General features: G+C 39.7%; 49 protein-coding genes (2 of these 49 cut by a window edge). 31 read left to right on the forward strand and 18 right to left on the reverse strand.

Translation table 11 applies throughout. The features are described 5' to 3' along the window. The 5 genes from ACLCEG_RS05080 to ACLCEG_RS05100 form a co-directional block, all read right to left on the reverse strand. Positions 1 to 1,271: the 5' portion of an NCS2 family permease gene (locus ACLCEG_RS05080; RefSeq protein WP_004702799.1), read on the reverse strand. Its footprint begins 49 nt before the window's first position; only the first 1,271 of its 1,320 coding nucleotides appear in the window; the start codon lies at positions 1,269 to 1,271; its stop codon lies beyond the left edge, outside the window. 323 nt (positions 1,272 to 1,594) lie between these two features. Next, on the reverse strand, positions 1,595 to 1,822 hold the full coding sequence (locus tag ACLCEG_RS05085) for a hypothetical protein (RefSeq protein WP_004702801.1): 228 nt from the start codon (positions 1,820 to 1,822) through the stop codon (positions 1,595 to 1,597). Between the two features lie 368 nt (positions 1,823 to 2,190). Further along, positions 2,191 to 3,741 (reverse strand): NAD(P)/FAD-dependent oxidoreductase, encoded by a 1,551-nt coding sequence (locus tag ACLCEG_RS05090; protein ID WP_343570138.1) that lies wholly within the window; start codon positions 3,739 to 3,741, stop codon positions 2,191 to 2,193. A gap of 23 nt (positions 3,742 to 3,764) precedes the next feature. Then, complete coding sequence (locus ACLCEG_RS05095) at positions 3,765 to 4,595, reverse strand: SDR family NAD(P)-dependent oxidoreductase (RefSeq protein WP_004702805.1); 831 nt, start codon at positions 4,593 to 4,595, stop codon at positions 3,765 to 3,767. A gap of 65 nt (positions 4,596 to 4,660) precedes the next feature. After that, entirely contained in the window at positions 4,661 to 5,578 is a 918-nt protein-coding gene (locus ACLCEG_RS05100; RefSeq protein WP_228156349.1) for a metal-dependent hydrolase, read from the reverse strand. Positions 5,579 to 6,135: 557 nt separating this feature from the next. Between ACLCEG_RS05100 and ACLCEG_RS05105 the strand changes: the two genes are divergently transcribed. Continuing rightward, positions 6,136 to 6,858, forward strand: coding sequence for a pirin family protein (locus ACLCEG_RS05105; protein ID WP_410566336.1), 723 nt, complete (start codon positions 6,136 to 6,138; stop codon positions 6,856 to 6,858). A gap of 59 nt (positions 6,859 to 6,917) precedes the next feature. Here the strand turns inward: ACLCEG_RS05105 and ACLCEG_RS05110 are convergent, their stop codons facing one another. After that, on the reverse strand, positions 6,918 to 7,541 hold the full coding sequence (locus tag ACLCEG_RS05110; RefSeq protein ID WP_002156858.1) for a TetR/AcrR family transcriptional regulator: 624 nt from the start codon (positions 7,539 to 7,541) through the stop codon (positions 6,918 to 6,920). Positions 7,542 to 8,067: 526 nt separating this feature from the next. Between ACLCEG_RS05110 and ACLCEG_RS05115 the strand changes: the two genes are divergently transcribed. From ACLCEG_RS05115 to ACLCEG_RS05130, 4 genes are all read left to right on the forward strand, one after another. After that, on the forward strand, positions 8,068 to 9,027 hold the full coding sequence (locus ACLCEG_RS05115) for a metal-dependent hydrolase (RefSeq protein WP_004702813.1): 960 nt from the start codon (positions 8,068 to 8,070) through the stop codon (positions 9,025 to 9,027). A gap of 62 nt (positions 9,028 to 9,089) precedes the next feature. Further along, positions 9,090 to 9,923 carry an SDR family NAD(P)-dependent oxidoreductase gene (locus ACLCEG_RS05120; protein ID WP_004702815.1) on the forward strand — a complete coding sequence of 278 codons (834 nt, stop codon included), beginning with the start codon at positions 9,090 to 9,092 and terminating at the stop codon, positions 9,921 to 9,923. Positions 9,924 to 9,945: 22 nt separating this feature from the next. Further along, complete coding sequence (locus tag ACLCEG_RS05125; RefSeq protein WP_410566339.1) at positions 9,946 to 11,469, forward strand: flavin-containing monooxygenase; 1,524 nt, start codon at positions 9,946 to 9,948, stop codon at positions 11,467 to 11,469. 111 nt (positions 11,470 to 11,580) lie between these two features. Beyond that, positions 11,581 to 12,456, forward strand: a complete 876-nt coding sequence (locus ACLCEG_RS05130) for a class I SAM-dependent methyltransferase (protein ID WP_410566342.1) — start codon at positions 11,581 to 11,583, stop codon at positions 12,454 to 12,456. An 8-nt stretch (positions 12,457 to 12,464) separates the two neighbouring features. Here the strand turns inward: ACLCEG_RS05130 and ACLCEG_RS05135 are convergent, their stop codons facing one another. Continuing rightward, entirely contained in the window at positions 12,465 to 13,478 is a 1,014-nt protein-coding gene (locus ACLCEG_RS05135) for an AraC family transcriptional regulator (protein WP_410566345.1), read from the reverse strand. 133 nt (positions 13,479 to 13,611) lie between these two features. Here ACLCEG_RS05135 and ACLCEG_RS05140 point away from each other — a divergent pair, with 133 nt between their 5' ends. From ACLCEG_RS05140 to ACLCEG_RS05155, 4 genes are all read left to right on the forward strand, one after another. Further along, positions 13,612 to 15,099 carry a flavin-containing monooxygenase gene (locus ACLCEG_RS05140; RefSeq protein ID WP_410566348.1) on the forward strand — a complete coding sequence of 496 codons (1,488 nt, stop codon included), beginning with the start codon at positions 13,612 to 13,614 and terminating at the stop codon, positions 15,097 to 15,099. 44 nt (positions 15,100 to 15,143) lie between these two features. Continuing rightward, complete coding sequence (locus tag ACLCEG_RS05145; protein ID WP_410566351.1) at positions 15,144 to 15,998, forward strand: SDR family NAD(P)-dependent oxidoreductase; 855 nt, start codon at positions 15,144 to 15,146, stop codon at positions 15,996 to 15,998. A gap of 70 nt (positions 15,999 to 16,068) precedes the next feature. After that, positions 16,069 to 16,962 carry an alpha/beta hydrolase gene (locus tag ACLCEG_RS05150; RefSeq protein WP_410566354.1) on the forward strand — a complete coding sequence of 298 codons (894 nt, stop codon included), beginning with the start codon at positions 16,069 to 16,071 and terminating at the stop codon, positions 16,960 to 16,962. Positions 16,963 to 16,989: 27 nt separating this feature from the next. After that, positions 16,990 to 18,660 carry a GMC family oxidoreductase gene (locus ACLCEG_RS05155; protein ID WP_410566357.1) on the forward strand — a complete coding sequence of 557 codons (1,671 nt, stop codon included), beginning with the start codon at positions 16,990 to 16,992 and terminating at the stop codon, positions 18,658 to 18,660. A gap of 65 nt (positions 18,661 to 18,725) precedes the next feature. On the opposite strand, the gene ACLCEG_RS05160 is transcribed toward ACLCEG_RS05155, so the two are convergent. The 3 genes from ACLCEG_RS05160 to ACLCEG_RS05170 form a co-directional block, all read right to left on the reverse strand. Beyond that, positions 18,726 to 20,924, reverse strand: coding sequence for an OsmC domain/YcaO domain-containing protein (locus ACLCEG_RS05160; protein ID WP_348884850.1), 2,199 nt, complete (start codon positions 20,922 to 20,924; stop codon positions 18,726 to 18,728). Between the two features lie 252 nt (positions 20,925 to 21,176). Next, positions 21,177 to 22,457 carry an OprD family outer membrane porin gene (locus tag ACLCEG_RS05165; RefSeq protein WP_410566361.1) on the reverse strand — a complete coding sequence of 427 codons (1,281 nt, stop codon included), beginning with the start codon at positions 22,455 to 22,457 and terminating at the stop codon, positions 21,177 to 21,179. Between the two features lie 31 nt (positions 22,458 to 22,488). Next, complete coding sequence (locus ACLCEG_RS05170) at positions 22,489 to 23,835, reverse strand: MFS transporter (protein ID WP_410566364.1); 1,347 nt, start codon at positions 23,833 to 23,835, stop codon at positions 22,489 to 22,491. A gap of 372 nt (positions 23,836 to 24,207) precedes the next feature. Between ACLCEG_RS05170 and ACLCEG_RS05175 the strand changes: the two genes are divergently transcribed. From ACLCEG_RS05175 to ACLCEG_RS05195, 5 genes are all read left to right on the forward strand, one after another. Then, positions 24,208 to 25,893, forward strand: coding sequence for an arylsulfatase (locus ACLCEG_RS05175; protein ID WP_410566367.1), 1,686 nt, complete (start codon positions 24,208 to 24,210; stop codon positions 25,891 to 25,893). 25 nt (positions 25,894 to 25,918) lie between these two features. Further along, entirely contained in the window at positions 25,919 to 26,872 is a 954-nt protein-coding gene (locus tag ACLCEG_RS05180) for a formylglycine-generating enzyme family protein (protein WP_410566562.1), read from the forward strand. Between the two features lie 12 nt (positions 26,873 to 26,884). Beyond that, a complete protein-coding gene (locus tag ACLCEG_RS05185; RefSeq protein WP_410566370.1) occupies positions 26,885 to 28,072 on the forward strand; it encodes an OprD family outer membrane porin in 1,188 nt (395 codons plus the stop codon). Between the two features lie 234 nt (positions 28,073 to 28,306). Continuing rightward, entirely contained in the window at positions 28,307 to 29,383 is a 1,077-nt protein-coding gene (locus ACLCEG_RS05190) for a Rieske 2Fe-2S domain-containing protein (protein WP_410566373.1), read from the forward strand. A 12-nt stretch (positions 29,384 to 29,395) separates the two neighbouring features. Next, complete coding sequence (locus ACLCEG_RS05195) at positions 29,396 to 30,340, forward strand: PDR/VanB family oxidoreductase (RefSeq protein WP_410566376.1); 945 nt, start codon at positions 29,396 to 29,398, stop codon at positions 30,338 to 30,340. A gap of 41 nt (positions 30,341 to 30,381) precedes the next feature. Here the strand turns inward: ACLCEG_RS05195 and ACLCEG_RS05200 are convergent, their stop codons facing one another. The 3 genes from ACLCEG_RS05200 to mhpT form a co-directional block, all read right to left on the reverse strand. Beyond that, positions 30,382 to 31,074 carry a GntR family transcriptional regulator gene (locus ACLCEG_RS05200; RefSeq protein ID WP_410566379.1) on the reverse strand — a complete coding sequence of 231 codons (693 nt, stop codon included), beginning with the start codon at positions 31,072 to 31,074 and terminating at the stop codon, positions 30,382 to 30,384. A gap of 123 nt (positions 31,075 to 31,197) precedes the next feature. Continuing rightward, complete coding sequence (locus ACLCEG_RS05205; RefSeq protein ID WP_107973148.1) at positions 31,198 to 31,653, reverse strand: MarR family winged helix-turn-helix transcriptional regulator; 456 nt, start codon at positions 31,651 to 31,653, stop codon at positions 31,198 to 31,200. 71 nt (positions 31,654 to 31,724) lie between these two features. Continuing rightward, the gene (gene mhpT, locus ACLCEG_RS05210) at positions 31,725 to 32,957 is read right to left on the reverse strand and encodes a 3-(3-hydroxy-phenyl)propionate transporter MhpT (RefSeq protein WP_049065835.1); all 1,233 of its coding nucleotides are present in this window, start codon (positions 32,955 to 32,957) and stop codon (positions 31,725 to 31,727) included. A 247-nt stretch (positions 32,958 to 33,204) separates the two neighbouring features. On the opposite strand from mhpT, the gene ACLCEG_RS05215 reads away from it, so the two are divergent. The 9 genes from ACLCEG_RS05215 (at position 33,205) to ACLCEG_RS05255 (ending at position 43,908) form a co-directional block, all read left to right on the forward strand. Continuing rightward, positions 33,205 to 34,044, forward strand: a complete 840-nt coding sequence (locus ACLCEG_RS05215) for a p-hydroxycinnamoyl CoA hydratase/lyase (protein WP_240060746.1) — start codon at positions 33,205 to 33,207, stop codon at positions 34,042 to 34,044. Between the two features lie 37 nt (positions 34,045 to 34,081). Continuing rightward, positions 34,082 to 35,533 carry an aldehyde dehydrogenase gene (locus ACLCEG_RS05220; protein ID WP_410566384.1) on the forward strand — a complete coding sequence of 484 codons (1,452 nt, stop codon included), beginning with the start codon at positions 34,082 to 34,084 and terminating at the stop codon, positions 35,531 to 35,533. 81 nt (positions 35,534 to 35,614) lie between these two features. Further along, the gene (locus ACLCEG_RS05225) at positions 35,615 to 37,501 is read left to right on the forward strand and encodes a feruloyl-CoA synthase (protein WP_410566387.1); all 1,887 of its coding nucleotides are present in this window, start codon (positions 35,615 to 35,617) and stop codon (positions 37,499 to 37,501) included. A 75-nt stretch (positions 37,502 to 37,576) separates the two neighbouring features. Next, positions 37,577 to 38,716, forward strand: coding sequence for an acyl-CoA dehydrogenase family protein (locus ACLCEG_RS05230; RefSeq protein ID WP_410566390.1), 1,140 nt, complete (start codon positions 37,577 to 37,579; stop codon positions 38,714 to 38,716). Between the two features lie 82 nt (positions 38,717 to 38,798). Continuing rightward, a complete protein-coding gene (locus tag ACLCEG_RS05235) occupies positions 38,799 to 40,049 on the forward strand; it encodes an OprD family porin (RefSeq protein ID WP_410566393.1) in 1,251 nt (416 codons plus the stop codon). 58 nt (positions 40,050 to 40,107) lie between these two features. Further along, positions 40,108 to 40,644, forward strand: coding sequence for a DUF3237 domain-containing protein (locus tag ACLCEG_RS05240; protein ID WP_004702853.1), 537 nt, complete (start codon positions 40,108 to 40,110; stop codon positions 40,642 to 40,644). 39 nt (positions 40,645 to 40,683) lie between these two features. Next, on the forward strand, positions 40,684 to 41,073 hold the full coding sequence (locus ACLCEG_RS05245; protein WP_100191913.1) for a PaaI family thioesterase: 390 nt from the start codon (positions 40,684 to 40,686) through the stop codon (positions 41,071 to 41,073). Positions 41,074 to 41,106: 33 nt separating this feature from the next. Further along, positions 41,107 to 42,858, forward strand: coding sequence for a tannase/feruloyl esterase family alpha/beta hydrolase (locus ACLCEG_RS05250; protein ID WP_410566398.1), 1,752 nt, complete (start codon positions 41,107 to 41,109; stop codon positions 42,856 to 42,858). Positions 42,859 to 43,002: 144 nt separating this feature from the next. Then, positions 43,003 to 43,908 (forward strand): DMT family transporter, encoded by a 906-nt coding sequence (locus ACLCEG_RS05255; RefSeq protein ID WP_410566401.1) that lies wholly within the window; start codon positions 43,003 to 43,005, stop codon positions 43,906 to 43,908. A gap of 35 nt (positions 43,909 to 43,943) precedes the next feature. Here ACLCEG_RS05255 and ACLCEG_RS05260 read toward each other — a convergent pair whose 3' ends face one another. Further along, positions 43,944 to 44,384, reverse strand: a complete 441-nt coding sequence (locus ACLCEG_RS05260; protein WP_410566404.1) for a hypothetical protein — start codon at positions 44,382 to 44,384, stop codon at positions 43,944 to 43,946. 20 nt (positions 44,385 to 44,404) lie between these two features. Next, on the reverse strand, positions 44,405 to 45,475 hold the full coding sequence (locus ACLCEG_RS05265) for an AraC family transcriptional regulator (RefSeq protein ID WP_410566407.1): 1,071 nt from the start codon (positions 45,473 to 45,475) through the stop codon (positions 44,405 to 44,407). A 129-nt stretch (positions 45,476 to 45,604) separates the two neighbouring features. Between ACLCEG_RS05265 and ACLCEG_RS05270 the strand changes: the two genes are divergently transcribed. Continuing rightward, the gene (locus tag ACLCEG_RS05270; RefSeq protein ID WP_410566410.1) at positions 45,605 to 47,065 is read left to right on the forward strand and encodes a coniferyl aldehyde dehydrogenase; all 1,461 of its coding nucleotides are present in this window, start codon (positions 45,605 to 45,607) and stop codon (positions 47,063 to 47,065) included. 81 nt (positions 47,066 to 47,146) lie between these two features. On the opposite strand, the gene ACLCEG_RS05275 is transcribed toward ACLCEG_RS05270, so the two are convergent. The 3 genes from ACLCEG_RS05275 to ACLCEG_RS05285 form a co-directional block, all read right to left on the reverse strand. Further along, positions 47,147 to 48,610, reverse strand: coding sequence for an amino acid permease (locus ACLCEG_RS05275; RefSeq protein WP_410566413.1), 1,464 nt, complete (start codon positions 48,608 to 48,610; stop codon positions 47,147 to 47,149). Positions 48,611 to 48,942: 332 nt separating this feature from the next. Further along, positions 48,943 to 50,037: an arginine N-succinyltransferase gene (astA, locus tag ACLCEG_RS05280; protein WP_410566416.1), complete on the reverse strand. Its 1,095-nt coding sequence runs from the start codon at positions 50,035 to 50,037 to the stop codon at positions 48,943 to 48,945. After that, complete coding sequence (locus ACLCEG_RS05285; protein ID WP_410566419.1) at positions 50,034 to 51,269, reverse strand: aspartate aminotransferase family protein; 1,236 nt, start codon at positions 51,267 to 51,269, stop codon at positions 50,034 to 50,036. Before ACLCEG_RS05285 ends, astA begins: the two co-directional genes overlap by 4 nt. Before the next feature lie 135 nt (positions 51,270 to 51,404). On the opposite strand from ACLCEG_RS05285, the gene ACLCEG_RS05290 reads away from it, so the two are divergent. From ACLCEG_RS05290 to ACLCEG_RS05320, 7 genes are all read left to right on the forward strand, one after another. After that, positions 51,405 to 51,827 (forward strand): Lrp/AsnC family transcriptional regulator, encoded by a 423-nt coding sequence (locus ACLCEG_RS05290; RefSeq protein ID WP_002001056.1) that lies wholly within the window; start codon positions 51,405 to 51,407, stop codon positions 51,825 to 51,827. 319 nt (positions 51,828 to 52,146) lie between these two features. Beyond that, entirely contained in the window at positions 52,147 to 53,577 is a 1,431-nt protein-coding gene (locus ACLCEG_RS05295) for a gamma-aminobutyraldehyde dehydrogenase (protein ID WP_410566422.1), read from the forward strand. A gap of 28 nt (positions 53,578 to 53,605) precedes the next feature. After that, complete coding sequence (locus ACLCEG_RS05300; protein ID WP_151685984.1) at positions 53,606 to 54,376, forward strand: nuclear transport factor 2 family protein; 771 nt, start codon at positions 53,606 to 53,608, stop codon at positions 54,374 to 54,376. A gap of 59 nt (positions 54,377 to 54,435) precedes the next feature. Next, positions 54,436 to 55,155 carry a FadR/GntR family transcriptional regulator gene (locus ACLCEG_RS05305; RefSeq protein WP_240060731.1) on the forward strand — a complete coding sequence of 240 codons (720 nt, stop codon included), beginning with the start codon at positions 54,436 to 54,438 and terminating at the stop codon, positions 55,153 to 55,155. A gap of 65 nt (positions 55,156 to 55,220) precedes the next feature. Then, on the forward strand, positions 55,221 to 55,934 hold the full coding sequence (locus ACLCEG_RS05310) for a cache domain-containing protein (RefSeq protein ID WP_410566425.1): 714 nt from the start codon (positions 55,221 to 55,223) through the stop codon (positions 55,932 to 55,934). A gap of 195 nt (positions 55,935 to 56,129) precedes the next feature. After that, the gene (locus ACLCEG_RS05315) at positions 56,130 to 57,461 is read left to right on the forward strand and encodes an APC family permease (protein ID WP_410566428.1); all 1,332 of its coding nucleotides are present in this window, start codon (positions 56,130 to 56,132) and stop codon (positions 57,459 to 57,461) included. A gap of 19 nt (positions 57,462 to 57,480) precedes the next feature. After that, a protein-coding gene (locus ACLCEG_RS05320) for an NAD(P)/FAD-dependent oxidoreductase (protein WP_410566431.1) crosses the window boundary here: on the forward strand, positions 57,481 to 57,671 show its start. Its footprint extends 1,255 nt past the window's final position; the window shows 191 of its 1,446 coding nt (coding positions 1-191); its start codon is at positions 57,481 to 57,483; the stop codon falls past the right edge of the window.

The raw sequence follows: 57,671 nt of genomic DNA on the forward strand, positions 1-57,671 counted from the left end.
CACACCATGTATGGAACAGTTTTTGCCTTACCTGTGAATAATTTAACTAATGCATAGCTAATAAAGCCCATTGCAATACCATCTGCAATTGAGTACGCGAATGGCATAAATACAATCGTTAAAAAGGCTGGAACAGCTTCTGTAATATCATCCCAATCAATGTGCGTGATCCCTTGGATCATAAGTACACCGATAAATAATAAAGCTGGGGCTGTTGCAAAACCTGGCACAGATTGAGCAAGAGGAGCTAAAAATAAACAGCAGATAAATAAAACAGCGACAACGACTGCAGTTAAACCAGTACGTCCACCTGCTGCTACACCTGAAGCTGATTCGATATATGGCGTAGTTGATGAAGTACCCAATGCAGCACCAGCAACAATAGCCGTAGAGTCAGCAAATAATGCTTTTTTCAAACGTGGTAATTTACCATCTTTTAAAAGCCCTGCGCGGTGTGAAACACCAACCAAAGTACCCGTACTGTCAAACAAGTCAACAATGAAGAATACGAAGATGACACCGACCATACTTGCAGTAAACAGGCCTTTAAAGTCCATTTGCATGAATGTTGGTGCAATTGAAGGGATTTGACCTACTACACCTTTAAATTGATTCAAGCCTAAAGCGGTCGCAATTGCTGTAACGACTAAAATACTAATAATGATGGCACCGCGAACTTTAAGCTGATGTAAAACTACAATCAGTAAAAATCCAAATAAAGCCAACAACACTGTAGGTTGTTTAATATCACCCAAACCTACCAATGTCGCTTGATTGGCAACAATAATGCCGGCATTTTTTAGCGCAATAAGTGCAAGGAATAAACCAATACCCCCGCCTATCGCAAATTTAAGCGACATTGGAATTGCATTGACAATCGCTTCACGAACTTTAAAAAAGCTAATAGCAAGAAAGACAATTCCTGAAACAAAAACAGCTGCTAAAGCCGTCTGCCATGGCACTCCCATGCCCATACATACCGAATAGGTAAAATAAGCGTTAAGCCCCATGCCCGGTGCCAATGCAATTGGATAATTGGCAATAATACCCATCACTAAACAACCGATTGCTGCCGCCAAACAGGTTGCAACGAATACGGCGCCATGATCCATGCCGGTTTCAGATAAAATGAGTGGATTGACAATGATGATGTAACACATCGTTAAAAACGTAGTTACACCAGCAAGAACTTCTGTTCGAAACGTGGTTTTATTGTCGCTTAACTTAAATAAACGCTCTAACCAGCCTGCCGAAGAATTGGGCGCCGCCATAAGTAGCCTCTATGCAAAATCTGAGCTGTGGAATATGTACTTCTATGTAGGTATCTGAGCAATCTTGTTTTTCTGATCAGATCTCTAAACAAAAACCTCAAATAGATGAAGCAACAAATATGCCACTCATTTGAATTTTGATTTCATACATAGAAAATAGACACAGCCCCTCTTGAAACACAAAAAAGCTGCATAACCCCTATGCAGCTTTTTTACTATACGTTAAATAAGTTTAACAGATTCAATCGCAACATGATCAAAATTTATGAAAAGATATGACCAATGACAGTCTTTTTTAAAGCAAGTTACAACAACAGTTTTGACTAGAAAAAAACTTTTTTATCACTGAGATAGTTTTGCAAAGTATAAGAAGCTAAATTGCTATGACTAACACGGTTAGGATTTCGCTCAATCGTTTGCAAGTTTTTTTCTGCTTCTTGAATAATTCGCATAAGTTCTTGGTGTTTTTTATTTTGGCTATCTAAATACGCCCAATACCCTAATACAAACACGATACTCACACACAACACTATTAATACTTTATTGATCATTATTATTATCTCTATGTTTTTAATGTTAATGATCTTAACAAAAAATAACCAGTTTGTGAATACTTTCACATTTATTTACAATAATTACCAATCACTCAAGCTATTGATATAAAAAATGTTTTCTAATTTACAATTTTAAAAAATCTTAAAAAAGAAACTTTTCACTTAAAAATTCATTTTTAAAAATCACTATATTTTTTTATTAAAAACTTATATACACTGCTTTCCCTCTTTTATTTTTAAGTATATTTAAATTTATTTTTCAATTTAACTTCACTATATTATTGATTGAATTTTAATTTATTTATTCAATTCCCAAATAATAAAAAGCCCATTTCAATCAATCAAAATGGGCTTTTATAAATTAATTAACCGACAATTTCTTCAACTTTAGGTTTTGCCTTTATCAAATCAGCCTCATACACCACTTCATATTCTTCTAACTTTAAATGTTTTAAACGTTGTCTAAGTTTTTTCAAAGACCATGGCCATGCGGCAAAATTACGGCCATTAGCATCGAGATAGTAACTTTTACATCCGCCACTATTAAATACAGTGGTTTGCAGATGTTTTTGTACAAGCTCATTATGCTTTTTAATCACTTCTGACTTAACGGAAAGTTTAGCAATCCCCTTTGCCTTCATTTGTAGCAAACCATCAACAATATATTGCAGTTGTGCTTCAGCAAGACCAATAAAGGAGTCGTAAACCAACACATTAGGTCCTAGCATAAGAAATGCATTCGGCACATTTTCAATATTGGTACCTAAGTAAGCTTCTGGTGAAGAGTCTTTCCAAAGATCAGCCAAACATTGTCCTTGCTCATTGTGTACACGTTTACCAATTGGTGGATGAGACACTTCAAAACCCGTGCCCCAAATAATCACATCAACTTCGTGACGTTCACCATTGGCAGCAATAACAGTATTGCCTTCAACTTTAACCAGACCATGTGGAATAAGTGTAGTGTTAGATGCCTGTAACGCTGGATAGTAGTTATTGGCAAATAAAATACGTTTACAGCCAATATCAAAATTAGGTGTTACGTTTTGACGTAGAACCGGATCTTTAATTTGCAACTTTAATAGTTGTTTCGCAGCAAAATTGACAGGCTTTAAAGCTTTTGGATTGCGTAAGCCAAAATTAATGACATTTAAAGTACCCGCCACAGTCTGTCGCCAAGTGGCTTGAATTTTTGGATATTTCGCAATAATTGATTTACTCAACTCACCCAAGTCGGTATCTGGTTTTGGCAGTACCCAAGGTGCTGTACGTTGGAACACAAATAGCTCTTTTGCTTTAGGTTGAATCTGTGGCACAAACTGGATGGCAGATGCACCAGTACCAATCACGGCAATGCGTTTACCAGTTAAGTCATAATCATGGTTCCATTTCGCTGAATGGAACATTTCACCAGTAAAAGTATCTAAACCCTCAAGGCGTGGTATCTGAGCCTCAGTAATTGGACCAGTAGCAAATAGGACTGTTTTAGCGATATATAAACCAGAGCTTGTCTCGAGTTTCCAGACATTTTCTAGGCTATCCCATTCTGCTTTTAATAGTTCAGTATTAAATTCAATTAAGGATTCAATATCAAACTCACGGCTTACATCTTCTAAGTAACTTAAGATTTCCGGTTGGCGTGCAAATAAGTGACTCCATTTTGCACTTGGCGCAAAGGAGTAAGAATAAAGCGATGATGGAACATCACAACCACAACCCGGATACGTGTTTTCACGCCAAGTACCACCGACGCGGCCCGCTTTCTCAATAATTTTAAAATTGGTTAAGCCTGCTTCGTTTAGCTTAATTGCTGCAGCTAAACCAGAAATACCTGCACCGACAATAAAAGTGTCATAAACATGTGCAACTTCTTGGGTTTTACGTGTGCGTGTATTTGTTCTAGGTTTAGTGACCATAATTTTTCTGCCTATACAAAATTTTATTTAAATAACTGATACGAAAGCCCAAGGAACTTTGCATATAGCGTTGGAGACGTTCTTTTCATAAGCCAGAATAATTTGGCGTCGATCTGTGGCGTGGTATAGAGCTGCCCTCGATCTAATCGGTTCAATGTTAACGTTGCAACTGCATCACTGGTGGTCATGGCATAATTCATGAGTGCATGATCAGCTAGTTTTGAATAGCGCCCTGGAATACGACCATTTTTAATGATATTGGTCGGAACCAAAGTCGGGCACAGCACATTCACTTTAATATTGAATTTGCGAAGCTCAGCTGAAAGGGTTTCTGATAATGCCAATACACCCGCTTTCGTTACGTTATAGACACTCATTTCTGGTGCTGCAGTATAAGACGCGGCAGAAGCGACATTAATAATTGCGCCATAACCTAATTTTTTGAGCTTTGGCACAAATGCATGACAACCATGAATAACACCCCATAGGTTTACGTGCATACACCACTTCCAGTCTTCCAAACTCATTTCATCAAATTTGCCGCCTAGACCTACGCCAGCATTATTAATAATCAGTGTTACCGGATGCTCTAATAATTGCTCTGCTTGATCAGCCAAAACCTGTACTTGTTCTGCTTGTCCAACATCGCACTTGACTGCAAAAGCTTTTTGTCCAAGCTGTTCAACTAACTTTACGGTTTCTTCTGCAGCTTCTAAATTAATATCTGCACATACCACGTTGCCACCGCGTTTTGCCAATTCAAGTGCAAAGCTACGGCCAATTCCACTACCTGCCCCTGTCACAACAGCATATGCGTTTCTGCTAGGCTGGTCTTTCTTACCAAATAGAATCATAGTAAATCCTAAAAAATTTTAGGGAGACGACAGTAATTTGGGTATTACTGCCGTGACCAACAGCCTTATGAAACTGCACGAACTGGTGGAGTAAATTCCTTCACAAAGTAAGGTGCAATTGCACCGCCCTCGTTAAGTAATTTCTTTTTGTAGTACTCAAGGTATTGAGTTGTGTCATGATCATTTGGATGAAAGCTTGGACGTAAATAATCCAGAATCTGGCCAACGGTGCTACCGAATACGCCATCTTTTGGACTAAAAATTAAGTTGACGCCACGACGTGCATCTTTCCAGAATTTTCTGGTCAGCATTTCTTGTGGCTTACGCAGTACAGGCACAAATAATGTTGCCGTTGGAATAAGCCCTAAAATGGTAATGAAAGCCATTAGAAAACCGGTTGCACGCAATGGATAGTTACCGTTTAAAACCTGATAGACATCATAAGCAATATCTTTGTGCTCAGACTCTTCAAGCATATGCCACATCCATAATGCTCGGCTTTTCGCATCGTCGGTATAATAAAAGTTCTTTTCATGCTTCATCATGTATTCAGCGAGAACTGCCGTAAAGTGCTCAATGCCTGCCATAAGTGAAAGCTTTAATGGCTGTGGGAATTTTAAAAACACATATTTAAAGAAGTTTTCACCTAAGAAACGATATAAATCGACCGGATATTCCAGCTCTTTGATTGCATCATTGAATTCATTATGCAATTTTGAATGGATGGCCTCTTGACCAATAAGTGAAGTAACACGCTGTTTTAAAACTGGGTCTTGAATAAATTCACGGTGGTGGCGAGCAGTTTCGATGACAAGATCTTCACCATAAGTCAAAAAAACCGAAAGCGTTGCAAAGAACAAAGTTGCAAACTGATTGTTGACGTAAAACTCGATATCAATTTCTTTGCCATCAAATCCGATATTTAGATGGCGGATTGGGATAGATCCTTTATTTGAAAAATCTATCTTTTGATACTGAGCCATAACTGATTTAGGAGAAATAATATTTCGGATAGCTTGAGCGACCATTTTTTGACACCCTATAAAATTTGTTAAATACAAGGCAGCGTCGAATCAAACAGGTAAAGTTGTCTTTAAATTATTTCTTGCAATCTTTAACTGCTCTAGAACAAAAATTTGCTCGAAAACATCTGCCTTGCCATGTTTTATGAACTTAAGCGAGGTTAAATTCACCAAATCAGGTTAAATAGTGCGCTTGATGCATTACTCGAACAAGGACAAAAAAAGCCAACCAACATTGAAACTTTTTGCCAATTTAAATATTTTTTGATTATTTTAAACGACTTATATAAGCTAATATTATTCATAAAGATTTAAATAAAGGACACTTGTCCTAAAATGATAAAAAGATGGCTTAAAAAGATAATAAATGAAACATTATGCCTATTTTTTATAGTATATCATTTTAATACTTCAGCGTTCCAAAAATCACACCAAGCTTTCTGTTTTTAGAGCTTCATTGCATAAATAAAAACGATAAACTGCATTCAGAGAAAAAAATTGAATGAGGATAATAAATCATGTTTGATATGCGTTTATCTCATGAGCGTGGTGCAGCACATCATGGCTGGTTACGGTCAAAACACACGTTTTCATTTGCAAATTATTGGGACCCGAAACAAGTAGGCTTTTCAGATTTGCTTGTGATTAATGATGATACTGTTGCTCCATCGAAAGGTTTTGGTACTCACCCTCACCGCAATATGGAAATTATTTCTTATGTGCTTGAAGGTGCGTTAGAACATAAAGATTCAATGGGTACAGGTTCGGTGATTGTGCCTGGTGATATTCAATTAATGAGCGCAGGTCGTGGTGTTGCTCATAGTGAATTTAACCACTCTGCACAAGAAAACGTGCACTTCTTGCAAATTTGGGTTGTTCCAAACGAAGTGAACACCACACCGGGCTATCAACAATTGCATATTTCCGAGGAAGACAAACGCGGTAAATTGCATTTGATGATTTCACCAACAGGTGGCGAAAAAACTTTGTCGATCAAACAAGACATTAATATTTATTCAGGTCTTTTTGACGGCGAAGAAACAGCAGAATTTGCAATTCCAGAAGGACGCTATGTTTACCTACATGTGGCAAAAGGCCGTATTGATGTAAACGGTCAAACCTTTACCACAGGTGATGCTGCGCGAATTCGTGATGGAGGCAAGTTATCATTTACTAATGGTGATAATGCTGAAATTCTGATTTTTGATATGCGTCCGGAAGAAGTTCCAACCATGCCATAATCAACAAAACACCTGCATAGATATATGCAGGTGTTTTTTTATATATTAAAAATTAAAAACTATGAATGGTCTTCCGAGCGTGCCATTTCTGTATTGATATAGCTCATAATCATAGTTGTTAACCCTTGCACCATTTCATCAAAACTAATAAATGGGTTAGGTAAAATAAGATGCCTTGCTACGTTAAAAATACCACTATTTATACAAATGTAAGTAATGACAGGTAAGTTATTAATTTTTAAATATTTAGGATTATGCATCATATATTTCATGATGACTTCCATTAAAGCCTGTTCAATTTTTGGAATATATTTGTCGTATTGCAACTCACCTGCATAACGTAAAACGGTTAAGTAACGGTCATTATTTTTCTTTAATAAATCACTAAATGTATAAAAGATCATTTCGATAACAGGCTCTAACTCCAACTCTAGAATTGTAGGAGTTAACTCTTTAATCATGTCGAGAATTTCACTCACAAAGTAATGATTCATCGCATCATAGATTTCTTCTTTATTTTTAAAATACTCATAAAGTGACCCAACACTCACCCCTGCAATTTCTGCAATATGACGTGTAGTGGTACCACTTGGTCCATGCAATGCTACGGCAATAAAACCTGCTTCAATAATAGTATCAACAGTGACTTTGGCTCGTGCCTGACGGGGTTTTCGCGTAGACATATTTTCTTATAAATAATCCGAACATAAGCTCAGGTTAGCATGTAATTTAGCCCTACCCTAATAAAAAAACAAAATCCGAATACTTGTCAAACTTCATGACACAATTTCTTTAGAGGTATGGCAAAACATAGTTATGAGTTCTTTTATTATTAGGAAATCACTTTTAAAGGAAAATAAAATATTAAAATAAAAATCAATGTATTAATAAAATTGTAAACTAATTTTTTATTTTATTTATACATTAGATTTGAGCTTAAATAAATTGAAAAGTTACCCGAATTGAATCCGAACATAAACTCAGATTAACATGAAAAAATCTAAAAAGAGGTTGATTCATTTTATCAAATTCGCCTCTTTTTCCGTTATTCAGTCAAATAATCAAACAAATAACGGAGCAACATCACCGTACTCAGTAAGCAGAGAAAACTGCTTTTTGAAAATGGAATTTACAGTGCCCTGTTGGAAATCAAAGCTTTTTGGTTTTCAGCAATATCGCACTATCACTGATTGATCTGAAGGTGTCGCCATGATCTCGACCACAGTTAAAAAATCACTAAACAAAATTAAATTTTACCGTGAAATCGAGTTACCAGATTTTGCCAGTAAAAAATCTATCCCAATCCGTCATTTAAATATTGGTTTTGATGGAAAGGAAATTGATGTCAGATTCTATATGGACAATCAATTTGCGACGATTTTTTTTGCTACGCTTTCAGTATTTCTAACCTATGGTGAAGATTTGGTGATTGAAACTGCTCGTCACCACCGCGAATTTATTCAAGACCCCGTGTTAAAGCAACGCGTTACCTCCCTCATTGGTCAAGAAGCCATCCATTCAAAATTGCACAATGAATATAACGATGCGCTTAAAGATGTTGAGTACCCTGTCGATTTATATCGTTTCTTGGGCGAGAACTTCTTCAAATATGTGTTTTTAAAATTCCCGCAACCACTGAAATTATCGATGATGGCTGGTATTGAGCATTTTACGGCTGTACTTGCTGAATACATGATGAAGCACGAGAAGAACTTTTACTATTCGGACGATGCGAAAAGCCGTGCGTTATGGATGTGGCATATGCTTGAAGAATCCGAGCATAAAGATATTGCCTACGATGTTTATCAATTACTCAATGGTAGCTACCCACTACGAGCTTCTGGTTTCTTCTTAGCTTTGTTCACTATTTTAGGTCTAATTCCTGCTACTACCTTGTTTATTCCTGTTTTAAGAAAGCCACAGGAAATGTTAACTAGAAAGTTCTGGAAAGACGCGCGCCGAGGTGTAGGGCTTATTTTTGGTCCAAAAGATGGCGTATTTGGTAGCACCATTGGTCAAATTCTTGACTACTTACGCCCAGACTTTCATCCAAATGATCATGATACGACTGAATATCTAGAATATTACAAAAACAAATTACTAAGCGAAGGCGGTGCAATTGCACCTTACTTTGTGAAGGAATTTACCCCTCCTGTACGCATGTCTTAATTGGCTTGTAACCAGTCACTACTCAATGGCTGGTTTTCCTTAAATCTATTTCGGGATGAATCATGATTTTATTTGGCAAAAAGAGAGTTAAACCAAGCCAAAAAGCTTATGCCGTCGTGACGGGTGCAGGTAGCGGAATTGGTCGGAGTTTTGCAATTGAACTGGCAAAACGTGGTGGTAGCGTAGTGTGTGCAGATATTAATTTAGAAGCCGCAGAAGAAACCGTAAAGCTTCTTGAACAAGAAGGCGCAAAAGCTTTTGCTATGCGTTGTGATGTGGGTAATGCAGAACAAGTAAATCATTTAGCTGAAACTGCTGAAATTTTACTTGGGCACCCTGTAACTCTTGTCATTAATAATGCAGGAGTGGGTTTGGGTGGCAAGTTTGACGAACTCAGTCTAGAAGACTGGAACTGGGTCATGAATATTAACCTTTGGGGTGTTATTCATGGTTGTCATGCTTTTGTACCAAAGTTCAAAAAGTTAGGTTACGGCGCGATTATTAATGTGGCTTCGGCGGCTTCTTACACTGCTGCTCCAGAAATGACCGCGTATAACGTAACTAAAGCGGGTGTACGTGCGCTATCTGAAACACTTTCGGCCGAACTGCGTAAGTTTAATATTAAAGTCAATGTACTCTGCCCGACTTTGGTTCCTACCAATATCATTAAAAATGGTCGTATTCCGGGTCGTTATTCGAAGCTTGCAGACCATGCACTTATGAACTATGCACTCACTACAAGTGATGACGTCGCCAAACTCACTCTTAACCGTCTTGATCAGGATGAGTTGTATACCATTCCTCAAATTGACGCGAAGTTATTCTGGCTCATGAAACGTGCATCTCCAAGCTTGTATACCAAGTTCCTTGGTACGTCTTACAAATTATTTAAATAAGAAATTTATAGGTAGTACACATATGACTGCTCAAATGAAAACAAATGCATCAGCAAAAAAAGCTGTCAATTCACCTCAGCATATTTTCGATACTTTTATTGTGGGCGCTGGCATTTCAGGTATTGCAACAGCGATTCGTCTCGACCAAGTTGGCTATACCAACTACAAAATTATTGAAAAAGCAGGACGTGTAGGTGGTACTTGGCGTGAAAATACCTACCCAGGTTGTGGCTGTGATGTACCTTCAGCTCTGTATTCTTACTCGTTTGCCCCAAGTGCAAAATGGAGCCATTTATTTGCACGCCAACCAGAAATCTTAAGTTACTTGGAAGACGTAAGTAACGAATTTAATGTTACATCTAAAATCGAGTTTAACAACGAGTTGCTTAACGCAGCGTGGGATGACTCACGTCATGTATGGGTACTTGATACCACTACTGGCCAATATTTATCTAAAACCGTTATTTTTGCCACAGGTCCAATTACCGAAGCTCAAATTCCACGTCTTGAAGGCTTAGAAACATTTACAGGTGAAATGTTCCATTCAGCGAAATGGAATCATGATTATGACTTAACTGGTAAACGTATTGCCGTGATTGGTACGGGTGCATCTGCCATCCAATTTGTGCCACAAATTCAACCCAAAGCAAAAGAGCTATTTGTGTTCCAACGTACAGCTCCTTGGGTGCTGCCAAAACCAGATACTGACTTGGGCGAGTTGAGTAAATCCGTCATTGCAAAATATCCATCTATTCAAGCGAGCTGGCGTAAAAGTGTAGCGCTAACGCTAAATGCAATTAACTTTGGTTTACGTAACCCACTTGCTCTAAAACCAGTCAATGTACTCGGCAAGCAATTACTTAAACTTCAAATTACAGACCCTGAATTACGCAAAAACGTAACGCCTAATTTTGATATTGGCTGTAAACGTATTTTATTTGCCAATAACTACTACCCTGCACTACAAGCACCAAACACGACTCTAATTCCTCATGGTTTAGTAAAAGTTGAAGGCAATACTGTTATTGCTGCAAATGGTGAACGCCACGAAGTTGATGTGATTATTTGGGGTACAGGCTTTGAAGTATCTCACCCACCAATCGGTAAACGTGTGTTTAATGAAAAAGGACAACGTTTAAATGATTTATGGAAAAACACTTCACCAGAAGCTTACTTAGGAACCAACATTGAAAATGTACCAAATGCATTTTTAATTTTAGGGCCTAACGTACTGGTTTATGACTCTTTTATTGGTTTGGCAGAATCACAACTCGACTATATCGTAGATGGCTTATTGAAAATTAAAAATAAAGGAATTAGCAAGTTAAACGTTAAGTCAGATGTAATTAAAAAGCACAACGACTTGGTGCAAAAGCACTTACAAACAACGGTATTTAATAGCGGCGGATGTAAGAGTTATTACCTTGATGCCAACGGTCGCAACTTTGCTGCATGGCCATGGTCATTGAAAAAGCTAAAACAACGTTTGAAAAATCTAGATTTAAAAGATTATGAAGTCACATATCAAACGTCAAAAACACATTAACTTGTAATTTTGACCAAATCCGTTGTTAGGAATGAGCAGTGTATTTTTGTTTTTTATAAAATACACTGCTTTCTTCATTGAATCTTCAAGAAATAAAAGAACAGGTTAAAGATGAAAGAAGGTCAATCAAGCCGTACTGCCGAAGCTGCTGCAGCCTTACGCGCAAATCACTTTAAAAATACGACGAACCCTGTATTTTCAGATCCTTATGCTTTTGAACTAACCAGTAAAGGCTGGAAAAAACTGCTCTCTAACCCGCTGATTGTTAAAGTGATGAATTCTTCGGTTTTAAATCGTACTTTAGGTTTACTTACTGGGCAAGTGGTCGGACGTTCCCGTTATGCCGAAGATTTACTGCATCAGGCAGTTCAACACAATATTGAGCAATATGTTTTGGTTGGGGCGGGTCTAGACTCTTTTATACTACGTGAGTCACAGCATTATCCAACGTTAAAAATTTTTGAAGTCGATCATCCAGATACTCAAGCGACTAAACAAGCCAAGCTCAAAAAGCTAGGCAAACTCCCCTCCACGATTGAATTTGTTGCCATTAACTTTGAAAAAGAATCTATTTCAGAAGCTCTGACTAGAAGTGTCTATAATTCATGTGCTCCTGCATTTTTTTCATGGTTAGGCACAACTCATTATTTAAACCCGCAAACAACCCTGCAAACTTTAAAAAGTATTGCCGAATTTGCTACAAACGGTAGTGAACTAGTACTCGATTATTCAACTGATTTTCAGGAATTAAAGGGTATTGAGCGACTTGGAAGTATGGGCGTTGCACAGTTTACCCATTTACTGAAAGAACCTTTATTAGGCCAATTTAAACCCTCAGATTTGCATCAGGCCGTTGAAAAAATGGGTTTTGAAGTCGTAGAAGACCTATCTGGTGAAGCTATTACTGAACGTTATTTTTATAATCGTGTAGACAATATACGCCATACATCTGCAACACGCTTACTGCATCTACGTTTGAAGAAATAAAGATATTTTTATTGGTTGTTTAACCGCATGGCATGAGGTGTTTTCCCATGCCATCTTTTATAAGCATGAATAAAACTGGCAGGTTCTGCATAGCCTAGCCACTCAGCAATCTGTTCAACCGAAGTTTTCGGTAATGCCAAATACTGCTCTGCTAGAACTTGCCTTACTTCTTCACGTATCTGAATAAAAGTCATTTCCTCTAATGCCAAATGACGGCGTAAAGTACGAACATTTAAATGCAATCGGTCAGCGACTATTTCCATAGAAGGCATTTCCCCTCTCACATTCATAAGTTGCTGTTGCACCAAAGTTGTAAATTTATTTTGTGATTGGCGTTTCTCCAATATTTGACGGCACTGTTCTTCGGCTGTATGTAGCACCAAATCATTTGCCATAAGTAGCTTTTGATCGACTTTTTGTGGATCAAGAATTACAAAACTTTTAGCTGAGCCAAATGCTGGTATTACGCCAAATAAGTCTTGATAAGGCTGAACATCACCTTTGAGTTGGAAAGAAAAAGCCAAATACTGGCAAAAGTTATCCTGCACCAAATCTCGCTGTACCGTAATGAGCGCAGCGGCATCTCGTTCAATAATGAATTGACGTACTGAAGATGGAATATCTTGCTCATCAATTTCGATACGGATTCCTTGCGGTGTATCCAACACATCAAAGCGGGTAAAAGCAAAAGTTAAAGTAAAATAGGTTAAAGCCAAATCTAGTGCTTCACGAATGCTAGCACTACTCATCAGAGCCATACCTAATGGCCCAAATGTGGTGAAATGATAGCGTGTGCCTACTTCTAAGCCTAGTGTCGGTCTGTCTCCTAGTTGCTCAACCAAGTTTTGAATGAGCTGTAATTCCTGATGGCCTGTCACCACCATATTTGGGTCGAGTAATTGTTGTTGGCTAAGCCCAGTGCCTTTTAAAATCGTCTGATAAGAAATGCCTGATTCCACCGCAAAATCAGCCATTAACCGAACACTATGTACACTGCGTTCAAAAGCCCATGTATACTTCACTGTATTGCTCAGAATGTCCTCGAATCACAATATTTTGTCCTCATCCATCCTCTAAATCAAGTTAATAAACGTCTATTCTGCATACAGGAAATTGCGATTTTTCGCTCACTGTTTTTAAGGATTTAGAGCAGCCATGTTTAATTCGTCTACTAATTCAAATAAAAATGTACGCATCGCCATTATTGGCACTGGCTTTGGTGGCCTAGGACTTGCCATTCGTCTCAAACAAGCAGGTTTTGAACAATTTACTCTCTTTGAAAAAGCTGCCGATGTCGGCGGTGTCTGGCGTGACAATACGTATCCGGGCGCTGCATGTGATGTGCCTTCTCATCTGTATTCTTTTTCTTTTGAGCAAGAACTTGGCTGGAAAAATCGCTACGGAACCTCTCAAGAGATTTATCAATATTTACGCCATTGTGCGGAAAAATATGACATTCGTCCACATGTTCAATTTAATACTGAAATAGCCAGTGCCGAATTTGATGCCCTACAAGGTGTATGGCACATTCAAAGCATGACTGGCGAACAGTTTGAAGCTGAATTCTTAGTGGGCGCGGTAGGGCAACTCAACCGCCCTGCTTATCCAAAACTTAAAGGGATTGAAAACTTTAAAGGTAAGGCATTTCACTCAGCGCGTTGGGATCATGAGTATGACTTAACTGGCAAACGTGTTGCAGTGATTGGTACAGGTGCAAGCGCAATTCAGTTCGTACCTGAAATTGCCAAACAGGTAGCACATCTAGACATTTATCAACGCTCGGCACCGTATGTTATTCCTAAACCAGATCGGGTTTACCAACCTTTAGAGAAAAAAGCTTTCCGTAAACTGCCGATTTTGCAAAGTCTAGACCGTGCTTTGCAATATGGTCATCATGAAATTCGCCTACTTGCTTTTACAACTTCACTCAATGAAATGCCTTTGGTGGAATATTTATTCCAGCGCCACATTCGTAAAGTCGTTAAAGATGGAAAGTTGCGCCATCGCTTAATGCCGGATTACCCAATTGGCTGTAAACGTATTTTAATTTCTAACCATTGGTATGAAACGCTGACTCAGCCTCATGTCGATGTGATTAATAATGGCATTCAAGAAATTACCGAAAACGGCATTTTAGATACGGAAGGAAATCTGCGTGAAGTAGACACCATTATTTATGGTACGGGCTTTGCCGCAACAGAATTTATGGCACCCATGCAGATCAAAGGTCTTAATGGTCGCACCTTAAAAGATACTTGGAAAGATGGTGCAGAAGCTTATCTCGGTTTAACTGTAAGCGGCTTTCCAAACTTCTTTATGCTCTATGGTCCAAATACCAATCTTGGGCACAACTCAATTGTGTATATGATTGAAAGCCAAGTAAATTATATTTTAGATGCCATTCAAACAAACCTACAAAACAAACTTCTGTTCACCAATGTTCGTGCAGAGGTTCAACATGAGTTTAATCAAAGCATTCAAGAAAAAATGAAAAAAACGGTCTGGGCACAAGGTTGTACCAGTTGGTATCAAACTGCTGATGGCAAAAATACCAATAACTGGCCAGGTTTTACTCTTGAATATCGACAGCGGACTCGTCGCTTCGATGTTGAAAACTATACTCAGGTGTCGGCTATTTCTTAAACAAGCTTCACCATAGGAAATGAGAAAAATAAACGGAGAATTTTATGAAGTCTTTTAAAAATAAAGTCGCAGCTGTGACAGGTGCTGGCTCTGGTATTGGACAAGCACTTGCTATAGCACTCGCAAAACAAGGTTGCCATCTGGCACTTTCTGATATTAGTGAAGCCGGGTTAGCCAAAACAGTCGAGCTATTAGCACCCTATTCTGTCAACGTCACCACTCAAAAAGTTGATGTGGCTAAACGTGATGAGGTTGCAACTTGGACAAAGGCAGTGGTAGATGAGCATGGCCAAGTTAACCTGATTTTTAATAATGCTGGTGTCGCAATAGGGAGTACGGCTGAAGGTGTGAGCTATGAAGATCTTGAATGGCTGATTGGTATTAATTTTTGGGGCGTGATTTATGGCACCAAAGAGTTTTTGCCTTACTTAAAGCAAAGTGGTGATGGGCATATTATTAATATTTCTAGTATGTTTGGCTTAACAGCTCAACCAACACAAAGTGCTTATAACGCCAGTAAATTTGCCGTACGTGGCTTTACAGAGTCTCTACGTCAAGAACTTGATATGCAAAATGCTGGTGTGAGCGCGACTTGTGTGCATCCGGGTGGAATTCGTACCAATATTGCCAAAGCTGCCCGCATGAATAATAGTGTCCAGTCTTTAGGAATGGACCCTCTAAAAAGTCAGGATGCTTTCGATAAATTACTTCGCACCCCTGCTGACGATGCCGCTCAACAAATTTTAGAAGCTGTTCGTAAAGACCGTCGCCGCTTACTGATCGGAGCCGATGCGAAAGCGGTTGATGTGATTCAACGTATTCTTCCGCAGGGTTACCAAAAGATTTTTGCAACTGCGACTGCCTTGCAAACTCGCCTACTCAACAAATCAGCAAAATAAAAATAGTGGTCAGCATACTCTTCATTTTAAGAGATGCTGACTGACATTAGGCTTAGTATGAGTCCTTATTATGAAGCAGCTTCTTGCATGGACTATTCGTACCACGCTACGTCCAGCTTTATCCCCTAAAATCCCACTAAAGCTACAACGTTTTTGTAGCGATGCAGCCAGTGCAATTGTGCTTGGGCCACGTGGCTATCAAACAAAAAAGCAAACAATTGCTCAAGTACCGACAGTCCATATTCAGCCCAAAACGACTCAATCAGGACTCGGCATCTTGTATTTACATGGCGGAGGCTATGTGGTGGGTAGCTCAAAAAGTCACACTAAGCTTGCTGCTCAAATTGGACATGCAGCTCAAGCACAAGTCTGGTTACCTGAATATCGCCTAGCCCCAGAGCACCCAAGCCCTGCGGCTATTGAAGATGTCGTTGCTGTCTATAAAGCTCTACTTGCCCAAGGAAAAGACCCGGAAAAACTCGTAATTGCGGGTGATTCTGCTGGCGGCGGACTGAGTTTAAGTACTGCAATTGCGATACGGGACGCAGGGTTACCATTACCAGCAGCATTAGTTTTACTTTCACCTTGGGTTGACTTAAGCCTCTCTGGAAGCACGATGAAAACTCATGCTGCTCAAGATGCGATGTTGTCAGAAGATTGGTTAACTTGGTGTGCAAAAAACTATTGCGGACAAAAATCGGTAACTGATCCAACCTGTTCCCCACTCTATGCTGACTTAACTGGATTACCGCCTATTTTGATTCATGTCGGTACCGAAGAAGTCTTATTAGACGATGCAAAACGGCTCGCTAAACAAACCGAAAAGTATGGTATTCCGACGAATTTGAAGGTTTATGACCGAGTCGGACATGTTTTTCAATTCCACGCGGGTATACTAAATGAATCTAATGACTCGATTGAGCGCATTGGGCAATTCATTGATAAACATACACAGTCAATATAAAAATATCGCCAGAGAGGAGTCCTCGGCATGACAACAAACAATTATGACTATGATTACCTCATTATTGGTTCAGGCTTTGGTGGTAGTGTTTCCGCTTGCCGTCTAACCGAAAAGGGCTACTCTGTTGCTGTAATGGAAATGGGGCGACGCTGGGAAGCTAAAGATTTTGCTAAAAATAACTGGAATACCCGCCGCTGGATTTGGCGCCCGGGCATGAAACTTTTCGGTTATTTCAACATGCGTTTTTTTCGCCATGTCACCATTATTTGCGGGAACGCCGTAGGTGGTGGCTCAATTACCTATGCCAATACCCTACTGGTTCCACCTGAACATATTTGGGATGAAGGCACATGGGCGGATGCTGCGGACTGGAAAAATGAAATGCCACAGCACTATGCTGAAGCGGAACGTATGCTTGGGGTGACTGATAATAAAATTTTCGGTCCTGCAGACCACATGCTTAAAAAAATGGGCGATGCAGTTGGTGTTGGGCATACGTTTAAGCCGACGCGCGTTGCAACTTTCTTTCCACCCGAAGGTGAACAAGGTGGTAAAACCTACCCTGACCCGTACTTTAACGGCGAAGGTCCAGACCGCGGAACCTGTACCGCATGTGGCGGCTGTATGACAGGCTGCAAACACAACGCAAAAAATACCTTAGATAAAAACTATTTGTACTTTGCCGAAAAAAATGGTGCCAAGGTTTACGAAGAAACCAAAGTCATTGATGTGAAACCACTCAATGGTAAAGCCGATGGCAGCGATGGCTATGAAGTTACGACTGAATGTTCAAGCTCATGGTTTAACAAACAGCGTCGTACATGGCGAGTTCGTAATGTGATTTTCTCGGCATCTTCTTTAGGTACGCAAGAGATGTTGTTCCGTTTAAAACAGTCTGGTTCTCTGCCAAATATTTCTGATGATTTAGGCAACCGAGTACGTACCAATGCCGAGTCGATTTTAGGGGTTCGATTTTTTGGTAAAGATGTCGACATGAGTAAAGGTGTTGCCATTGGTTCAAGTATTTACATTGACCATGACACCCACATTGAAGCGACTCGTTATCAAACTGGCTCAGATGCCATGGGCCTTATGTGTACTTACATGGCTAAAGGCAAACCGGGTTGGACGCGTATTTTCTTTTGGTTATGGGCACTTATTTGCCATCCATTTATTTTCCTTCGCATGAGTAATCCTGTCAGTTTTGCACGTCAGACTTTAATTTTCTTGGTGATGCAAACAGCAGATGCCTCCATCAACATGCGCTTGAAACGTAATTGGTTCTGGCCTTTTGGTAAGGTGTTATCGAGCGAAGGTAAAAAGCTACCCGTGTATATTCCGCAGGCCAATGCATTTACCGAAAAAGTCGCAAAAATGTTTAACGGTCACCCAATGACGACCATTACCGAAATTTTGTTTAACGTACCTTTTACAGCCCACTGTATGGGTGGTTGCGCAATTGCTTCAAGTCCAGAGCGTGGCGTGGTAGATGGACAAAACCGTGTCTTTAACTATAAAAACTTATACGTTGTAGATGGTTCAATGTTAGGTGCCAATTTAGGCGTTAACCCAAGTCTCACCATTACAGCTCTTGCAGAACGCGCAATGTCTTATATTCCGGCTAAACATACTTTGGGTGAGCAGCAAGATGATCAAACAGTGACAGAATCTTTAGAGATCACTAAAGCTTCTGCCTAAAATAGAAATTTGTTTTATAAAAAAAGCCTATTTAAAAATAGGCTTTTTTCTTTCATTTTTTTAAATTACATCGCTACGGCTTTAGCACGAGCTGCATGCAATTTTTTATAGCTCTCGATCAGACGTAAATGGCGATCAAGTCCTTCTAGTTTCATGCTTGTTGGTGTTAAACCATAGAAACGAACACTACCATCGACAGAACCTAATACCGCGTCCATTCGTGTGTCACCAAACATACGACGGAAGTTAGTCAGGTAGTCTTCAAGCTCTAGTTCTTCATCTAACATTACTTCCAGCACCACGTTCATGCACTGATAGAACAAGCCACGCTCAACGGTGTTGGTGTTGTATTGCAAGTAAGTTTCTACAAGCTCTTTTGCTTCGTCAAACTGTTGTAAAGCAACATAAATCAGCAATTTCAGCTCTAAAATTGTGAGCTGGCCCCAAACTGTATTGTCATCAAACTCAATACCAATAAGTGTGGTAATTTCAGTATAATCGTCTAGCTCACATTCTTCTAAGCGCTCAACCAATGCCTCAAGCTGCTCATCATCCAAACGATGCAGATTTAAAATATCTTCACGGAATGAAAGTGCCTTATTGGTATTGTCCCAAATCAAATCTTCAACGAGATAAATTTCTGAGTAATCCGGTACTAAAATACGGCAAGCAGTCGCACCTAAGTGCTCGTACACTGCCATATATACTTCTTTGCCCATCTCTTCGAGAATACCGAACAATGTTGCAGCTTCTTCTGCATTCGACTCTTCGCCTTCGCCAGAAAAATCCCATTCAACAAAGTCATAGTCAGATTTAGAGCTAAAGAAGCGCCAAGAAACCAAACCGCTCGAGTCAATAAAGTGCTCAACAAAGTTGTTTGGTTCAGTGACCGCATTACTTTGGAAAGTCGGTTGTGGTAAATCATTTAAGCCTTCAAAACTACGACCTTGAAGTAATTCGGTCAGACTACGTTCCAACGCAACTTCAAAACTTGGGTGTGCACCGAAAGATGCAAACACCCCACCTGTACGCGGGTTCATTAAAGTTACACACATTACAGGGAACTGACCGCCTAGTGATGCATCTTTAACTAATACAGGGAAACCTTGCTCTTCTAAGCCTTTAATACCAGCAACAATACTTGGGTATTTTGCTAATACGTCTTCAGGAACATCCGGAAGTGCAATTTCACCTTCTAAAATTTCACGTTTAACAGCACGTTCAAAAATTTCTGACAAGCATTGAACTTGGGCTTCTTCTAAAGTGTTGCCTGCACTCATACCATTACTTAAGTACAAGTTTTCAATTAAATTTGATGGGAAATAGACAACTTCACCGTCAGACTGGCGTACAAAAGGTAACGAGCAAATGCCGCGCTCTACGTTACCTGAGTTGGTGTCATATAAATGTGTGCCAAGTAACTCATCATCTGGGTTGTAAATCTCAAGACAGTATTCATCTAGGATTTCTTTAGGTAATTCACCATTTGGGCCTGGTTTAAACCATTTTTCATCTGGATAATGCACAAATTCAGCATTGGCAATTTCTTCACCCCAGAACTGGTCGTTATAGAAGAAGTTACAGTTTAAACGCTCAATGAACTCGCCTAATGCAGACGCTAAAGCACTTTCTTTAGTTGCACCTTTACCATTGGTAAAACACATCGGAGACTGTGCATCACGAATGTGTAACGACCATACATTCGGGACAATATTACGCCAAGATGCGATTTCAATCTTCATGCCCAAATTTGCCAAAATAGCAGACATATTGGCAATAGTTTCTTCTAATGGCAGGTCTTTACCTTGAATAAAAGTATGGCTTTCTGAAGTTAGGCTTGGCAATAACAATGCTTGTGCATCTGCATCGATGCTTTCAACTTCTTCAATAATAAATTCAGGACCCGTTTGAATCACTTTTTTTACAGTACAACGGTCAATCGAACGTAAAATCCCTTGGCGATCTTTCTCTGAAATATCGGCTGGTAATTCAATTTGAATTTTAAAGGTTTGCTTATAGCGGTTTTCAGGATCAACAATATTATTTTGCGATAAACGAATATTATCGGTTGGGATATCTCGAGCGGCACAATACACTTTTACAAAGTACGCTGCACACAATGCTGACGATGCTAAAAAATAGTCAAATGGGCCCGGTGCCGAACCGTCACCCTTATAGCGAATTGGTTGATCGGCAATTACCGTAAAGTCATCGAACTTAGCTTCCTGTCGAAGATTGTCGAGATAATTAACCTTGATTTCCATGCTGGCACCTAAATATTTTTATGTGTCAGCACAGACACATAAAATTCTAAATATTGAAAAATAAGCCGAATCACAGCGAAGAAATTGACTTAAAAAAATGAGAGATTAAAGCCATGTGTTTAATGAACGACTCAATTGGCTTTAATAAGATTGGCGGTATTATAGAGGGATTTTGTGCAGTTGATAACTAAAGTTAAAACATTGCTGCTCACAATGTTTTAACTCGTCTTTAATTTAGTTAAATATTGAACATTAAAATTTAAAGGTGTAATCGACATTTAAACGTGTTTCATTTGTCGAATGAAAGGTCATATTGGTAGGCATATCGTTGCGATAGTGAGAAAAACGGGCTCGCATTCCCAAACCTTTTAACTTACCTTCAGGAATTTTATAGCCCAAATCAAGTTCCATCGACTCCTCTTTAAAACGCTGATCGCCATATTGCAATAAATCAATGTCTTCACCTTTTGCGTAGCGAGTCATAAAACGCAGTCCGTTTAATGAAACATCACCTACCCGCGCATTTTTAAAGTCATATTCGTAACGAATCGAATAGACTTTTTCGTCTTTATTTGAATAGTCCGAACTCATAAAATCAAGCACGACTGGACTTTCAGTTCCCGACAAAAATGGCAAACCAGTCGAGCCAAACGACTGCATGTAGCCCAAAGAAACTGTATGGTTTTGATAGTTCAAACCAAATAAGCCACTAATATGGCGGTTATCGACCTCTCCTATTTTTTTACTTCCCGTTTCTTCACTATTAAAAAAACGCACGTCACTTAAAAAGTTAAGCTGGTCATTTAAAGGCTGTTTGCCGTTAAAACCTAAAAACTGTTGCTGGTAAATGTCTTTCAGTTCAGCATGATAAGCACGTAAACGGTAATCCTTTAACTGATAGCTTCCACCTAATGTATAAAAAGAATCGGTAGTTGCCGCTTTGTCAAAACGATGGTTGATATTGTCTGTTCCAACATCGGTATAACGGATTGAGTCACGTTGACGCACTTCGTCGACATAAAACCCTTCGAGTTGAAGGTTTGGAATTTCATTTGAAACAAAGCGAATACCGCGATAAGTCTGAGGGAACAAACGCGCTGGCGATGAAAATATGGTTGGTAATTGCGGAACTAAATCCCCTACAAAAAGCTCATTTTTTCTAAATTCAGCCTTCCCTGTAATGCCTATTTTTCCATAATAATCGTCACGTGAGTTATCAGTATTCACTGGAAGTAAGCCACTACGCGCATAGTCATCAGCCCGATTTCCCATCAGGTTAAAACCTGCCATTGCCAGTACATCTACACCAAACCCAACCGTACCTTCAGTATAACCAGACTGTCCTTTAAAAATTAGACCCTGCGCCCAATCTCTAGCTGCTGTATAGGGATATGGGTCTTTTTTATAGTCTCGGTCAAAGTAAAAATTACGTAGTGTCAGCTCAGCTTTACTGTCTGAAATAAACTCGGCATGCACGACTTGACTAAATAATGGGCACAAGCATACCCCCACCCATAATGGTGTCTTTTTCATTTTTTATCTCAACTATTTAATTTTTAATGGATTAAGGTGCTGTTTTAAGAGAGTGGTTTTGCTCTTTTTGACTGCGGTAAAAAGCACTGCCCAAACTTAAAATCAGGAAAATAGCCAAAATAAAGACCACACCGTAATAGGCATACAGTGTTGCGGGTGCTATACCTTTATCCAGAAAAATGCCTGCAACCGTTGGCGATAAAATTGCCCCAATTCGTCCAAAACCAATTGCATAGCCCACGCCACGACTACGAATTTCAGCATCGTAAATTGTTGGTGAAATAGAATATAAACCTGCTACACAGCCATTAATAAGTGTGCCAAGTAATAACCCAACCATGAGTGCAATACTGACTTGAGATGAGACTGCGACAAATAGGAAAACACATGCCGAGGTTAGACCTAAAAATAGACTTAAGGCATAGAAAATTTTCATACGTGATGCTAATAAACCAATAATGGCTGCCCCGAAAATCCCGCCAATACTAATTAAAATGCCAGTACTTACACCTTGGTGTGGCGACATCCCCATTGAAATAAGAATTTTTGGTGTCCAGCTCATCACAAAGTAAAAGCCAAACATCACCAAAAAGAATGCAAACCATAAACAAAGTGTTTGAAATCCAAGTTGTCCAGCAAACAACTTGCCCAGTTCACTACCATTTTGCGTGCTGATTTTTTCATAATACGGCATAACTGGTAATTCGTTTAGCCCCATACGATTTACAGTTGCATTAATTCGTTCTAGTGCCTGTTTTGGTCGTTTCGCGAGTAAGTAATCTAAAGATTCAGGTAATAACCATGCGCTGATCAGCAGCATTGCAATGGTAGTAATGCCACCTGCTAAAAAGATTGAACGCCAACCCAAATGCTCAATCAATGCCAGTGATAGTACTCCGCCAAGTGTCGCACCAATTCCATAACCAGTAGACATTAAGCTCACAGCAAGACTGCGCCAACGAGCGTTGGCATACTCACTTGCCAGTACATTACTACTCGCAAGAATGCCTCCCACCCCAATTCCGGTAATAAATCGAAGTGCTGCCAACATGCCGTGGCTTTGTACAAAAGCACAGCCCAACATACTCAGACCTGCAATAACAAGACAAACTAAGATGAGTAAACGGCGACCGATTTTATCGGCTAAAGGTGCAAGAAAAATGGAACCGGCAGCCATCCCAAAAAGACCTGAACTAAGCAATAAGCCAATTTGCGCCCCTGAAAGTGACCATTCTGCTGACACGGATGGAGCGGTAAATGCCATTACCATCACGTCAAAGCCATCAATAATATTGAGACAAATACAGATCAAAATGACGAACCATTGATAGCGGCTCATATTGTTTTGATTGATCTCACTTAGAACGTCTCTTTCCATTTGTGTATCTCCCTTGGATAAGACATACACACGACATTGCTGATATAAGCGATTGGGTGGTTATGCACATCCGTATCCATAATGACCTAGAGGAATATTTATTTTTTGAGCATCCTGCTCTTTTTCTATACTGAATATTTGGATCCAAAAAATCAACTAAAATTATAAATGGATTATTAGAAAGTATATAAACACATAAATTATATAAGTATAAAATTATTAAAAACATAAAATTAGAATGCTTTAATATTTTTATGGATCCATATTAAAAAATCTATTATGATCGATTCCAGAGCATTTTTTAGTCAAAAAAAGCTCCGTTTATTTCTAGGAAATGCAAGATGCATTTAGAAACTTCAAAGGATTGTTGTTATGAAACTCAAAAGAGTAAGCCAGCTTACATTGGGACTTTTTTTTGCCAGCCAATTGTTTTACACAACGCAAGCAGCACCTCCAAAAAATCAACAACCACCCAATATCATGATTATTTTGGCCGATGATCTTGGCTTTTCAGATATTGGCGCTTATGGCGGCGAAATTAAAACCCCTCATATTGATAGCCTATTAAAGCAAGGAAAAATGCTTTTTAATTTTCATGCTTCATCAATGTGCTCACCTACCCGCGCACAGCTTATGACAGGTGCAGATAACCACTTGGTAGGTTTAGGTGCGATGTATGAAACGTCAAAACGACAAGAAAAATTGGTTGGAGCCGATAGCCCGCGTGCACTCCTCAAAATTGATGGCTATTCAGGGCACTTAACGCAAAATGCTTACACACTCGCAGAGATTTTAAAGACAAAAGATTATTACACCTTCATGGTCGGTAAATGGCACTTAGGCTATGCTCCCGACCAAAACCCTAAAGCCCGTGGTTTTGATCAATCTTTTGCTCTACTCGATGGCTTCGATTTACACTTCAAAGACCAGCCTAAAAACTATCCGCGTAATACCCAATACACAGAAAATGGTCAAAAAGTCACACTGCCTGATAACTACTATTCGACCGACTTTTTTACACAAAAAGCGTTTGAGTATTTAGACAAAAATAAAGCGCAAAAACCATTTTTTGCTTACTTAGCCTATACCGCTCCACACTGGCCAATACAGGCACCTGCTCATTACAGAGACTTATATAAAGGTAAATACGATCAAGGCTACGATGCAATTCGAAAACAACGCTTTGAGAGACAAAAGCAACTAGGATTAATTCCTGCAAATGCAGAATACCCAGTCGAACGTGGCAATCAAGCTTTAGGCACTAAAAGCTGGAATGAACTGACATCACAAGAGCGCAAATACGAAGCGCGTAAAATGGAAGTTTATGCGGGCATGGTTACCCAGTTAGACGACCGTGTGGGTGATGTCATTCAATATCTTAAAAAGCATCATTTATATGACAACACTTTGATTGTGTTTATGTCAGATAACGGCGCTGAAGGTGGTGACCATAATTTCCCAATGGGTGATGCCGACAATCGCTATGAAAATATAGGTAACGCTAGCTCATATCTATACATGGGACCACGTTGGGCCGAAGTCAGCAGTACACCATTTACTTACTGGAAATCAGCCGCTTCAGAAGGCGGAGTACGAGTTCCATTTATTGTTAAATCGCCTGTACAAATTTCTAAACAACGTGGAATTAACAATAACTTTGCGACAGTCAGAGATATATTCCCAACCGTTATGGAACTAGCGGGTATTCAAAATAATCAAATCTATCCAGCTTCAAGCACTAAAATTAAACCCTCTGGTTTTAGCCTAATTCCTGCTTTTAAAGACAATACAGCCCGTATTCGCCCTGTTAATTATTATGACTTCAAAGAATTACATGGCAGCCGCTACGCCAAAACTGATGAATGGAAACTTGTTGAAAACTCGCCTTCTAAATTTAAGAGTCATGGCTGGGAACTCTACAATTTAAAAACAGATTTTAATGAGCAACATAATGTTTATGCAGCCCATCCTGAGATCGTCAAAGTCTTAAATGACAAATATTTAAGATATGCCAATGAAAACGGCGTTGTGGATTTTGAGCAATACAACAAAAAGTAGAGAAAACCAGATGAAACAAATCATAATGCTTTCATCTTTCCTCTTACTTTGTGCATGCCAAAAAACTACACCTCGACTAGAACAAAATCCTTTGCCCGACCTAGGCACTAAAGCTAAATGTCCTTCCTATTCAGGCCTTCCTTCGGGATGGCCTAACAATAAAGAAGCAGGCATGGTTAAACTTCCGCAAGGAAAAATTGTTTTAGGCACCACACAAGGTTATGAAGATGAACGCCCATTAAACTTACAGGCAACTTCAGTTCCCGCTTTTTTAATTGATGCAACTGAAGTCACCAACGCTCAATTTCAAGAGTTTGTTAAACAAACGGGTTATGTCACCGATGCAGAGAAGCAAGGCGGCGCAGCTATGTTTGTACAGCCAGATCATCCAGTTGAAGAACTACAATGGTGGCGATTTGAAAAAGGTGCCAATTGGAAACATCCATGGGGCCTAAACAACCCTAAAAACCCTGCGCCTCATGAACCTGTTCGCATGGTGACATGGAATGATGCCTACGCTTATGCAAACTGGCTGGGTCATGACTTACCGACTGAGCTTGAGTGGGAATATGCAGCCAAAGGTTTTCAGCAAAATTCCGATATTGGCCCTACCCACGAAGGCCATATTGTAGCCAATTTCTGGCAAGGCGAATTTCCTTATAAAAACATTCAGGAAGATGGTTTTAAGGATGTTGCCCCTGTCGGTTGTTTTAGTAAAAACCCCTTTGGTTTGTATGACTTGATTGGCAATGTATGGGAATGGACGCAAACACCCTATACAGGACCACGAGATCACCATATGGGAGATCCATCGAAATATCGGCAAAGTCACGAACAGATTTTGCAATACACGATTAAAGGTGGGTCTTATTTATGCGCAACCAACTATTGCGCGCGTTATCGTGCTGCCGCGAGGCATCCACAGGAACTCGACCTTGCCACCAGCCATGTCGGATTTAGAACAGTAAAACGCTTTTAAACGGATTTAAAAATGAAGCATATTTTTATTTATGGGATTTTATTCTCAGGGACAACCCTTGCCTGCTGTTTAGCTCATAGTGAAGCAGATGTTAACTTTCAAAATATACTCACACTCAAAACATTTAACTTCGACAGACAATATAAAAATAGCACTAGCCCCGATACTCATAGCTTGAGCCAAGGCTTGATTTATCGTGGCGACTGGTCAACCAAACTGAATGAGGTTCAACTACACCTCAATCCTAGCATCCAATATGCTTATCGCCTAAGTAACGACCAACACACCAATGACATGGTCATACCCTTTGACCCTAACACCAAGAAACAAGCACAAGACCAAGTTAAATATGGCTTAGGTGCTGGAGTTGAATATCAAAACTTTCGCATGAATGTAGGTGAAATCACTCCTGATTCACCACTTACTCCACAAGTGGATACACATCAATTACAAGTGAACTATAAAGGCTTGGAATTAAAATATAAGACACCGCAACAAAATTTCGAGCTGGGTTTGATTAACCGTTATTCACCAAAAAATGAGGAGGACTACCACAAACTTGCCATTTCAAAATATGAATCTGACGGACTCTATTTCTTTCAATGGGATGGCAAAACACCTCAATATAATTGGAAATTTTATAATGGTTACTTAACAGATCTCATCAATCAAAGTTACTTTGCCTTTGATTACCAATGGTCAAAGCAGCACACTACAAAATTACGTGTGTTTCGCCACGATGATGTCGGCAAATCAAAACTTGGAGAATATGACAATACATCTGTAGGGGCTATGCATTTCATTAAACATGGCAACTTTACAACTGGAATTGGCTACCAAGAAAACTTTGGCAAAGATGGTATTCCAAAACTCGACAATATGCCCATCCCCCATATGGTGAACTGGACCTTAGGTGCGTTTACCAAAGCAGATGAAAAGTCGTATCATTTCGTTGCCTCGTATGACTTTAAAGACTATATCAAGGGTCTAAAAGTGACCTATAAATATATTTATGGCGATTCATTTCAAACCATGAATCAAAATGATTTTGAGCAAGAAAGTGATGTGTTGATTCAATACGACCTAAATGCTTGGATTAAAAATCTTAAGTTTCTGTTCTTAAATATTAATTACGATACCAAACATGGCAAAAGTCTAGATGAACAGCGCATGATGCTTCACTACACTGTTAATTTCTAAATTTTCACTCTCCATAATGGCTTAACCACAGTCATTATGGATCCAAATTAAGATAAATAAAAATTTCAGCCATAAAATTTAAAAGAAACACAAAAAGCCTTCATCAACATTAAAACACATGCACAATGACCACACATAAAGATCAATATTTTTTAAAAAATATACTGCTTATCAATTGACCAATATTTTTATTTATTATAAATTGGATCCAATAAGTGATAAGGAGTCGTCACAATGTTTATTAAAAATGCTTGGTATGTAGCCTGCCGCCCAGAAGAAATCCAAGACAAACCGCTAGGTCGCACCATCTGTGGTGAAAAAATCGTTTTTTACCGTGGTAAAGAAAATCAAGTTGCAGCCGTTGAAGATTTTTGTCCGCATCGTGGTGCCCCACTTTCACTGGGTTATGTCGAAGATGGAAACCTCGTATGTGGTTATCATGGACTAGTGATGGACTGTGATGGAAAGACCGTCTCAATGCCAGCTCAACGTGTAAATGGTTTCCCTTGCAACAAAGCATATGCAGTTATTGAAAAGTTCGGCTTTATTTGGATATGGCCAGGCGAAAAAGCTTTAGCAGATGAAGCAAAACTGCCAACTTTAGAATGGGCAGATCACCCTGAATGGAGCTATGGCGGAGGTCTGTTTCACATTCAATGTGACTATCGCTTGATGGTCGATAACCTGATGGATTTAACCCACGAGACTTATGTTCACTCAAGCAGCATCGGACAAAAAGAAATTGATGAATCATTACCAGTCACTAAAGTTGATGGTGATCATGTCATTACCGAACGCTACATGGAAAATGTGATCGCACCCCCATTTTGGCAAATGGCCCTTCGCGGTAATCACTTGGCGGATAATGTACCAGTTGACCGTTGGCAACGTTGTCACTTCTTTGCACCAAGCAATGTGCATATTGAAGTAGGTGTCGCGCATGCTGGCCATGGTGGTTATCACGCACCAAAAGACAAAAAAGTTTCCTCAATTGTGGTCGATTTTATTACGCCAGAAACCGAAACCTCACACTGGTATTTCTGGGGAATGGCACGTAACTTCCAGCCAGATAATGCTGAACTCACCGATCAAATTCGTGAAGGCCAAGGCAAAATCTTTACTGAAGATTTAGAAATGCTTGAGCAACAACAACAAAATATTTTAAACAACCCACATCGCAAGTTACTCATGCTCAACATCGACGCAGGCGGTGTACAGTCTCGTAAGGTGATTGAGCGGCTGCTTGCCGAAGAAAATAAAACACCTCCTGAAACGTCCACACAGAAGTTTCCAAACATTCGGATTATTTAAAGGAGCATGAACATGGACGTTATTATTCAAAAAATTCATCAGCTCACCCCGACTATTCGTGCATTTGAATTGGTTGCAGCAAATGGTACAGCGCTGCCGAATTTTGAGGCAGGTGCACATATTGATGTGCATCTTAAAAACGGTCTCACCCGCCAATATTCACTTTCAAATTGTTGCAGTGAAAAGCATCGTTATGTCATTGGTGTTTTACATGATGCCAATTCACGCGGTGGTTCACGTTGCATCCACACTGAATATCGTGAAGGTGACCATTTAAAGATTGGTAAACCACGTAATTTATTTGAGATTCACCCTCAGACAAAACAGGCAGTTTTATTTGCAGGTGGTATTGGTATTACCCCTATTTTATCGATGGCGTATCGACTTAAGTCGGCCAATATACCTTTCGAATTGCACTACTTTGTTCGTAGTCATGAAATGATTGCCTTCTATGGCAACTTGACCGAGCACTTTGGTGACCAAGTTCATTTTCATATTCAAGATCAACCGGACACTGAATGTAATATGGCAGAGGTTTTGGGCCAAGCTTCACCAAATAGACACTTATATGTATGTGGGCCTACAGGGTTTATGCAGTTTGTCATGAGCTCAGCCGAACAAGCTGACTGGCACAGCGAACAGTTACATCAAGAGCATTTTGTCGCTCAAAAAGTAGATACATCTAACGATGAAGCTTTTACCATTGAAGTTAAAGGTACGGGCCGTCGAATTGAAGTATTACCAGAGCAAACTGCTACTGAGGCATTAATTGCAAATGGTTTTGATATCCCAGTTTCATGTGAACAAGGTATTTGCGGGACCTGTATTACCCGCGTAGTAGAAGGCACTCCTGATCATCGAGATATGTTTATGACCGATGAGGAACATGCTTTGAACGACCAATTTACGCCCTGCTGTTCTCGTGCAAAAACTAAAAATCTTGTGATTGAGCTTTAATTCTTGAGTTCCTTTATTCAGAAATAAAGGAACATTTCACCTTAAGCGCTGAGAACATTTCTTAGCGTTTCACCCAAAATCACCACGCTACTGTGCTCACGCATTAAAGTCTCAGCACGCCCTGCCTGACGATGTACCAACGCATCGAAAATCGAACAATGCTGCAAATGTGCATAGTGCAAACGGCGATATTCTGACAAAGCTTGGTTCTGGTCATAGGTAATGGCTTGGGCAGAAGCCATTGGTAATTGATTGTTTTTCGCTAAGGCTTGTATGAGGGCAACGTTTTGTGCGCCCTCAATAATGGTGTCATGAAAGATGACGTTAAAATGGTGATAACGTTCTAGTTCAGCATCGCCAAACTCGTCTTTATCATTAAATAGTTTTTCAGTTTCTTGAATGCAATGTTGCAGCGTCTTTTTCTGCTCTTCGCTTAAGCCTTGTTCTGCCAAAGTTTTCGCAGCCAACCCTTCGAGCACACCACGCACTTCAAGCGCATCATGAACAAGTTGTTCTGAAATTTCACGAACAGTATAACCACGAGTTGGGTTTTTAATGAGGAGACCTTCTTGTTCGAGCAACCGAAAGGCAATACGAACAGGCTGCCTTGAAACACCAAGTAACTCGGCAGTAGGAATCTCGGCAATTCTGACACCGCCTTCAAGTTCCCCTGAAATAATCATTTTTCTTAGTTTTAGTAAAACTTGTTGTCCTGAAGACATTCGCTGCCACACATCACCAAAAACGTCACTTCGATGCTAGCAAGTTCATTTGTAAAATGAAATAAATTTTCTGTGTGAATCAGTGCTTAAGCATGTTTACTGCGTTTAATAAATTAAATTGCAAACTACCTTTTATCAAAGGTTTTTAAGATTATTCACCATAATATCGAGGTTATTACGAATTAAATAAGCCAAGTTAATATCAATGCCTTCAAGCATTTTTTCTTCGACTTTTAAAACCACTTCATTACATTTATTTAGCTTTTCAATACCACTTTCAGTCAGCGTAATTAAAATACGGCGACCATGTGTTGGGTCTGGTTTTTTCTCAATCCAACCATTGACTAATAAATCTTGCAAGATTTTGTTGGCAGATTGCGGCTTTATAAAAGAACGCTCAGCGAGCTTAGCATTGGATACATTACTTTTTGAAGCTAAAACAGAAAGTGCAGTAAATTGCGGTAAGGTTATTTCAAGCTCTTTTAAATGTTCTGTTAAATGTTTACTAATAATTCGGTCAACACGAGCAATCATGTAACTTAACTTAGGCTCATCTTCTACTTTTTTTGGAACTAAATTCGAACGTACCATAACCTTTCAATCATCATAAGAAAATCTGTAGTGAAAGTATGAGGCTCTACCCCCCATACTTTCGTTAAAACTTAGCGAGCACCTGAGCTTTGTACTAAATGTACAGGCTGTTTAGGTTTTTTGACAAGAAGTAATGCAGAGATCGCTGCAATTAAAATCACTGGAATGCTTGAACCAATTACAATGGTCGAGCTTTGTCCAAGCGAGAGTAAAAATCCTGCCATTAAAGGCCCTGCAAAAGAACCAATACGGCCAATTGCAACTGCTGAACCTACACCAGTTCCACGCATTTCGGTTGGATAATACATGGCCGCCAGACCGTACAATGCCGATTGTCCGCCCACAATAAATAAACCACAACCCACTGCCGAAAGTGCAAGTAAAGCCACGGTCGGAGAAATTGCTAAACAACAAAGCGAAAATAAAATACCTAGATAAATTAGTTTAATTACAAAGCTCATACGTAATTTATCAAGCAATACGCCCATCAGAACCGAGCCTAAAATTCCGCCAACGTTGTAACCCATCTGCACATAGTTTGCCTGAAGTTTTGATAGACCTTGGGCACCCATCAGCAATGGCAACCAGTTCAACAAGAAGTACAGCACCACCAGCGTACAGAAAAAACTTATCCAAAGCTGAATCGTCGACATACGACGTTCTTTCGCAAATAAAACTTCCAAAAATGGTGTCGTTTTTTGCGCTTGAACTTTACGTTGTAAATAGTCATTTGACTCAGGTAAAAAGCGCATAATCAGTGGAATGAGTAAAATAGGCGCAATCCCACCAATATAGAAAATATGACGCCACTCTGCATCGCCTGCCAACGACATAGCAACCACAGAAGTGAGTAATCCGCCAAAAGGAATGCCGCTATACATAATACTCACTGCGGTGCCTTTGTGCTGGTCAGGTACAGCTTCAGAGGCAAGTGTAATCATCATCGGGAGTGCTCCACCCATTCCTAAACCTGTACAAAAACGAATGAGTAACAGCAAACTGAAGTTAGCAGCATAAGCCGTTAGCAAAGACATAATTCCAAAAAGTAAAATACTAAAAATCAGAATTTTCTTACGCCCAACAATATCGGCAAATCTGCCGCCTAATATGGCACCTGGTAGTGTTCCTAAAATTGCAGCACTAAATGCCCATGCCATCTGGGCATTGTCTAACATAAACTCAGCCCGCATTCGTGGAGCGGCTACCCCCATTGATTGAAGATCAAAACCTTCAAAAATTGCTATGGCAAAGCACAGTAGCAACGTGATTTTTGCCCTTGAAGGCTGTCCTAATATTTTTTCCATTGTGTTGTCCTTTATTGACTAGTCGTTCCATTTAGCCTTTTGTGTATTATTGTTTAACACACCAAAAATATCAGTTAAACTTACTAAAAAATCAACATATTTTTATGTTAAATTAATTTAAATAATAATTAATATTTAAAATACAATGAATTAAAAAATATTTATGAAATTTTATAAAAAAGACTTGAATGTAAGTTTAACTGATATTAGATTAAATCCCATAACAGCTAAAAATCATTCAAGGAGTATGAAGATGAGTTATGAAAACCGCTGGGAAACAGTAGATGTTAAAGTTGAAGATGGAATTGCATGGGTCACCCTAAACCGTCCGGAAAAGAAAAATGCCATGAGTCCAACACTCAATCGCGAAATGATTGATGTGCTCGAAACGCTTGAGCTTGATCAAGATGCGCGTGTTTTAGTTTTGACGGGTGCTGGTGACTCTTGGACAGCGGGTATGGATTTGAAAGAATATTTCCGTGAAGTCGACACTCAGCCTGAAATTTTCCAAGAACGTATTCGCCGTGACTCATGTCGCTGGCAGTGGCAACTTCTTCGTATGTATTCAAAACCAACCATTGCTATGGTCAACGGCTGGTGCTTTGGAGGCGGTTTCTCACCTTTAGTAGCTTGTGATCTCGCAATTGCAGCAGATGAAGCAACTTTCGGTTTATCTGAAATTAACTGGGGTATCCCACCGGGCAACCTTGTAAGCAAAGCAATGGCTGATACCGTAGGTCATCGAGCATCTTTGTATTACATCATGACGGGTAAAACCTTTAGTGGTAAAGAAGCTGAAACGATGGGCCTTGTAAATAAAAGTGTACCGCTTGAACAATTAAAAGCAGAAGTGACTGAGCTTGCAAACTGTCTACTTGAGAAAAACCCTGTGGTTCTTCGTACAGCTAAAAATGGATTTAAGCGTTGTCGTGAACTCACCTGGGATCAAAACGAAGACTACTTATATGCCAAACTCGATCAATGTATCCACCGCGATAAGGAAAATGGTCGCCAAGAAGGTTTGAAACAATTTTTAGATGAAAAATCAATTAAACCGGGTTTACAGAGCTATAAACGTACTGGTTAACTTTTGATTCTCTAATGGCAAAGTAAGGACACAACCCATGCAAAATGTACAGTTACTTATTCACGGTCAATCTGTTGATGCATCAAATCAGGCAACTTTTGAGCGTATCAGTCCTATTGATGGATCGGTGGCAAGTAAAGCTGCTGCAGCAACGTTGGAAGATGTTGATCGTGCAATCGATTCGGCACAGCAAGCTTTTAAATTATGGTCGAAGCTCTCGCCTACCGAACGTCGTTTACGCTTATTAAAAGCAGCCGATTTAATGGACCAAAAGACCGAGCAATTCATTCAAACTGGAATGCAAGAAACAGGTTCAACTGCAACATGGTATGGGTTTAACGTTCACCTTGCTGCAAACATGTTACGTGAAGCCGCAGCCATGACTACACAAATTGACGGAAACTTAATTCCGTCAGATGTACCGGGCAATCTTGCAATGGGTGTGCGAGTTCCTTGTGGTGTGATTGTTGGCATTGCACCTTGGAACGCCCCTGTCATTTTGGCAACACGTGCGCTTGCTATGCCTTTGGCTTGTGGTAACACAGTGGTGTTAAAAGCCTCTGAAGCTTGTCCAGCAACACATCGTTTAATTGGTGAAGTGTTACATGAAGCAGGTTTAGGTGAAGGTGTGGTAAATGTGATTACACATGCCGCCGAAGATGCACCACAAATCGTGGAACGTTTAGTGTCTCATCCAGCTGTGAAGCGTATTAATTTTACGGGTTCAACCAAAGTCGGAAAAATTATTGCCGAGACTGCTGCTAAGTATTTAAAACCTGTTTTACTTGAATTGGGTGGTAAAGCCCCTGTCGTAGTTTTAAATGAAGCTGACATTAATGAAGCCGTAAATGCAGTTGCTTTTGGAGCATTCTTTAATCAGGGGCAAATTTGTATGTCGACCGAACGTGTTTTGGTTCAAGACAAAATTGCCGACCAGTTTATTGAAAAGCTGATTGAGAAAACCCGCTCTATTCAGGCAGGTAATCCAACTTCAAAAGACAATGTACTGGGTGTTTTGGAAAGTCGCCGTGCTGCAAACCGTATTCAGCATTTGCTGGAAGATGCTCAAAACAAAGGTGCCGATTTACCTTTAGGTATTCATATTGAAGATACCACCATGCAACCAACACTCGTGCTCAATATTAAACCTGACATGCTGCTTTACCGCGAAGAATCATTTGGACCAGTATGCACAGTTCAACGTTTTTCAAGCATTGAAGAAGGCGTAGCACTGGCAAATGACAGCGAGTTTGGTCTGTCTTCGGCAGTGTTTAGCCAAAATATTTCACAGGCATTAGAAGTGGCTAAACAGATTGATTCGGGTATTTGTCATATTAACGGCGCAACCGTACATGATGAAGCTCAAATGCCATTTGGCGGAACAAAATCGAGTGGTTACGGACGATTTGGTAGTAAAGTCTCTGTTGCTGAATTTACCGAACTACGCTGGATTACCATTCAAACCCAATCACGTCATTACCCGATTTAGTCAGGGTAATGCGGAAAACAACATATTAAATAAAAATTGCATGATGCAAAAAATAAAGCGCAGTGATGCGCTTCCCATGGAGTGAAAGAAATGCAAATGAATGCCACTCAATCACAAGACCGCGAACGGTTCGTAAAATTAGGGCAACATGATATTCATTATCACCATAAAGATGACACGCTCTATATCAGCCCAAAAGAGCAATTAAAACCGTATCCACAAAAACTGACAGATCGGTTAATTCATTTTGCACAAACCAAACCCGACCATATTTTTGCAGCAAAACGCAATGCTCAAGGCGAATGGGTCAAACTGAGTTATGCAGAAGTTTTACAACGTGCATGGCACATTGCTCAGGCATTACATGACCGTAATTTAAGCCAAGAACGACCACTCGTTATTTTAAGTGGTAATGATCTCGAACATTTAACGCTGTCTATGGGTGCCATGTTGGCAGGTGTACCTTTCTCTGCTATTTCACCCGCCTACTCTCTGATTTCCCAAGACTTTGGCAAACTCAAACATGTGTTTGAAGTGCTCACTCCTGGTATGGTCTATGCCAGTGATGGACAAGCTTTTGCCAAAGCGATTCAGGCATGTATTACGCCTGATATTGAAGTAGTGACCAATAAAGGAATTGTAGGCGATCAGATCTGCACATCTTTTCAGTCGCTATTAGATACGCCAGTTTCAAATGTACAAGAGTTTTATCAAACCCTTGATGAAAACCAGATTGCCAAATTTCTGTTTACATCAGGTTCAACCAAATTGCCTAAAGCTGTACCGACCACGCATTTAATGTTGTGTGTTAATCAGCAAATGTTATTACAAACTTTCCCTGAGTTTGAAGAAACGCCGCCTGTCCTACTCGACTGGCTGTCTTGGCACCACACATTTGGCGGCAGTCACAATGTCGGCATTGCGCTCTATAACGGAGGCACCATTTACATTGATGATGGCAAACCCGTTGCAGGAAAATTTGACGAAACCATTCGTAATCTCAAAGAAATTTCTCCAACCGTTTATTTAAATGTGCCAAAAGGCTGGGAAGAACTCACCGAAGCGTTAGAAAAAGATGAAGAATTAAGAGATCGCTTTTTTGCCAAAGTTAAAATTTTATTCTTTGCAGGTGCAGCGCTTTCAGAAGCGGGCTGGAACAGACTCGATAAAATTGCTCAGAAACATTGCAGAGAAAAAATCCGCATCATGAGCGGATTGGGCATGACAGAAACAGCACCCTCTTGTGCATTTACCACTGGTCCGCGCGTGATGGCTGGCTTTATTGGCTACCCTGCTCCGGGATGCGAAATCAAGCTAGTGCCATGTGGTGACAAACTTGAGTTTTGCGTTCGTGGCAAACATGTTATGAAAGGCTATTGGCGCTTAAAGGCAGACCAGCAAAGCATTATTTTTGACGACGAAGGGTTTTTCCATACAGGCGATGCTGTTCGTTTAGTCGACATCAATGATCCAACCAAAGGACTGATGTACGACGGACGAATTGCTGAAGACTTTAAACTCAATACGGGTACTTTTGTGAATGTGGGCACACTACGCAATAAAGTACTCATTCAAGGTAACTTACTGATTCAAGATGTCTGCATTACTGGTTCAAACCTGAATGCGGTTGGTTTTTTGATTTTTCCAAAATTAGAAGCGTGTGCTCAATATGCAGGCCTTAAGCTTAGTGAACATTCTGCAATAGAGATATTGCAACACCCTAAAGTCCAGCAATGGTTCCGCCAATTTTTAACCACCTTTAATAAAGATGCTACTGGAAGTTCAAATACAGTCTCTATGCTTTATTTAATGACTGAGCCACCTCAACTCGATGCAGGCGAAGTGACGGATAAAGGCAATCTCAATCAAAGCAGTATTACTAAACGTCGTGCCGCTTTCATTGATGAGCTTTATCAAAAGCAGACTGATAACCCGCTGATTATTCGCGTACCCACCTTAAAGCAATAAGCGATTGAAATAAAAAAGGAAGCTCAAACTTCGGTTTGAGCCTTAGTCCCACTTTTGCCTAAAAAAAGGTTCAACATGCCGCACGATATAGAATTTGAGCTATTTCGGGATAGCTACCGTAGGTTCTTAAAAGAACAGGTTGCTCCGTATTACGAACAGTGGGAACACGATGGCCTTATCCCACGTGAACTATGGCTTCGTCTTGGGGAAAATGGCTTTTTGTGCGTCGATGTGCCCGAAGAATATGGCGGCTATGGCGCTCCTGTGTACTACTCACTCATGCTGGTTCAAGAAACGGCTCAAGCTGGCTTTGCATCTTTGGCAGTTGCCATTGGCGGGCAAAATGAGCTGGTCTCTCCTTACCTACAAAATATTGGAACTGAAGAGCAAAAACGTTATTGGTTACCAAAAATGGTGACAGGCGAAGTCGTCACTGCAATTGCCATGACCGAAGCGAATGCTGGTTCAGACCTACAAGCCATACGCACTCAAGCGATTTTAGAAAATGACCATTACCGTATTAATGGTTCAAAAACGTTTATTTCAAATGGTTTGCATGCCGATCTGATCGTTCTAGTTGCAAAAACCGATCCACAAGCCAAAGCAAAAGGCATATCAATTTTATTAGTCGATGCTGCGTTAGATGGCGTTAAAAAAGGCCGCTCTTTACAAAAAATCGGACTACATGCCCAAGATACAGCCGAACTTTTTTTTGATGATGTGTATGTTCCTGCAACCCAGCGTTTAGGTGAAGAAGGACAAGGCTTTGCCTATTTAATGCAAGAGTTACCACGTGAACGCTTGAGCATTTCTATGATGGCTTTGGGGTCAATTTTAGGCGCCATCGAACTGACCAAAGACTATGTATTAGAGCGTAAAGCTTTCGGACAACCTTTAAGTCAAATGCAAAACACACGCTTTGTACTCGCAAACGCGCAAATTAAAGCAAAAGCCGCTCAAGCTTTTGTAGACCAATGTGCAGCGCTGTATCAACAACACCAGTTAAGCGTCACTCAAGTTGCTGCATTGAAGTGCTTTATTACCGATGTCCAATGTGAAGTGATTGACCAATTACTCCAGCTTTTTGGTGGCTACGGTTACATGCAGGAATACCCGATTTCACGCTTTTTTGTGGATGCACGGGTACAAAAAATTTATGGGGGAACCAATGAAATTATGAAAGAAATCGTGGCCCGAGAACTGCTCGGAAAATAATTCGATTTAAAAACCAAATAAGGCAGACACAACAACTATGCCTTATTTGAAAACAAAAAATGTTATTTCAGGAAGAAATGCGATGTCGAAATTATGGATGTACTCTACCCTTATGCTCTCAAGTTCAGTGTGGGCTGGCAATTTTATTGATAACAGTTCAGTAGAACTCACCACACGAAATTTCTACTTTGACCGAGACTATCAAGTCCCATCAACTTATCCAGCAGCGAGGGACTGGACACAAGGGTTTATTCTCAAAGCAAATTCAGGCTATACCGAAGGAACCGTTGGTTTTGGGCTAGATGTACTGGCAACAGCAGGTTTTAAACTAGATGCAAGCGCCAAATACGCAGGTACAGGCAATTTACCTAGAGACGCGCGTACCAATGAACCGGCAGACTCTTATGGAGAAATTGGCGTCACAGCAAAAGCTAAAATGAGTCAAACTGAACTACGCATTGGTACCCTAATGCCAATGAACCCTGTTTTAGTGGCTTCACCTGCTCGATTGCTTCCTCAAACCTATCGAGGAATTTCACTCACCAGTAAAGATATTAAAGATTTCGATTTACAAGCCGCCTATATCGATAAGGTAAATCAAAGAGATTCAACCAACTATGAAAAAATTAAAATTTCTGGGGTAAATGGTCGTTTTAAAAGTGCTGAAACGGATGGACTCTATTATTTAGGTGGAAACTATCAGTTTAACCCTTCACTCAAACTCACCGCTTTTTATATGGATGTTGATGATCTTTATAACCAAACCATGGTGGGTGCATTACACCAATACAAAATTAATGACACCACCAACCTGAGTTCACAATTACGTTACTACCGTAGCCGAGACGACGGACAAGCAAAAGCTGGCTTAGTCGATAATGACCTTTATCATGCACATTTCGAACTCAAACATCAAAACCATAAATTTATTTTTGGAACCTTCCAACATTACGGCGATACGGCTTTTCCATATTTGACTGGAGGTGAAACTGGGCTCCTTATTGATACATGGCCGGGTGAGTTTTTAAACGCAAAAGAAAAAGCCTATAGTTTCCGCTATGAACATGACTTTAAAGATTATGTACCGGGTTTACGTTTTATGACCCGTTACACCACAGGTCACAATATTTATGCACCTAACTTAGGTGGAACCAATCTAAAAGAGCGAGAAACAGACTTCGATTTAGGCTACACCGTTCAAAGTGGCTGGTTAAAAAATCTAGGGTTACGTGCACGATATGCCATTTATGACAATAACATGCTCTCTACAGCAAATATCAAACCTGTAAACGAAACCCGTATCAACATCGACTACACATGGAAATTTAAATAATTCAAAACAAGAGGTTCTGTCACATATAGAACCTCTTTTTAATTTCGAGAAATTCATCATGAAGAAAGTTGTAACGCTACTCTGCACAATGAGTCTGATTGCCCTGACTCACGCTGAAACTCAATATAGCCCTCCACCTATTCAGCTTGAGCCTTTAGCAAAATTTAGTGTTGATTTAAATGCGCCTGTTTGGGAGTTAGGCACAACCAGTGATGCTGGTAAACGCCGAATTATTCCTATTACAGGTGGGACATTCGAAGGCAAAACACTTAAAGGCCGTATTTTAAATAATGGTGCAGATTGGCAAATTGTCGACAGTAAAGGACTAGCCATTATTGATACGCGATATTTATTAGAAACCGATGACGGTGCACTTATTTATCTTCAAACCAAAGGTTACCGACATGGCTCAGCCGAAACGCTAAAACAGCTTGCCCAAGGCAAAGATGTTGACCCGAAAAATTACTATTTCAAAATTACCATGCAGTTTGAAACCAGCTCACCTAAATACTCATGGCTGAACCAGACCGTTGCGGTAGGTAGTGCAATGCGCTTGGGCAAAGCGGTTATTTATGATGCCTACACGGTGAAATAATAATTTTTATAACACTTACAAAAGGATGGACACTTCATTATGGATCAAAAAACTTTAGAACACTTACCGCCCATCCATCACCATTTGGGTGGACACAATATCCATTGGAATGACAAAAACACTGAACTCACCATCCACTACACAGCACTAGAAAGCTTTACCAATCCACGCGGCACCGTTGAAGGTGGCATGATCTGCGCCATGCTTGACGACGTAATGGGGCTTTTTGCATTTCTCGCTAATGACCATAAACCCGCCACCACCATCAACTTAACCATGGATTTTTTAAGGCCCTGTGCTGTAGGCGAAGTCATTACAAAATGCCGATTCATCAAACAAGGCAAAACTGTACTGAATCTCGAAAGTGAAGCTTGGCAAAACAACAAAATGATCGCACGAAGCACAGCTAATTTTTTGGTTTTAGATTAATTACAAACATTCATTCAATAAGGATATGAATAAATGAATTACACCAACAATAAACGAATTTTGACCCGCTCCGCTTTAGTGCTTGCCATGCTTGGTGCTTTGGCAGGCTGTGGAAGTGATAATGATGACACAACGGTTCCCTCAACAACCAAACCACCGCAGTTATCTCCTGCTGTTGGCGTAAAAATGACAGGAAGCTGTACGGACTTACTCGGATTTCAATACAACAATACGGTCATTAGCTCCTCCACTCTTCAAGAGGCAGGCACATTGACTGTCGCCAACAAACCGATTGGCGCTCATTGTTTGGTTAAAGGTTATATGGATCAACGTATAAGCCCTGTTGATGGACAAACCTATCAAATTGGTTTTGAAATGCGCCTACCTGTTGACTGGAATGGTCGTTTTCTCTATCAAGGTAATGGCGGAACCGATGGTAATTTAGTCCCTGCAACAGGTCAGGTTGGTAGCGGTGGACCACTCACCAATGCTCTACATGATGGTTTTGCTGTTATTTCCTCCGATGCTGGACATAACGCTTCACAAAATCCAATGTTTGGTTTAGACCCTCAAGCCAGAATTAACTACGGCTACGGTGCGATTACCAAGCTCACGCCTATGGCAAAAAACCTAATTAAGGCCGCATATGGTAAATTGCCAGACCGCTCATATGCAGGTGGTACATCGAACGGCGGACGTCATGCCATGATTGCTGCAACCCGTTTGGGCGACCAATATGATGGAATTTTAGCAAGTACACCGGGCTTTCATTTACCTCGTGCGGCCGCAGCTCAACTCTACACAGCACAGCAGCTTCGTCGTGTCGCAACAGATGAAAATGACCTAAGTACGGCTCTTACCCTTTCAGAGCGCAAAGTATTAGCAAAAGCAATTTTAGATCGATGCGATGCTTTAGACGGTGTTGCAGATGGCTTGGTGCAAGATGTCGAGGCTTGCCGTACGGCTTTTGATATTCATAAGCATGTACCCGTTTGCTCAAGCACACGAGATGGTACTTGTTTAAGCACCGAACAAATTGATGTTTTAGCCAACATTTACCGCGGCCCTGTAAACTCTGCTGGACAAGCGCTCTATGCAACCCAGCCTTTCGACCCCGGTTTAGTCGGCATTAACTGGGCAAGCTGGAAATTTGAATCTTCGGTGGGAACAGCGCGTGACCCCGTTGCAGTCGGCATTCTTTTTCAAGTTCCACCAGACCCAACCGTGACTCAAAACTCTAGACAATTTGCCTTTAATTTTAACTTCGATACCGACTATCCAAAACTATCGGCAACTAATGATATATACACCGAAAGTTCGATGTCATTCATGATGCCGCCCGATGAGCTTAATCTAGATAAACTCCGTAATCACGGTGGAAAAATGATTGTGGTACAAGGCACAGCAGACGGCGTTTTCTCTGTAGATGACACCCAAAATTGGTACGATCAACTGCTACAACACTATAAAAATGATGCGAAAGGTACAGCACCTGAATTTGCGCGTTTCTTTAGAGTTCCGGGTATGAACCATACCCGTGATGGCATTGCGACCGACCAATTTGACGCATTGACTGCTTTAGTTAATTGGGTGGAATATGGGCAAGCACCTGACAAAATCATTGCAACTGCACGCGGCGCAGGTAACCCGAGTGGACAAGTGAATACTGAGCTTCCACAAGACTGGGCGCCAGACCGCACCCGTCCACTTTGTCCTTACCCACTCATTGCCCGTTACAATGGTCAAGGTGATAGCGAAAAAGCTGAAAACTTTAGCTGTAAATAACATCCAATAAGATAAAAAGAGAGCTGACCTAGGCTCTCTTTTTTATTCTAATAAGTATCACTATTGAATCATTATTAAATGATATTTCATCCAATGCCTACATCGCTGCTAAGATAACACCGAAAACCAAAAACTTATTTCGATATGCAAAATCAGACTGCTCTAAATCTCCCCTCTACACAACTTGGAAAAGCACTGCTTTGTCTTATGACATCGGCATTATTATTTTCCATTATGGGTGTGTGCATTCGTTTTGCTTCACAAACGGTAGACAACGCGACCGTCGTATTTTTTAGAAATGCTGTAGGTTTATTTATTTTTATTCCGATGCTGTTTAAACAGGGCTTAGACTTCGTTAAAACCGATAAACTCTGGATGCACACGTGGCGAAGTCTAGTCGGTCTTGCTGCAATGTATGGCTTTTTCTATGCGATTGCTAACTTAAAACTCTCAAATGCCATGGTTTTTAGTTATTCATCCCCTATCTTTATTCCACTGATTGCATGGCTTTTCTTAAAAGAAAAAATTACCAAATCGATGATTTTTGCCGCTGTGATTGGCCTCGTTGGGGTTTTATTTGTTGCTAAACCCGACCAAGGTTTATTTAACGCACTATCTTTTATTGGCTTGGGTGCATGCTTTTTATCAGCAATGGCTTTTGTCACCGTAAGAGCTTTAACCAGTACAGAGCCGCCTGAACGTATCGTTTTTTACTTCTGTGTTTTTGGTAGTTTAATTTCCTCTATTCCAATGTTTTGGCATTGGCGTATTTTCACTTGGCACGAATTAAGCCTACTGATTGCAGCAGGACTTTTAGCAAACATTAGCCAACTATTTATGTCTTATGCTTATAGCCTAGCGCCAGCAGGCCAAATTGGCCCAATGAACTATATTGCTATTATTTTTGCAGGAGTTTGGGGATTTGTTTTTTGGCATGAATTACCGGATCTATTCAGCATTATCGGTATATTTATTATTTTATTTGCGATTTTGCTCTGTAATCCATTTTTGCAGAAAAAGTTACTTTCTCGATTTAAGATACAGATATAACTCATTCTAATATTAGTTTTTATAACAATTGAAAGCTAATCAATTGTTATAAAAATCTCACCATATTCAATTTCTTCAAAAACTCTAGCTCTGCCATGTGCATTTAACCCCTCATATTTAATTTTTGCATTCCAAGAAGCAACGATTTTTTGCGCGATTAATAAAGCCTGCTCCGCTGTCATCTCGTCATGTAGGCTCGTCAATTCTATGAGATTCATCCAAAACTGAGCTTTGTTTATCTCTTCTACCTTTTGCAAATTATCAAATTTGTCTTGATCAAACTCACTCGCTAAAAAAATATGATTTTCATTTATAAGGAAATCAGGAAAAACCAAATTTAGAATCTTAAAAAGTAAATCTATGGGTAGTTCTTTAATTTTAAAAATTGAGTAAATATACTCAATATTACCAAAGAAATTTGGTTTATTTGTATTTTTAAAACTTTCAAAACTTAAATCGCCATCCTTTTCATCCATACAATTCAACTCATCACTATTTATAAAACTAATTTCTCACGATACTCATTTGGTGAAATACCTGTCCAATGACGATAGGCTTTTCTAAAATTAGAGGTATCTGAAAAGCCAATTCTTTCGGCAATTTCATCTACGGTTAAAGTTGTTTCTCGCAAATATTCATCCGCAAGACGGCGCCGAGTCTCATCTAATAACTCTTGATAAGTTAAATCAAAACCTGCCAAGCGCCGATGTAAGGTTCGCTTTGACATATGTAACCGTTCAGCCATTTCTTGAGCCGACGGAAAAAGCCCCGTTCCATCCAATAATATTAAACGGATTGTTTTCACCAACTCAGGCTCTTCGGCTACTGCTGCACCTAACATCCGCTCACCAAAGGACTTACACATGTCCGCAGTAATCGGGTTGGCATTTGGGCAAGGTACATCGAGCCACTTTAAATCAAAGTGCCATTGCATTACCCCAGCATTAAACTGAACGGGACAATGAAAAACTTTTTCATATTCTTCTGCATAGTCAGGTGCTGGATAAGGTAATAAAAGCTTCTTCGCTTGAAATGGTCTTTCAAGCACCCGTTCAATTAAGGTTTGCATGGAGCTAAACCAAAACTCGCACACCAAAGGCAGAAGCTTACCCAGTGCAATAATGTCCTGCCCTTCAAAAATGGCAACGTCATCTCGAATATAAAAAGACTTCTTTAAAATAGGCCCTGCAAGTTTAATATGCCGAATACCAAGCTCTACCGCTTGTCTAAAATTGCGCGAAGAATATAGTGCGTAGCCATACACCCCAAAATCTGATAACCGCTGCTTTTGTCCCGCACGTAGTCCAATTAAAGGATCATGAGATAGTTTTTGAATATTTTGAAATAACTGAATTTTTTGGACTTGAGAAATATATAAAGAGGATTGATTCATCGTATCAGGTGAAATATCTGTACCAGATAGGACATCTAATATTGAATGGTCCTGCGAACCCATTTCATCAAATAAACTGGTTAAACCTAGCAAATATGTATTGGCACCTAAGGATGTATTATCATAATTTCCTTCAATAACACTATTTGCATTTTTATAAATATTTTTAGGCATTTAACTCACACCATCCCTAGAGTGACGTGCATAATGGCACTAAACTACCTCTTGTTGTCTCAATTTAACATCGACCATACCGTGCTTCAAGCATAAAGTATGATAAGCAAAAGTATGGAAGGAACAATAATGGAAAGCTCCACTTTAAAAGAATATAGCGGCTCTGCCACTGAACATATGGAACTTATTTTTTCCAAACAACGTGCCAATTTTGAGGCAGATCCCTACCCAAGTCTTGAAGCACGCCGCACAAAACTGCATCAACTCAAAAAACAAATTATTCGCTATCAAGATGTTTTAGCTACCGCGATTAATGCTGACTTTAGTTCAAGATCACTCGATGAATCCAAATTACTCGATTTGCTTGGCTCTGTGTTGGAAGCTGATCATGCCATTCATCATTTACGTCGCTGGATGCGTCCAAGTAAACGCCGTACCGAACTTTTATTTTTATCAAACCGTTTAAGTGTGCAATACCAACCTAAAGGTGTGGTGGGTGTGATTGTTCCTTGGAACTTCCCTGTTTATTTAGCACTTGGTCCACTCATTGCCGCATTAGCTGCAGGCAACCGAGTTATGATTAAACTGCCTGAAATTACCCCAAATACCAACGCAATGCTACGACGCATGCTTGCCGAAGTCTTTAACGAAGATGAAGTGGCAGTTTTTGGTGAAGAAATTACAGATCCTGCTAGATTTACCACTTTGCCATTTAACCATATTGTCTTTACTGGCTCTCCTGCCATTGGCAAAGTCGTCATGCGAGCAGCTGCTGAAAATTTGACTCCAGTTACTCTCGAATTAGGCGGAAAATCACCAGCCATTGTAAGCCGCAATTACCCGATTGCCGATGCTGCAAAACGTATTACACATGGTAAAGCAACAAATAGTGGTCAAATCTGTGTAGCGCCTGACTATGCATTGGTTCCAAAAGAAAGTATTGATGAATTTGTGGATGCTGCAAAATCAAGCTTTATAAAAATGTTTGGTCAAAACATCACAAATAATGAAAATTACACATCAATTGTAAATGACCGCCATTTAAAACGTATTCAAGATATTTTGACCGATGCACAAGCAAAAGGTGCACGTGTTATTCCTTGTGATACTTACAGCTTTGACCAACAAGGTCGCAGAATGCCTGTACAGATTGTGCTGAATTGCACGCCAGACATGCGCATTATGAAAGAAGAACTCTTTGGCCCTATTTTACCTGTGGTGGCTTATGATTCTTTAGATGACGCTATTACCTATGTAAAATCGGATGAACGACCTTTAGCGCTTTATTGCTTTACACATAGCTCAGTAGAACGTGACCGAATTTTACGTGAAACTCATTCGGGTGGTGTGACCATTAATGATTGGGGTTGGCATGTAGTTAACCATGATGCTCCTTTTGGCGGTATCGGAAACTCAGGCATGGGGTCATATCATGGTGAAGAAGGTTTCCGTGAACTTTCACATGCCAAAACTGTTTTTATTCGTCATCGATTTTTCCCGACTCAGCTTTTCCACCCTCCTTATGGAACATTCCTACAAAAATTAGCGATTCGCTTTTTCTTGAAAAAAGGTGATCCAAATATTAAATAAAGTGTATAAAAAAGCCTCGTAATGAGGCTTTTTTATGGGGTTTAAAATAATAAGATTTCTAATAAAATTATTAAAATTTATTTAAATATAATCAACCTTTTGTGCTTTTAAAATATCAAGCTGCAACATCTTTTTCTTTTTATATTTATAGGCAATAAATAATCCAACAAACCATACTGGTGAAAACTCTAAAGCAATCAGTGTGTCATGATCTAAAGCTAAAATGACGATCGTAAAAACTAAAAATAGCATCGTCAGCCATGCCATAAATAAACCACCCGGCATTTTATATTTTGACTGAATATGTAATTCAGGGCTTTTCTTACGATAATAAATATATGACATCACAATCAACATAAATGTAAAAATACATAAAATTGAAGTGAGTGCTGAGATAATCGTAAATGCAGTCATAACATTTGGAACAATAAATAAAATAGAAGTTCCAAGCGTTACGCAAGCCATTGAAAAGACGAGCCCTCGAATTGGAACTTTTCTTTTAGATAACTTACTAAAGCTTTTCGGTGCATCATTATCTAAAGCTAAACCATATAGCATACGGCTGGTTGCAAAGATTCCGCTATTTGCCGAAGAAAGAGCTGAGGTTGCGACAACGAAGTTAATTAAACCTGCCGCAATTGGTAAGCCAACTAAGGTAAACATTTCCACAAATGGACTTTTTTCTGGTGAAATTTTTGCCCAAGATGTGACCGCAATAATACAAACCAATGCGCCCACATAAAACAATAAAATACGTAAAGGAATAGAGTTAATGGCTTTTGGAAGTGAGGTGTGCGGGTCTTTTGTTTCTGCGGCAGTTGTACCCACCAGTTCGATACCCACAAACGCAAATATGGCAATTTGGAAACCAGCTAAGAAACCTGTAACGCCATAAGGAAACATAGATTGTGTTTCAAACAAATGGCTCACCGAAGCTTTGACTCCATTCGGAGAAGTAAAGCCTGTACTAATTAAATAAATACCCGCCAATATGAATAGAATAATTGCGGTAATTTTGATGAGTGAGAACCAAAACTCCAGTTCACCAAACAGCCGAACGGCCACAAAGTTGAGTATGGTTAATATGGCTAATGAGGTAAATGCGGGGATCCAGACGGGTAAATCGGGATACCAAAACTGCATGTACCCTCCAATCACAATCACATCAGCAATCGCTGTAATAATCCAGTTACACCAGTAAGACCAACCCAGAAAAAAACCTGCCCATGGACCTAAATAAGCGGTTGCGAAATCGGCAAATGTTTTAAAGTTCGTGTTGGCAAGCAATAACTCACCCATTGCTCGCATCACGAAGAAAAAGAAAAAGCCAATAATTAAATAGGTTAAAATAATTGAAGTCCCAGAAACACTTAATGTTTTTCCAGAACCCATAAATAATCCGGTACCAATTGCACCGCCAATCGCAATCATTTGAATATGACGATTGGTCAATGAGCGTTGCAATTTTTCCTCTTCTTGCTCAGTCATATGCTGACTGCCTAGGAGGTCTCCTTCCAGGAACTGCTTTCCTTTATTATTACTCATGTAATATTAACTCCAATTTATAGCAACCGTTATAAATATGTTTTAATAATATGAGTGACATGAGCTTCGATTAAGCCGAATAAATCATCTTACCAATATTATTAAAACCACTTATAATTTAGTAAATTCCATTTTTAAATCTTAAAATAGTTATTTAAAACAATAAAATATAAACCATAGAATTATCCCGTTATGCCTCACCATCTTAATATCTAAAATGAAATAACAAGTTCCATTCATTCAATTAAGATGATGTATATCCATATCAATTTTTGACTCAGGGATAATATAATATTCCTCATAAAATGTGGTGAGTTGTAAAAACTCACTGCTTAATTAACCGCCATTTGCAAATACTGAGTATTTTCCAGCCTATTTACAGCTTTTGATTTTGAAACCTGTTGAACATTAATACTCAATGCTCGTACCTCTGCCCCATTTTGAACATTTAACTGTTTAGCCTGCTCTAAACTTAGCTGGATTTGATCTTGATACGGTGTGCTGTACACCACAATTGCCCGATAATTTTCATAATCATCATTGGCAACAATGTAAGGTTCTTCGCCTAAACTTATGTGAGTAGACTCTACAACCTTTACAGTTAAAATCTGACTTTTTTTAATGGCACGTAAATTTTCAATATCGGCCTGTAATGTTGCTCCGCCATCAAAAATATCGACATAGCCTTTATAGCGGAGCCCTTCTTCTAGCAAAAGATTGTAGGCTGGTCGCGTATTTGGATGAACCATTCCAATTGCCGCTTTAGCATCGTCTGGCAACATATCGACATAGAGCGGATGTCTCGGCATCAGCTCGGCAATAAAGGCCTTTTGCCCTATTCCACTTAAATAGTCCGCTTTGGTAAATTCAATATTAAAAAATTTATGGCCTACCGCATTCCAAAATGGCGACTGTCCATTTACATCAGAATAGCCACGCATTTCAGCCACAATGGTTTCTTCAAAGTATTGGCGAAATGCGGACAAAAACAAAAAGCGTACTTTAGATAAAAACTTGCCATTTTTATTTAAACGGTAGTCTGGATCTAAAAATAAAGTGCAGAGCTCGCTACAGTTGGTATGGTCATTACTCAAGTACAAAGTCGGTAAAGCGTTATAAACACTTAAAGGTTCAGACGCGTGAACTTGAGTACCCACATGGAAGTTGTACCAAGGCTCTTTTAAACCCAGTGCAACTTCAATACCACAAACACCTACGACTTTATTCAGTTCAGTATCTTCTAAAACAAATAAATAGACCTGATCTGCTTTTGGTAATTCACCCGCAACCGTTTTACAGGCGCGTTCAATACGTGCAGCCAACTTTTCCATATTTGGCTGCAAAGATGTCAAACCAAAACCCGCTTTTTGAGCCAAAAGGTAAAGATCATTAACATCCTTAGGTTCAATGTAGCGAATAATCATCATGCGGCTTGTTCATCCTTTTGAATTTCGACAAATCGAGCAAGTGCACGTTCAAATCGCTTTAAACCTTCATCAATATCAGCAAATGGAATAATTAAAGACGGCGTAAAACGTACAACATTTGATCCAGCAATCAGACTCAGTAAACCTTCCTCACCCGCAAGGTTATTAATATCTTTTGCTTTACCAGCGAACTTGTCATTTAAGGCACAACCAAGGAGTAAGCCTTCTCCACGAATTGTTTTAAAGACTTCATATTTTTCATTTAATTTATTTAAAGCGTTTTTATAGTAATCATGACGCTCTTTTACGCCTTCAAGCACTTCTGGCGTATTAATAAACTCAAATACAGCACCAGCAACCGCACTTGCTAATGGGTTACCACCATAAGTTGTACCATGTGTACCCACTGAAAAATGCGGCGCAAATTTATCAGTTGTTAACATTGCACCAACTGGGAAACCACCGCCTAATGCTTTTGCAGTGGTAAGAATATCCGGAGTAACACCTGAGTTCATGTAAGCATAAAGTGAACCTGTACGGCCTACACCAGTTTGTACTTCATCAAAAATAAGCAAGGCACCAAACTCATCAGACAGTGCACGTAAACCTTTTAAAAATTCGATGTCAGCAGGAATAACGCCACCTTCACCTTGGATCGGTTCAACAATGACTGCACATGTTTGCTCATTAATCACCGCTTTTGCAGCTTCTAAATCATTGTAAGCAACATGGCTAATGCCGTTTGGAAGTGGTGCAAAGTCTTGTGAATATTTTGGCTGACCACCTGCTGAAACGGTAAATAAAGTACGGCCGTGGAATGCATTATTAAATGCCACAATGCCGCTTTTACCCGCAACACCGCTGTCGAGTCCAACTTTACGAGCAAGCTTTAATGCTGCTTCATTCGCTTCTGCACCTGAGTTACAGAAGAATACTTTGTCTGCAAATGTATTTTCAGTGAGTTGTTTAGCAAGGCGTAGAACTGGTTCATTGGTATAACCATTACCGACATGCCAAAGTTTTGTTGCTTGTTCTGTTAATGCATTTACTGCCACTGGATGCGCATGACCTAATGCGTTTACTGCAATCCCGCCTGCAAAATCGATATATTCTTTATTTTCTTGATCCCAAATACGTGAACCTTCACCACGTACCGGAATGAAATTTGCCGGTGCAAAAACTGGAACCATCCACTCGTTAAAGTCGCTACGAGAAACTGCAAAATTATTCATCTTATCTAGTCCATTAAATTGAATTATTCGGGTGAGCTAATGCCCCTATTATTCAAAATCAAATTGATTCACAAAATTTGTAATTCAGCAAAAAATGAATTATTTTTTACCAATTTGATAATTGACAATGACATTATGGACAATATTGATCAAATTATTTTAGGTTTACTCAAAGATAATGCACGGATGTCTGTAACCGAGTTAGCCGAAAAAGTTCACGTCTCAAGAGCAACCATTAAAAAGAGAATGGAGTATCTTGAGTCTTCGGGCATCATTACTGGCTATACAGTTCGTTTTAAACCCAATGCCGAACGTAACGTTATCCGTGCATGGATGAGCATTATGGTCGAAGGTACCAAAGCACAGTCTGTGATTAAAGAATTACGCCTAGAAAGTGCGGTGGAATGCTTGCATAAAACCAATGGTAAATGGGACATTTTAGTCGAGCTACGCTCTGATACTTTAGAAAATTTTGACAAAGTTTTAGAGAGAATTAGGAATATTTCAGGTATTTATAACAGTGAAACCAGCATTCTGCTTGCGAGTCATAAGACCTAATTATTCACTTTAATTTCAAAGAATAAGAATTGATGAGCTAAGCAAAAGGTTTGGTTCATCCCCCCATTCATACAAAGAAATTCCTTAAACATCCACTATTAAAATTAAAAAAAATCACAACCATAGTCCATTCTAAAAATTCTCAATAAATTTTTAATTTTTTTTAAATAATCAAATCAAAAACTTAAAATCTAATTTCATTTAAATTTTCACTTTTTTCACTTACTCCTCTCATCAAGGCATTTGACAGAAAAATTAAAACATAATACATATAGTATTATATGTTATATGTTAAAACCTAAGGACAAGGTATAGAAAAATGGCTAAAACTCAACTAAAACACTTTATTAATGGCGAATATGTTGCTAGCAAAGCAAATGATTACTTCGACTTGGTGAGTCCAGTGACTGGTGAAGTTTATGCACAGTCACCCAATGCAACCGATGCTGAAGTTGATGCAGCGTATGCCGCTGCCAAAGAAGCATTTAAAATTTGGGGACGCAGTACACCATCAATGCGTCAAAAAGCATTACTGAAGCTGGCAGATGCTATCGAAGCAAATGCTGACCGTTTGATTGAAACTCAAAGCCGTAATACAGGGCAGTTAAAACACTTAATTGCATCTGAAGAAGTCGGTGTATCAGCAGATCAAGTTCGTTTCTTCGCAGGTGCTGCCCGTTTACTCGATGGCTCAGCAACTGGTGAATATTTAGAAGGTTTAACCTCTTCTATTCGCCGCGAACCCATCGGTGTAGTTGGGCAAGTCACTCCTTGGAACTATCCACTTATGATGGCAATCTGGAAAATTGCTCCTGCTTTAGCTGCTGGTAACACAGTGGTACTCAAACCAAGTGATACCACTCCTGAAAGTACTCTTTTACTTGCTGAAATTGCTGCACCATTCTTCCCTAAAGGTGCATTTAACGTTGTGTTAGGCCAAGCACAGGTAGGCTCAAAAGTGGTATCACATAAAACACCTGCTCTGGTTTCTATTACAGGTTCAGTGCGTGCCGGATTACAAGTTGCCGCTTCTGCCGCAGCAAATTTAGCGAAAGCTCACCTTGAACTTGGCGGTAAAGCACCTGTACTGGTTTTTGAAGATGCCGACATTGATAAAGCCGTTGAAATGATTGCTTTAACAGGCTATTTCAACGCAGGCCAAGACTGTACTGCGGCAACACGTGTGATTGTGGCTGAATCTGTTCATGATGAATTTTTAGCTAAACTCGTTGAGGCTGCCAAAAATACTCGTTTTGGCGATCCAGATGATCAAGACGCACTTTATGGCCCACTTAACAATGCCAACCAATTGAAAAATGTTAAAGCCTTTATCGACAACTTACCTGCTCACGCAAAAGTTGAAACAGGCGGAAAACAAGCAGGCCGCCCAGGCTTCTATTTTGAACCGACTGTTATTAGTGGTTTAAAACAACACGATGAAGCCATTCAAAAAGAAATTTTTGGACCAGTCATTACCGTTCAAAAATTTACCGATGAAAATGATGCCATTGAAAAAGCCAACGATGTTGAATATGGCCTAGCTTCAAGTGTTTGGACCAAAGATCATGCTCGCGCAACACGTCTGTCACGTGAACTCGATTTCGGTACAGTTTGGATCAATACCCATATTCCTTTAACTGCAGAAATGCCACACGGCGGCTTCAAAAAATCAGGTTATGGCAAAGATTTATCTGGTTACGGTTTTGAAGAATATACCCGTGTTAAACATGTGATGAGTTCAAACGAATAATAACAATGCGTTTTGAAAGGAGATCAAAATGAATAAGCAAGAAATGAAAGACTTGGTGACTAAAGCCCATCACGAGCTATTTAATTTGCATGACACCACTGCTCTAGACCGTTATTTCTCTGAAGACTTTATAGAGCACTCACCACTCGTTGCAAATGGTATTTCGGGTCTTCGCCAATTGGTAGAGGACTGTCCAGACATGCAACACGAAGCTGTACGCGTGCTCGCAGACGGTAACTTGGTTGCAATTCATGGGCGCTTTCAGGGCTTAGATGAAAACCCTTTGGTTGGCTTTGATATTTACCGAGTTAAAGACGGCAAAATTGTAGAGCATTGGGATGGGCTTGTAGCAGAAGCTGCGCCGAATGTAAGCGGTAGAACGCAATTAGATGGTCCAACCGAAATCGTCACTCACCATGACCCAGAGAAAAACCGTGAGATTGTGACGTCTTTCTTTAAGAAGTCATTAATTGATGGAAATTACGATGCCTTCAAAGAATACACCCACGGCGATCAGTTCATTCAACATAGTCCAGATATTGGAGATGGGGTTAAAGCCGTCATTGATTTTTTGAACAATATCCGTAATGAAGGACAAGGTTTGGTATACTCAAAAACGCATCGCTCCATTGCTGATGGTCAATTTGTATTGACTCATTCCGAAGGTAGTATTGCCGGAAATCGACATGCCTATTTTGAATTATGGCGTGTAGATAATGGCAAAATTGTTGAACTTTGGGATGCAATACCAGCCGTGCCTGAAGATGAACAGGCTGTCCATGGTTATGGCGTGTTTTAATAATTATTTATCCGCTTCATTAAGCTAAGTCTTTTGACTTAGCTTTTAGAGAATTCGCCATGTCAGCATATACGATAATTTTTGCACCTATTGCTCAAGCAACTCGTTCGGAACAAGTTGTAGAACGCTTGGAAAATGCAATTATCTCTGGTTTGCTAAAAAGCAATGAACAACTTCCTAATGAAGCAGACTTAGCACGCTTAATGGGCGTTTCACCCATTACCGTTCGCGAAGCTTTAAATACTTTACGTGTAAAAGGTTTAATTGATACACGTCGCGGCAGAAATGGTGGAAGTTTTGTTTGTGAGCTACCTTCAGATTTACTGTTAAACCAACATCCATTGCGCCAAGCTTCAAATGAGTATCTAGCCGATTTAGGCGAGTTTCACAGTGCAATTTTAAGTCATAGTGCATATTTAGCCGCCCAAAGAACCACAGAATATGAGCTAGGCAAAATAAAAGAGTTGATTGAACAATTTGAACAAGCCGTTGAAGCAGACACACGCGCACAGCTTGATTTACGTTGCTTGCTGACACTCACCTCATTTGCTCAATCTGCAAGACTCGCAAATCAGGAACTGACCATTCAGGCTGAATGGGCTCCACTGATAGCTGTGCTTTATCAAGACGATGATTTTCACCGTGAAGTTGTAAAGCAATATCATCATCTTTTGTCATCTTTTGTTGAAAACAATGAAAATGAAGCTGTGATTCAAGCCAGAAAAATAGTTTCAATGCTCACCGACCAAATGCTTCGCTATAAGTTATCGAGTGAATAAAAATAATAAATGAGATGGCTTATCAATAATTAAGTTAGAAATATGGAATTTTAGGAGTTATCGGAATGACCCAACACTTAGATTTAGATATAGAAGAGCTTCAAAGTTTATTAAAAAGTGTTGTTGAGGAAACAACAACAATTACGGAAACACTGGCGGCTAAAACAAGCAAAATTCTGTCAAAGCATGCATCTGAAAAAAATGCAGATATTAAACTTTCAACTTCAGAACGCTCTGCTTTGCAGAAGGAAATTAAAAATGCGCTAAATCAGAGCCATTATAGTCAAGGAACTGGTTTTGCAAGTTATAGTCCAGCAACGCAAGACGAGCAAGACTACTGGACACTCGAATGGTGGTATAAAAAAGAAGACCAGTTACACCAAGCGAAACTTGAAAACTACCAAAATGCGCAGCGCTTTTTAGATTTCCGCTCTTTTGAATGGTTCCATAAACCTGCTCAAGATAAAAGCCTGTGCATACATGGCCCTTACGTTGATTATATTTGCAACGGTGCCTACACCATCACCATTGCTCACCCTGTCATGATTCATGATCAGTTTATTGGTGTCATTGCTACCGATATTTTAGTTTCGGCGCTTGAAAAAGTACTTATGCCGAAACTCAAAAATATCAAGCAAAAGGCAGTCATTATGAATGATTCATCTCGGGTCATTACTTCAAATGACATTAGCATCCGAACTGGAACCTTATTTAAAGAAAAAGCTGTTCAACAGTTTTTCTCGCGACCCTGTCAGTCTTTCCAGTTGGTTGTGATCTAAAAAAGCAAAGAATAATAGCTCTTTATTCTAACTTTAGTGTGCCACCAAGGTGAAATAGCACTTTAAGCCTCTAGCTACTGTTCAAACTTTCTTCAATCAGACTTGTTTATTCAAGTCTAGGGGAAGTTTTGGCCTAAAAATAGCATCGCCTTTCTGGATGAAAAGCAAAATAACGAAATTTGAGGTTGAAAAGACATGGAAAATAAAGCGTCTTCCTTAAAAAAACTATCACTATGGCAAGTCACGATTATTGGTATTGCCTATATGACCCCCATGACGGTTTTTGATACTTTCGGTATTGTTTCCGGAATTACCAATGGTCATGTTCCTCTCGCATATTTACTTGCTTTAGGCGCGATGCTGCTCACCGCCTGGAGCTATGCGAGGTTTAGTAAAAATTCAGAAAGATCAGGTTCAGCCTATAGTTATACTGCTGAAAGTTTAGGGCCTAAAAGTGGTTTTTTTGTTGGCTGGTGTTCTCTACTCGACTATCTGTTATTACCGCTTATTAATGTGTTACTGGCTGCAATTTATCTCACCGCACTCATTCCGAGTATGCCTTACTGGTTTTGGGTGCTGGTATCGGCGGGCCTTGTGACTTTAGTCAACTGTTTCCGTATTCGGTTACTTGCCAACTTAAGTCTCGTGTTTGTGTTTGCTCCGATTATCCTCATGGTCATTTTTGTATACTTAGTGGTTCGTGGTATTGGCTCAACTCAAGGTTATGAACACGTGCTGACCTTGGCTCCGCTATGGCACGGTCAGCAATCGCTATTACCGCTCGTTGCTGGCGCTTCGGTTTTATGTTTTTCATTTTTAGGTTTTGATGCAGTCACTACTCTTTCAAATGAAACCAAACAACCCACTAAAAATATTCCTCGAGCAGTCATGTTAACAACACTTACTGGCGGGCTTATTTTCTTCACAGCCGCTTGGTTTATTCAGCTTTATTTTCCAAACAATGTTCGTTTTCACCACCCTTCAGAAGCACTTCCTGAAATTGTGCTTTATGTAGGCGGCGCGTTGTTTCAGTCGATATTTTTATGCGGCCAAATTATGAACACAGTCGCCTCTGGTCTTGCCTCGCATGCCAGTGCTTCGCGTTTACTGTATATAATGGGCACCGACAATATTTTCCCTAAAAAGTATTTTGGAACCATCCATAGCTCTTTAGGTACGCCATTTTTCTCGGTTTTATTTGTCGGGCTTATTTCAATGTCGGCTATTTTTTTAGATTTAGCTCAAGTCGTAAGCCTGATCAGTTTTGGTGCGCTCGTTGCTTTTACGGCCGTCAACTTCTCAGTTTTTATGAAATTTTATATTAAAGATAAACAGCGCTTGGGTTTTAAAAATAAATTTCTAAACCTATTTTTACCGCTTTTATCGGTCATTAGCATTATTTGCTTGTGGCTCAATCTTGACTCCTCTTCACTCATTTTTGGATGCTTCTGGTTAGCTTTAGGCATTCTTCTATTCATTTATAAAACGATTAAAAAACAAAGTATTGCCATTAGTAATGCTTATTAATTTTTTAAGGAACTTCTCTATGAAAATTATTTCTAAACCTCAGCTTTTAAAAGATGTGGAATACAAACCAAGTAAATCTCTACAAGTGGGCAAAGAGTGGAGTTGGTTAAATCCAAAACATGCGAAATTTGATACAGCCACGGTTAATGATGCGTCGGTAGATAACCCAGCCAACTACTATGAAAGCTCACTGTCTGATTGGCATACATT

Origin of the sequence: Acinetobacter sp. H1(2024), assembly GCF_046557555.1 — a bacterium.
In the GTDB taxonomy this organism is placed as follows: domain Bacteria; phylum Pseudomonadota; class Gammaproteobacteria; order Pseudomonadales; family Moraxellaceae; genus Acinetobacter; species Acinetobacter seifertii.

Excerpts from the sequence above, each read along its gene's own strand:
- ACLCEG_RS05130 (WP_410566342.1), top strand. The coding sequence starts at position 11,581 with ATGAAAGAAGGTCAATCAAGCCGTACTGCCGAAGCTGCTGCAGCCTTA.
- ACLCEG_RS05095 (WP_004702805.1), bottom strand. The coding sequence starts at position 4,595 with ATGATTCTATTTGGTAAGAAAGACCAGCCTAGCAGAAACGCATATGCT.
- ACLCEG_RS05125 (WP_410566339.1), top strand. The coding sequence starts at position 9,946 with ATGACTGCTCAAATGAAAACAAATGCATCAGCAAAAAAAGCTGTCAAT.
- ACLCEG_RS05085 (WP_004702801.1), bottom strand. The coding sequence starts at position 1,822 with ATGATCAATAAAGTATTAATAGTGTTGTGTGTGAGTATCGTGTTTGTA.
- ACLCEG_RS05195 (WP_410566376.1), top strand. The coding sequence starts at position 29,396 with ATGGACGTTATTATTCAAAAAATTCATCAGCTCACCCCGACTATTCGT.
- ACLCEG_RS05270 (WP_410566410.1), top strand. The coding sequence starts at position 45,605 with ATGGAAAGCTCCACTTTAAAAGAATATAGCGGCTCTGCCACTGAACAT.
- ACLCEG_RS05120 (WP_004702815.1), top strand. The coding sequence starts at position 9,090 with ATGATTTTATTTGGCAAAAAGAGAGTTAAACCAAGCCAAAAAGCTTAT.
- ACLCEG_RS05215 (WP_240060746.1), top strand. The coding sequence starts at position 33,205 with ATGAAGATGAGTTATGAAAACCGCTGGGAAACAGTAGATGTTAAAGTT.
- ACLCEG_RS05115 (WP_004702813.1), top strand. The coding sequence starts at position 8,068 with ATGATCTCGACCACAGTTAAAAAATCACTAAACAAAATTAAATTTTAC.
- ACLCEG_RS05205 (WP_107973148.1), bottom strand. The coding sequence starts at position 31,653 with ATGGTACGTTCGAATTTAGTTCCAAAAAAAGTAGAAGATGAGCCTAAG.
- ACLCEG_RS05310 (WP_410566425.1), top strand. The coding sequence starts at position 55,221 with ATGACCCAACACTTAGATTTAGATATAGAAGAGCTTCAAAGTTTATTA.
- ACLCEG_RS05265 (WP_410566407.1), bottom strand. The coding sequence starts at position 45,475 with ATGCCTAAAAATATTTATAAAAATGCAAATAGTGTTATTGAAGGAAAT.
- ACLCEG_RS05250 (WP_410566398.1), top strand. The coding sequence starts at position 41,107 with ATGAATTACACCAACAATAAACGAATTTTGACCCGCTCCGCTTTAGTG.
- ACLCEG_RS05185 (WP_410566370.1), top strand. The coding sequence starts at position 26,885 with ATGAAGCATATTTTTATTTATGGGATTTTATTCTCAGGGACAACCCTT.
- ACLCEG_RS05220 (WP_410566384.1), top strand. The coding sequence starts at position 34,082 with ATGCAAAATGTACAGTTACTTATTCACGGTCAATCTGTTGATGCATCA.
- ACLCEG_RS05305 (WP_240060731.1), top strand. The coding sequence starts at position 54,436 with ATGTCAGCATATACGATAATTTTTGCACCTATTGCTCAAGCAACTCGT.
- ACLCEG_RS05090 (WP_343570138.1), bottom strand. The coding sequence starts at position 3,741 with ATGGTCACTAAACCTAGAACAAATACACGCACACGTAAAACCCAAGAA.
- ACLCEG_RS05160 (WP_348884850.1), bottom strand. The coding sequence starts at position 20,924 with ATGGAAATCAAGGTTAATTATCTCGACAATCTTCGACAGGAAGCTAAG.
- ACLCEG_RS05285 (WP_410566419.1), bottom strand. The coding sequence starts at position 51,269 with ATGAATAATTTTGCAGTTTCTCGTAGCGACTTTAACGAGTGGATGGTT.
- ACLCEG_RS05290 (WP_002001056.1), top strand. The coding sequence starts at position 51,405 with ATGGACAATATTGATCAAATTATTTTAGGTTTACTCAAAGATAATGCA.
- ACLCEG_RS05245 (WP_100191913.1), top strand. The coding sequence starts at position 40,684 with ATGGATCAAAAAACTTTAGAACACTTACCGCCCATCCATCACCATTTG.
- ACLCEG_RS05110 (WP_002156858.1), bottom strand. The coding sequence starts at position 7,541 with ATGTCTACGCGAAAACCCCGTCAGGCACGAGCCAAAGTCACTGTTGAT.
- ACLCEG_RS05155 (WP_410566357.1), top strand. The coding sequence starts at position 16,990 with ATGACAACAAACAATTATGACTATGATTACCTCATTATTGGTTCAGGC.
- ACLCEG_RS05180 (WP_410566562.1), top strand. The coding sequence starts at position 25,919 with ATGCTTTCATCTTTCCTCTTACTTTGTGCATGCCAAAAAACTACACCT.
- ACLCEG_RS05240 (WP_004702853.1), top strand. The coding sequence starts at position 40,108 with ATGAAGAAAGTTGTAACGCTACTCTGCACAATGAGTCTGATTGCCCTG.
- ACLCEG_RS05260 (WP_410566404.1), bottom strand. The coding sequence starts at position 44,384 with ATGGATGAAAAGGATGGCGATTTAAGTTTTGAAAGTTTTAAAAATACA.
- ACLCEG_RS05235 (WP_410566393.1), top strand. The coding sequence starts at position 38,799 with ATGTCGAAATTATGGATGTACTCTACCCTTATGCTCTCAAGTTCAGTG.
- ACLCEG_RS05300 (WP_151685984.1), top strand. The coding sequence starts at position 53,606 with ATGAATAAGCAAGAAATGAAAGACTTGGTGACTAAAGCCCATCACGAG.
- ACLCEG_RS05175 (WP_410566367.1), top strand. The coding sequence starts at position 24,208 with ATGAAACTCAAAAGAGTAAGCCAGCTTACATTGGGACTTTTTTTTGCC.
- ACLCEG_RS05315 (WP_410566428.1), top strand. The coding sequence starts at position 56,130 with ATGGAAAATAAAGCGTCTTCCTTAAAAAAACTATCACTATGGCAAGTC.
- ACLCEG_RS05170 (WP_410566364.1), bottom strand. The coding sequence starts at position 23,835 with ATGGAAAGAGACGTTCTAAGTGAGATCAATCAAAACAATATGAGCCGC.
- ACLCEG_RS05275 (WP_410566413.1), bottom strand. The coding sequence starts at position 48,610 with ATGAGTAATAATAAAGGAAAGCAGTTCCTGGAAGGAGACCTCCTAGGC.
- ACLCEG_RS05255 (WP_410566401.1), top strand. The coding sequence starts at position 43,003 with ATGCAAAATCAGACTGCTCTAAATCTCCCCTCTACACAACTTGGAAAA.
- ACLCEG_RS05230 (WP_410566390.1), top strand. The coding sequence starts at position 37,577 with ATGCCGCACGATATAGAATTTGAGCTATTTCGGGATAGCTACCGTAGG.
- mhpT (WP_049065835.1), bottom strand. The coding sequence starts at position 32,957 with ATGGAAAAAATATTAGGACAGCCTTCAAGGGCAAAAATCACGTTGCTA.
- ACLCEG_RS05140 (WP_410566348.1), top strand. The coding sequence starts at position 13,612 with ATGTTTAATTCGTCTACTAATTCAAATAAAAATGTACGCATCGCCATT.
- ACLCEG_RS05190 (WP_410566373.1), top strand. The coding sequence starts at position 28,307 with ATGTTTATTAAAAATGCTTGGTATGTAGCCTGCCGCCCAGAAGAAATC.
- ACLCEG_RS05295 (WP_410566422.1), top strand. The coding sequence starts at position 52,147 with ATGGCTAAAACTCAACTAAAACACTTTATTAATGGCGAATATGTTGCT.
- ACLCEG_RS05165 (WP_410566361.1), bottom strand. The coding sequence starts at position 22,457 with ATGAAAAAGACACCATTATGGGTGGGGGTATGCTTGTGCCCATTATTT.
- ACLCEG_RS05145 (WP_410566351.1), top strand. The coding sequence starts at position 15,144 with ATGAAGTCTTTTAAAAATAAAGTCGCAGCTGTGACAGGTGCTGGCTCT.
- ACLCEG_RS05100 (WP_228156349.1), bottom strand. The coding sequence starts at position 5,578 with ATGGCTCAGTATCAAAAGATAGATTTTTCAAATAAAGGATCTATCCCA.
- ACLCEG_RS05105 (WP_410566336.1), top strand. The coding sequence starts at position 6,136 with ATGTTTGATATGCGTTTATCTCATGAGCGTGGTGCAGCACATCATGGC.
- ACLCEG_RS05150 (WP_410566354.1), top strand. The coding sequence starts at position 16,069 with ATGAAGCAGCTTCTTGCATGGACTATTCGTACCACGCTACGTCCAGCT.
- astA (WP_410566416.1), bottom strand. The coding sequence starts at position 50,037 with ATGATGATTATTCGCTACATTGAACCTAAGGATGTTAATGATCTTTAC.